This window comes from Streptococcus sp. 20925_1_77, assembly GCF_041432125.1.
Classification (GTDB): domain Bacteria; phylum Bacillota; class Bacilli; order Lactobacillales; family Streptococcaceae; genus Streptococcus.
In genome coordinates, this window is record NZ_JAPVZB010000006.1 from 1 (window position 1) to 57,088 (window position 57,088).

Below are 57,088 nucleotides of genomic sequence, written 5' to 3' on the forward strand. Positions count from 1 at the left end.
AAGAATAATAATGAGCCGGCTTAGCTCAGTTGGTAGAGCATCTGATTTGTAATCAGAGGGTCGCGTGTTCAAGTCATGTAGCCGGCATTTTTTTATATAAAGAAAGCAATGCGAACGTAGTTCAGTGGTAGAACACCACCTTGCCAAGGTGGGGGTCGCGGGTTCGAATCCCGTCGTTCGCTTGAGGAGGCCGGGGTGGCGGAACTGGCAGACGCACAGGACTTAAAATCCTGCGATTGGTAACGATCGTACCGGTTCGATTCCGGTCCTCGGCATAGATAAAGGTTGAAAGAAGCACCCTTAGCTCAACTGGATAGAGTACCTGACTACGAATCAGGCGGTTAGAGGTTCGACTCCTCTAGGGTGCATGGTCGCAAGGCTATGTAAGAATTAAATAGGAAAGAGCACCCTTAGCTCAACTGGATAGAGTACCTGACTACGAATCAGGCGGTTAGAGGTTCGACTCCTCTAGGGTGCATAAAGCGTAAGCTTTAGATCGGGAAGTAGCTCAGCTTGGTAGAGTACTTGGTTTGGGACCAAGGTGTCGCAGGTTCGAATCCTGTCTTCCCGATATTATGGCGGTGTAGCTCAGCTGGCTAGAGCGTCCGGTTCATACCCGGGAGGTCGGGGGTTCGATCCCCTTCGCCGCTATATTGTTGATCTTGTTGGACCTTTAGCTCAGCTGGTTAGAGCTCTCGGCTCATAACCGAGTGGTCGTAGGTTCAAGTCCTACAAGGTCCATTGTTATATTGGAGGATTACCCAAGTCCGGCTGAAGGGAACGGTCTTGAAAACCGTCAGGCGTGTAAAAGCGTGCGTGGGTTCGAATCCCACATCCTCCTTTTTTAAAATTAACGCGGGATGGAGCAGCTCGGTAGCTCGTCGGGCTCATAACCCGAAGGTCGTAGGTTCAAATCCTGCTCCCGCAATTTGGCTCGGTAGCTCAGTTGGTAGAGCAATGGATTGAAGCTCCATGTGTCGGCGGTTCGATTCCGTCTCGCGCCATTTCTTTTATTAATAAGCGGGTGTAGTTTAGTGGTAAAACTACAGCCTTCCAAGCTGTTGTCGCGAGTTCGATTCTCGTCACCCGCTTTGAACTTTTGTTCAATTTTTACCAAGTTGTTTGACTTGGGCGCGTAGCTCAGGTGGTTAGAGCGCACGCCTGATAAGCGTGAGGTCGGTGGTTCGAGTCCACTCGTGCCCATTTGGAGAATTACTCAAGAGGCTGAAGAGGACGGTTTGCTAAATCGTTAGGTCGGGTAACTGGCGCGGGGGTTCGAATCCCCCATTCTCCGTATAATTTCGAAGTTTGAGATATTATCTCAAACTATTTTTTATATTTTTGAAGGTCTTTTCTATGTTCTTGAATCGTTTCTTAAAAATTTTTAGTTTGGTGTTTGTTTTGACTGTTTCAGGAATTTTATTTCTTTTTCCATCTGTTAGAACTTCAATTGTTTTAAAATCCTCCGATCTGTTAGCTATTGTTGATAAGGCTGTATCGGTACCATTTGTTCTTGTTGAATCTAAGGCAAATGATTTAAAAAATTTATCTGAATTAAATGATGAAAACTGCTCTTTAAAGTCACGTCTTTATCAAAAGGATTTTGACCAGTCAAAACTTAGTCGTTTGGAATCAGAAAATAAGGAATTGAAAGACTTGATCTCAATCAAAAATTCTGCATCTGGTTCTAAACATGTTGTTAGTGAGATTATTGACCGTAATTATAGTTCTTGGTATCAGGAATTTGTAATTGATAAAGGCAGTTTAGATGGAATTACTGATTCTATGTTTGTTCTCTCATCTGGCGGGGTCATTGGTGTAGTAGATAGTACTGAGAAAAATTCTAGTAAAGTGAAATTATTGGTTGAAGATACTATTTCTTCACAACACCTGACATTTAGAATTGAGAGTCAAGGTCAATCTATTTTTGCTTTATTAAATGGTTATGACGAGAAGACGGGTGAGTTTCGGTTATTGCAAATTGGAGATCCAATTGAAATTAAAAAAGGAACACTCGTTTCAACAAGTGGATTAGGGAAATACAAGAGTAGTGACTTACCTCTTGGGACTGTGACTTCCACTCAAAAGGTATCTGATCAGTTAGGGCAAGAAATTCGTGTGAAACCAAAGGCTAATTTAGATGTCAATCGTTATGTACTATTGATTGGAGAGTAGTGTGAAAGTAATACGTAAGTACCATTTTTTCCCTTTATTCTTGTTTATATCTTTATTTGTTGATGGGCAAATCTCTTTTATTATGTCTCGTTTCAGTCCAAGCTCCTTTGAACCTACTTCATTTTTATTTCTATATGGTTTTATGTTACTGAGCCTCTATTTCTCGGAGATGGCTAGTATTTGGTTGGGAATCCTCTTTGGTTTTTGTTTTGATGTGTATTTTTTACGCACTATAGGAATTGCTTTCCTAGTCTTCCCTTTATTACAGGTGATTTTTTATCGGTGTAATCAGATTATTTTGGTCAATCGATTGACTCGTTTTTTTACATTTTTATTAATGATTCTAATATTTCAGATTTCAACCAATCTTCTTCTGATTATTTTTATTGGTATAAAATTCAACTGGATTACTCTCATTATCCATCAAATTGCGCCTAGTTTAATTTTGAATGTGGTTCTAATGATCGTATTACAGCCTTTACTTGAAAAGATTTATTTATAAACTCGAAATAAAAATGTAACAATAGCGTAATATAAATTTTCAAAAAATTTGTTATACTAGTTAGTGTCTTATTAGAAAGGGAAAATTTATCTGATGAAGAAAAAATTATTTGCCACAATCTTATTGAGTACAGTTGCTTTATCACAAGGTGCTGTTGTAGCAGGTGTATCAGCTGACTCAACAGATGATAAGATTGCTGCTCAAGATAACAAAATCAATAGTATTAATCAACAACAACAAAGTGCACAAGCTCAGGTAGATCAAATCCAAGGTCAAGTATCTGAAATTAAACAACAACAAGAAAATCTTCAAGCTGAAAATGACCGTTTGAATGAAGAATCTGAACGATTGTCAGCTGAGATCGATGAGTTGTCAAAAAATATTGTTGCTCGTCAAGAATCACTTGCAAATCAAGCACGTAGTGCTCAAACAACTGGGACTGCAACAAGCTATATTAATGCGATTGTTAGCTCTGGATCTTTGACAGAAGCTATCTCACGTATTTCTGCTATGAATGAAATTGCAGATGCTAACAACAAAATGTTGCAAGAGCAAAAACGTGATAAAGAAGACATTGCACAAAAACAAAAAGAAAACAATGACGCTATCAATACTGTTATTGCAAACAAACAGCAATTAGAAGATGATGCGCAAGCTTTGTCAACAAAAGAAGCTGAGTTGAAAGTGGCACAATTGAATTTGGCAGCTGAAAAATCATCTGCTGAAAACGAAAAGAACGCTTTGTTGCAACAAAAAGCTGAAGCTGAAAAAGCGGCAGCGGCAGCGGCAGCAGCCGAAGCAGCTTACCGTGCAAAACAAAAGGAACAACAAGCAGCTGTGAAAGCTTCTGCAAATACTACCCTTCAAGCTCAAGTTCAGGCAGCAGCTCAAACACCTGCTGCAACATCAGCGGCAGCGGCTCAAACACCTGCTGCAACATCAGCGGCAGCGGCTCAAACACCTGCAGCAGCAGCTCAACCTGCTGTTCAAACTCAAGCAGCAGCACCAGTAGCAACTGTTTCTCGTCCAACTTATAGTACATCTGCATCATCTTATCCAGTTGGTGAATGTACATGGGGTGCGAAGACATTGGCTCCATGGGCTGGCGATTACTGGGGCAACGGCGGTCAATGGGCTGCAAGTGCAGCGGCTGCTGGATTCCGTACAGGATCTCAACCACAAGTTGGGGCTATTGCATGTTGGAATGATGGTGGATATGGACACGTAGCAGTCGTTACAGCTGTTCAATCTACAACAAGTATCCAAGTTTCTGAATCTAACTATAACGGTATCCGTAGTATTGGAAATTACCGTGGTTGGTTCAACCCAACAACAGCTCAAGGTACTGTAACTTATATCTATCCAAACTAAGAATCACCATGAAGCAGGACAATTGTTCTGCTTCTTTTTTTGAAATAGTGTCGGTAGAGCCGGATTTTATATTTTCCATAAATTAATATTTGAATATTTGCTTAAAAAGCGATAAAATGATTACAGGAGAAATTTGTGCTGACTGTACAATATGGTTTTAGATTTTACTGGAGGAAATCATGTCATTTTCTGATTTAATGCTCTTTGCTTTGTCGTCAAATCAAGAATTGGCTCAACGTGTGTCTCGCGAAATGGGACTACCGCTTGGAAAGTCAACGGTTCGTCAATTTTCTGATGGAGAAATTCAGGTTAATATTGAAGAATCAATCCGTGGGAAAGATGTTTATATTTTGCAATCCACTAGCTCACCGGTTAATGATAATCTTATGGAAATTTTGATTATGGTAGATGCCTTGAAACGGGCTAGTGCGCAATCTATTAATGTGGTGATGCCGTATTACGGCTATGCTCGTCAAGACCGGAAAGCTCGGGCTCGTGAACCAATCACTTCTAAGTTGGTAGCTAATATGCTTGAGGTTGCTGGAGTTGATCGTCTGTTGACAATTGATTTGCACGCTGCTCAAATTCAAGGTTTCTTTGATATTCCGGTTGACCACTTGATGGGTGCGCCTTTGATCGCAGACTATTTCGAACGTCGCGGGATGATTGGAAAAGACTATGTTGTTGTCAGTCCAGACCATGGTGGTGTGACTCGTGCTCGGAAATTGGCTGAATTTTTGAAGACTCCGATTGCGATTATTGATAAACGCCGGAGTGTCGATAAGATGAATACGAGTGAAGTGATGAATATCATTGGGAGTGTTGAAGGTAAGACTTGTATTTTGATTGATGATATGATTGATACAGCTGGTACAATCTGTCATGCGGCGGATGCCCTTGCTGAAGCAGGAGCTGTAGAGGTTTATGCAAGCTGTACGCACCCAGTTTTATCAGGCCCAGCGATGGACAATATTCAAAAATCAGCCATTAAGAAGCTGGTTGTATTGGATACGATTTATCTACCAGAAGATCGATTGATTGATAAGATTGAGCAAATTTCGATTGCGAAACTCCTTGCTGAGGCTATTGTTCGCATTCATGAAAATCGTCCTCTTTCACCTCTGTTTGAAATCGGAAATGCCAAAAAATGTTAACAATAAGGAGGCTGAAAAACAGCCTCTTTTGTTTAGGAGGAAATACAAATGGAAATCAGAAAATGGTGGCAAGATCTAAAAAAAGAAAAGGAACGGAAAAAACTGGTTCAAGCAGCTAAAGAACTAGAAGCAAAGGCTGATCCCAGTTTGCCCAAGAAGAAATTGCCAGAGAATAGGGCTGTGAAATAAGTAAGACGAAGTATTTGTGCTATTACTAACTAGACTATATAAGGTGTGTAGAAAAGAGATAGTCGTTCCAAATTGTGAGCTTTTTTCTAATCAAAACTCCGTTTATTAAAAATAAAAGAGTATAATATATCTCTAAATCGTAATTTTGGGTATCAAATATGAAGAAATCTTAAATTTTTTTAAAAAAATCTAGAAAAAGTCTTGACATAGGCAGAATATCCTAGTATACTAATCATAGTTACGAAGTAACGAATATTTTTAAACTATAAAAGGAGATAAAACAATGAAAAAAGTTTTATTATCATCAGTAGCAGCTCTTGCAGTATTTGCAGCAGTAGCTCCAGCATTCGCAGAAGGTAAAGATAAAGTCTTCGTTGATAAGTCTGAAACACCAGCATTGAATTTCAATGATCTTCCTAAAACTGGTCAAGAAGCTCCAAAAGCAGCTACATCTGCGGCTACAGAAAAACACCCAGGTGCTACTCAAGTTGACCCATCTATCGGCAAAGGTACTCCAGTTGATAAAAAAGGTGATGTTTCTACTGCAAACTACGATGGAAACAAATTTGCTGATACATCTAAAGAATTAACTGCTGTTCCAGCACCTGAATATTTCACTCAAGGTCTTGACCTATGGAATGGTAGCCAACATGGTACTTTCCGTACTGAAGAAGGTGTTCAAACAATCGAAGTTACAAACCCACATGATGGAACTAAATGGTTGGTAGATGTTCAGGTTAAAGCTGGAGCTAACACTCCTAGCGGATTCTACGCTACTGCAATTAGTGGTTCATTGCGTCCAGCATCTTCAGATGCTAAAGCAGCAGCTAAAGCAGCTGAAGAAAAAGCAGAAGCAGCTAAAGCTGGTAAAGACGGTAAAGCTTCATCTGCTAAAGCTGGTGAAAAATCACTTCCAAAAACTAGCGCAGTTAAATAATTTCTAATTAATTAGCTCATAAAAATATCACTGAGTCCTTGGGCTCAGTGTTATTTTTTAGAAAAAATCATTTTGAGGAGATCAATTGAATGAAAAGAGCTGGAGAAAAAAAATCAAATAAATTTGCTCTTCTATTTGCTGCTATAGTAGCAATAGTTGTTATTGTAGCTGGATTTTTATTCTTTAATCCATTTGGTGGAAAAACATCTAACGCAACTAAGAAAGCAGCTTCTTCTGGTAGCAGTTCTTCTACCCAAGCTGTGAAATATGAACCTAGTCAAGAAGAAAAAGATTATCTAAAGAATCGCTTTGACCAACTAAAGGCTGTTAACCCTGAAGCGATTGCTTATGTTTATGCTCCAGGTACAGAGTTGGATGAACCTGTCGTTCAAACAGGAGATAATGCAACATACTTGGATAAGACTTTTGATGGTGGAAACGAACCCTATATGGGTACTGTCTTTATGGATACGGATAATAAGAAAAATTTTAGTGATCGTTTGACTTGGTTATTTGGTCATGCTCGTGGTAGTAAGGTTGGTGATCATCGTATGTTTAACGATGTCAACTACTATGACAAGCAAGAATACTTTGATCAACATCCGTATGTTGTCATTGAGACGCCTGAGCGCAAGTATTATTATGAAGCTATGTGCTTGGTGATTGTCCCTGAAACGACAGCATTTTATCGTACTAGCTTTAAGGATGATGAAGACTTTACAACTCAGTTGAAGAAGGTTTATGAAGATGGGCAAACTAAGAATCCAAATATCAAGATCAAGGCAACTGATAAATATTTAGTATTGTCAACTTGTCGTGAAGAGGATGAAACGATTCGTTCTAACCTCTACCTACGTCAAATTCCTGATTCAGAAATGAAGGATTTTGTGGCAAAACATGCAGATCAATTGACATATGTGGCAACACGTGGTCAACAATAATGTCTTGAAAGACTTAGCATTGCTAAGTCTTTTTTGTATGGAAGAATTATTGAAATGTCCTTTGATGGGGAACAAAAGATGGGGATCTGGCTTGTTCTTTTGCGATGGGGTCCTATTTATAGTATAATGAATATAAGTGTTTTTGGAGGTGTTCTATGGATTTAACGAAACGGTTTAATAAAAATCTGAATCGGATTGAAGTTTCTTTGATTCGTCAGTTCGATCAATCAATTTCTTCCATTCCTGGTGTCTTGCGTTTGACTTTGGGGGAACCGGATTTTACAACTCCTGAACATGTAAAAGAAGCAGGAAAGGCTGCCATTGATGCAAACTTTAGCCATTACACTGGGATGAGTGGTTTGCTGGCTTTGCGTGAGTCTGCGAGTCAGTTTGTGGCGGATAAATATGGTATTCACTATCGTCCTGAAGATGAGATATTGGTGACGATCGGTGCAACTGAAGCCCTATCTGCCACTTTGACAGCAATCTTGGAACCTGGAGATGTAGTGCTACTCCCAGCGCCAGCCTATCCTGGTTATGAACCGATTGTGAATTTGGTTGGGGCGGAAATTGTCGAAATTGATACGACAGCAGATCGTTTTGTCTTGACTCCTGAAAAGTTGGAAAAGGCTATTCTAGAGCAGGGTGAAAAATTGAAGGCTGTTATTCTCAATTATCCAGCTAATCCAACGGGTGTCACTTATTCGCGCGAACAGATGGCAGAATTGGCTGCTGTCCTAAAAAAATATGAAGTCTTTGTGATTTGTGATGAAGTTTATTCAGAGCTAACTTATACTGGAGAAGCGCATGTCTCTATGGCATCCTTCATTCCTGAGCAGACCATTGTCATTAATGGTTTGTCTAAGTCTCATGCCATGACAGGCTGGCGACTTGGCTTTATCTTTGCTCCGGCTGTATTGACAGCTCAACTCATCAAGAGTCATCAGTATTTGGTAACAGCTGCTGGAACGATGAACCAGTATGCTGCGATTGAGGCCTTGACTGCTGGTCGGGATGATGCAGAGCCGATGAAGAAGGAATATGTGAAACGTCGGGATTATATCATCGAAAAGATGTCTGCGCTTGGATTTGAGATGATTAAGCCAGATGGAGCCTTTTATATTTTTGCTAAAATCCCAGCTGGTTATAATCAAGATTCCTTTGCTTTCTTACAAGATTTTGCGCGTGAAAAAGCGGTTGCCTTTATTCCTGGGGCTGCTTTTGGTCAATATGGCGAAGGCTATGTGCGCTTGTCGTATGCAGCCAGCATGGAGGTTATAAAGGAAGCTATGAAACGCTTGAAGGAGTATATGGAAGAACATGCTGGAGTCAATTGAGACCCGGGGCATTGTGCTGTATAATCGGGAGTTTCGTGAGGATGATAAATTGGTCAAGATCTTCACGGAGAAGTCAGGTAAGCGGATGTTTTTTGTGAAACATGCGGGAAAATCACGATTGAATCCCATGTTACAACCTTTGGTAACGGCGGATATGTTGCTGAAAATCAATGATGATGGGTTGAGTTATATTGATGATTTTCAAGATGTGCAGGTTTATAAGAAAATCAATGCAGATCTTTTTGCTCTTTCTTATGCAACCTATGTTTTGGCGCTTGCGGATGCCAGTATTCAGGATAATCAGGTGGATCCGGCCTTGTTTGCTTTTTTGGAAAAGACCCTGTCTTTGATGGAAGAAGGCTTGGATTATGAGGTTTTGACCAATATTTTTGAGATTCAGATCCTTTCGCGGTTTGGGGTTGTCTTGAACCTGCATGAATGTTGTTTCTGCCATCGGGTTGGTCTTCCTTTTGACTATTCCTTCCGGTATAGCGGAGTGCTTTGCCCAGACCATTATGATCAGGATGAGAGACGCGCTCACTGGCATCCAAATGTTCTCTATTTATTGGATCAGTTTCAAGCAGTGCGATTCAGTGAGCTAGAGACGGTTTCTCTACAAGCGGAGATGAAAGCAGCTCTACGTCAGGCAATTGATCAGTTGTATGAGGAGTATGTAGGGATCCATTTAAAAGCTAAAAAGTTTATCGATTCCTTAAGTGATTGGGGAGCGATTATGAAAGATTCATCTGGAGGTGAAACATGAAAAAAATTGCAGTAGATGCAATGGGGGGCGATAATGCACCTCAAGCCTTGGTAGAAGGCGTGAATCAAGCCATTCGTGATTTTGATGATATTGAGATTGTCTTGTATGGTGATGAGGCAAAAATCAAAAACTATTTAACAGCAACAGAGCGTGTATCGATTGTTCATACGGAGGAAAAAATCGATTCAGATGATGAGCCGGCACGTGCTATTCGTCGGAAGAAACAGGCCTCTATGGTCTTGGCTGCCAAGGATGTGAAGGCTGGAGATGTAGATGCTATGTTGTCTGCGGGTAACACGGGTGCCTTGTTGGCGGCAGGTTTCTTTATCGTTGGTCGTATCAAAGGGGTGGAACGCCCTGGATTGATGTCCACACTTCCGACGGTTGATGGTCGCGGGTATGACATGTTGGACTTAGGTGCCAATGCGGAAAATACACCAGAGCACTTGCATCAGTATGCTGTGATGGGGTCTTACTATGCGGAAAACGTTCGTGGGATTCAAAAACCACGTGTGGGTCTATTGAACAATGGGACAGAAGCTAGTAAGGGAGATCCTTTGCGCAAGGAAACTTACCAATTGTTATCTGAGGATGAGTCGATTCATTTTGTTGGAAATGTGGAAGCGCGTGATTTGATGGATGGTGTTGCAGATGTTGTTGTGGCGGATGGTTTCACGGGAAACGCTGTCTTGAAAACGATGGAAGGAACAGCTTTTGGAATCTTGAAGCAACTGAAACAAGCAATTGCTACTGGAAACTGGAAGGCAAAACTAGGAGCTTTTCTCCTCAAGGACCGGTTGAAATCATTGAAACAAACCTTGGATTTCTCAGATGTTGGAGGAGCGGTTTTATTTGGCCTTCAAGCACCTGTTGTTAAAACGCATGGTTCGAGTGATGCAAAAGCAGTCTATAGTACCATTCGTCAGATTCGGACTATGTTAGAGACAGATGTTGTTGGAAAATCAGTGAAGGAATTATCAAAGGAAGGATAATGTATGAGTAAACAAAACGAAATTTTAGCTACAATTGAGGAATTTCTCAAAGACCGCAAGGGACCAGATTTCCAAGTTTCTTTGAAATCAGATTTGCGCAAGGATTTACAAGCCGACTCTGTTGAATTGATGGAATTTATTATCAATCTTGAGGATGAATACCAATTGGAGATTCCAGACAAGGCTATTGATGACTTTAACACGGTAGGAGATGTCGTTGACTATATCGAAAAACGAACTGCTAGTAACTAGTTGAAAAGGGATCGTTCAGAGATTGTTCTGAATGATCTTTTTTTCTGTCCTTTTCATTCGGTTTCTGCCTATATTGTACGGAAATTTATTGAAAATCCACTTTGTATGTGATAGAATGAAGGTGATAAAATACGAAAGGCGAACAAAGTCATGACCAATCAACTGATTTATACTGGAAAAGCTAAGGATATCTATACTACTGAGGATGAAAATGTGATTAAGTCGGTCTATAAGGACCAGGCAACCATGCTAAATGGGGCTCGTAAGGAGACTATTAAGGGAAAAGGTGTGCTAAATAATCAGATTTCGTCTCTTATTTTTGAAAAATTGAATGCTGCGGGAGTAGCTACTCACTTTATCGAACGTATTTCTGATACTGAACAACTAAACAAGAAAGTGAAAATTATTCCTTTGGAGGTTGTTCTTCGTAACGTGACTGCGGGTTCTTTCTCAAAACGTTTTGGCGTTGAAGAAGGTTTGGACTTAAAAACTCCAATCGTTGAATTTTACTATAAGAACGATGATTTGGATGATCCATTCATCAATGACGAGCATGTAAAGTTTTTGGATATAGCTAATGACGAACAAATTGCCTATATCAAGGAAGAAACGCGTCGTATCAATGAATTGCTGAAAGATTGGTTTGCACAAATTGGTCTTCGTTTGATTGATTTCAAATTGGAATTTGGTTTTGATAAGGATGGCAAGATCATCTTAGCAGATGAATTCTCACCAGACAACTGCCGCCTTTGGGATGCGGAAGGGCACCATATGGACAAGGATGTTTTCCGTAGAGATTTGGGCAGTCTAACGGATGTATATCAGGTTGTGTTGGAGAAATTACAGGGCTTGAAGTAATCTTTTTGAAACGGAAAACCTTCGTCTTTCAAGTAAAAGGACTCAGGCTGAAAAGGTCTACTAGACCTTTTCACTCCGTCGTGATCTTGGTAGCTTGACAGATGTTTATGAAGTTGTATTAGAAAAATTGCAAGGATTGAAGTAGCCTTTTACAAATAGAATACTTGGTCTTCACTACAATCTTTAAGTAGAAATAGATAAAGGAAATAAAATGGATAAACGTATTTTCGTTGAGAAAAAAGCTGATTTTCGTGTGAAATCGGACTCTTTAGTAAAAGAATTACAGCATAATCTTCAGTTGAAAACTTTGAATGATCTTCGTATTGTTCAGGTTTACGATGTCTTTAATTTGGCAGAGGACTTGTTTGCGCGTGCGGAAAAACATATCTTCTCTGAGCAAGTGACCGATACTGTTTTAGATGAAGCTGCGGTTCAGGCTGATCTTGAGAAGCATGCTTTCTTTGCTATCGAAAGTTTGCCTGGTCAATTTGACCAACGTGCGGCATCTTCGCAAGAAGCTTTGCTGTTGCTTGGTAGTTCAAATGATGTAACAGTGAACACAGCGCAATTGTACTTGGTTAACAAGGATATTGATGCGAATGAGTTGGAAGCTGTCAAAAACTACCTCTTGAACCCAGTGGATTCTCGTTTCAAAGATATCACTGTTGGCATTGCGAAACAGGATTTCTCTGAGTCTGACAAGACCATTCCAAGCTTGGATTTCTTTGAAACTTATACGGCAGAAGATTTTGCTAAGTATAAGGCAGAGCAAGGATTGGCCATGGAAGTAGATGACCTTCTCTTCATTCAAGATTACTTCAAGTCTATTGGACGTGTGCCAACTGAGACTGAGTTGAAGGTGTTGGATACCTACTGGTCTGACCACTGCCGTCACACAACTTTCGAAACTGAGTTGAAAAACATTGACTTTTCAGCCTCTAAATTTGAAAAACAATTGCAAGCGACTTACGACAAGTATATTGCCATGCGTGATAAGTTGGGACGTACAGAAAAACCTCAAACCTTGATGGATATGGCGACTATTTTTGGTCGCTATGAGCGTGCTAATGGTCGTTTGGATGACATGGAAGTGTCTGATGAAATCAATGCTTGCTCTGTTGAAATTGAAGTGGATGTTAATGGCGTGAAAGAACCATGGCTTCTCATGTTCAAGAACGAAACTCACAACCACCCAACTGAAATCGAACCATTTGGTGGAGCAGCTACTTGTATCGGTGGTGCCATTCGTGACCCGTTGTCAGGTCGTTCATACGTTTACCAAGCCATGCGTATTTCAGGTGCTGGTGATATTACAGCTCCGATTGCTGAAACTCGTCCTGGTAAATTGCCACAACAAGTGATTTCTAAAACAGCGGCTCACGGTTATTCTTCATACGGTAACCAAATTGGTCTTGCAACAACTTATGTTCGTGAATACTTCCACCCAGGTTTCGTTGCAAAGCGTATGGAGCTAGGTGCAGTTGTCGGTGCGGCTCCTAAGGAAAATGTGGTCCGTGAAAAACCTGAAGCAGATGACGTGATTATCTTGCTCGGTGGTAAGACTGGACGTGACGGTGTTGGTGGTGCGACAGGTTCTTCTAAAGTTCAAACGGTTAAATCTGTTGAAACAGCTGGTGCTGAGGTTCAAAAAGGGAATGCCATCGAAGAACGTAAGATTCAACGTCTTTTCCGTAATGGGGAAGTGACACGTCTGATCAAGAAATCAAATGACTTTGGTGCCGGTGGTGTCTGTGTGGCTATCGGTGAATTGGCAGATGGTCTTGAAATTGATCTAGACAAAGTGCCATTGAAATACCAAGGTTTGAACGGTACAGAAATTGCTATCTCAGAATCTCAAGAACGGATGGCTGTAGTGGTTCGTCCAGAAGATGTAGATGCCTTCGTTGCAGCATGTAATAAAGAAAATATTGATGCTGTGGTTGTTGCAACAGTAACGGAGAAACCAAATCTTGTCATGCACTGGAATGGTGAAACCATCGTTGATTTGGAACGTCGTTTCCTTGATACAAACGGTGTACGTGTGGTTGTAGATGCTAAGGTGGTTGACAAGGATGTCAAGCTTCCAGAAGAACGTCAAACATCTGCTGAAACCCTTGAAGCGGATACTCTTGAAGTCTTAGCTGACCTGAACCATGCCAGTCAAAAAGGTTTACAAACCATCTTTGATAGCTCGGTTGGTCGTTCAACAGTCAATCACCCACTTGGTGGTCGCTACCAAATCACACCAACGGAAGCTTCTGTACAGAAATTGCCAGTCCAACATGGCGTGACAACAACTGCTTCTGTTATGGCGCAAGGATTCAACCCTTATGTAGCAGAATGGTCTCCATATCATGGCGCTGCTTATGCGGTTATCGAAGCCACAGCTCGTTTGGTTGCTGCTGGTGCAAACTGGTCTAAGGCTCGTTTCTCTTACCAAGAATACTTCGAGCGTATGGATAAACAAGCAGAGCGTTTTGGTCAACCAGTATCAGCTCTCCTTGGATCAATTGAAGCTCAGATTCAACTTGGTTTGCCATCTATCGGTGGGAAAGACTCGATGTCTGGTACCTTTGAAGAATTAACCGTACCACCAACCTTGGTTGCTTTTGGTGTCACAACTGCGGATAGCCGTAAGGTTCTTTCTCCAGAATTCAAAGCTACTGGTGAAAATATTTACTATATTCCTGGTCAAGCTTTGGCGCAAGAAATTGACTTTGATCTCATCAAGTCGAACTTTGCTCAATTTGAAGTTATCCAAGCTGACCACAAAGTGACAGCTGCATCAGCTGTTAAATATGGTGGTGTGGTTGAAGCTCTTGCCCTTGCAACATTTGGAAACCATATCGGAGCAAACGTCGAATTAGCTGACCTTGACACTAGCTTGACAGCCCAATTGGGTGGATTCGTCTTCACATCGCCTGAAGAAATTGCAGGTGTTGCTAAGATCGGACAAACAGTAGCTGACTTTACACTTACTGTCAATGGTGTAACGCTTGATGGACACAAACTTGACAGTGCTTTCCAAGGTAAATTGGAAGAAGTTTACCCAACGGAATTTGCACAGGCAACTGAGTTGGAAGAAGTACCAGCTGTGGCATCAGATGCTGTGATCAAAGCTAAAGAAAGAGTTGAGACACCAGTGGTTTACATTCCAGTATTCCCAGGTACCAACTCGGAGTACGACTCCGCTAAGGCCTTTGAAAAAGAAGGTGCAAAAGTCAACCTGGTACCATTTGTAACACTTAATGAAGAGGCGATTGTCAAGTCTGTTGACACTATGGTTGACAATATCGAAAAAGCTAACATTATCTTCTTTGCAGGTGGCTTCTCAGCAGCGGATGAACCAGATGGATCAGCTAAATTTATCGTTAACATCTTGCTCAATGAAAAAGTACGTGCAGCCATTGATAGCTTCATCGAACGTGGTGGTTTGATCATCGGTATCTGTAACGGATTCCAAGCCCTTGTTAAATCAGGTCTTCTTCCATACGGTAACTTTGAAGATGCAAGTAGCACCAGTCCAACCCTCTTCTACAATGATGCCAACCAACACGTGGCTAAGATGGTTGAAACACGTATTGCCAACACCAACTCACCATGGCTTGCCGGAGTAGAAGTTGGTGACATCCATGCCATCCCAGTATCACACGGTGAAGGGAAATTTGTCGTGACAGCTGAGGAATTCGCAGAGCTTCGTGACAATGGTCAAATCTTTACCCAATATGTTGATTTCGAAGGGAAACCAAGCATGGATTCTAAATATAATCCTAACGGATCTGTAAATGCTATCGAAGGTATCACAAGTAAGAACGGTCAAATTATTGGGAAGATGGGTCACTCCGAACGTTTTGAAGACGGTCTCTTCCAAAATATTCCAGGAAATAAAGATCAACATCTCTTTGCATCAGCGGTTAAATACTTTACTGGAAAATAAAAGGTATACAAAATGACATACGAAGTTAAATCTCTTAATGAAGAATGTGGTATTTTTGGGATCTGGGGACACCCGGATGCTGCAAAACTGACTTATTTCGGATTACACAGTCTTCAACACCGTGGTCAAGAAGGGGCAGGTATCCTTTCGAATGATGCGGGTCAATTAAAACGGTATCGTGACACGGGTCTTCTCTCAGAAGTGTTTCGGAATCCTGCTAACTTGGATAAGTTGACAGGGACGGGAGCGATTGGACATGTTCGCTATGCGACAGCTGGGGAAGCTTCGGTGGATAACATCCAGCCTTTCCTCTTTCGCTTTCATGATACCCAGTTTGGACTTGCTCACAACGGGAATTTGACCAATGCCAAGTCTCTCAAACGGGAGTTAGAAAATAACGGAGCGATCTTTAGCTCAACTTCTGATTCAGAAATCTTGGCGCACTTGATTCGTCGGAGCCACAACCCATCCTTCATGGGTAAGGTGAAAGAAGCCTTGAATACGGTGAAAGGTGGATTTGCTTACCTTCTCATGCTGGAAGATAAGCTGATTGCGGCCTTGGATCCAAATGGTTTCCGTCCTCTTTCGATTGGGAAAATGGCCAATGGCGCAATCGTAGTTTCCTCTGAAACCTGTGCTTTTGAAGTGGTTGGTGCTGAGTGGATTCGCGATGTGAATCCAGGTGAAGTCGTGATCATTGATGATAATGGCATTACTTACGATAACTATACAACGGACACCCAATTGGCTGTTTGTTCGATGGAGTATATCTACTTTGCCCGTCCGGACTCCAATATTCAAGGGGTGAATGTCCATACTGCTCGTAAACGTATGGGGGCTCAATTGGCACGTGAATTCAAACATGAAGCAGATATTGTGGTCGGTGTACCTAACTCTTCACTTAGTGCAGCCATGGGATTTGCGGAAGAATCAGGCCTACCAAATGAAATGGGCTTGATTAAAAACCAATACACTCAACGGACTTTTATCCAACCAACACAAGAACTACGGGAGCAAGGGGTTCGGATGAAGCTTTCTGCTGTATCCGGTGTCGTGAAAGGCAAACGGGTTGTCATGATTGATGATTCTATCGTACGTGGGACGACCTCACGTCGTATCGTTAATTTGCTAAAAGAAGCAGGAGCAACAGAGGTTCACGTAGCAATCGGTAGTCCAGCTCTGGCTTATCCATGTTTCTACGGTATTGATATTCAAACACGTAAGGAATTGATTGCGGCCAATCATACAGTAGAGGAAACACGCGAAATCATTGGTGCGGATAGCTTGACGTATTTGTCAATCGATGGCTTGATTGATTCTATTGGAATTGACACAGATGCCCCGAATGGCGGTCTTTGTGTGGCTTACTTTGATGGAAAATATCCAACACCTTTGTATGACTACGAAGAACGCTATGTGGAAAGTTTGAAAGAACATACTTCTTTCTATTAAGAGCAGTGCAGAAGAAAAGGAATGAAACAAATGACAAATAAAAATGCGTATGCGCAGTCTGGTGTGGATGTTGAAGCGGGTTATGAAGTTGTTGAACGGATTAAAAAACACGTTGCCCGTACAGAACGTGCGGGTGTCATGGGAGCTCTCGGTGGTTTCGGTGGCATGTTTGATCTTTCAAAAACAGGTGTCAAAGAGCCTGTTTTGATCTCAGGTACAGATGGTGTTGGTACCAAGTTGATGCTGGCTATTAAGTATGACAAACACGATACCATCGGTCAAGACTGTGTGGCCATGTGTGTTAACGATATCATCGCTGCAGGTGCTGAGCCCCTTTACTTCCTAGACTATATCGCAACTGGTAAAAATGAACCAGCCAAACTAGAACAAGTTGTTGCAGGTGTGGCCGAAGGTTGTGTACAAGCTGGTGCAGCCCTCATTGGTGGTGAAACGGCTGAAATGCCTGGTATGTATGGTGAAGACGACTATGATTTGGCTGGGTTTGCTGTCGGTGTTGCAGAAAAATCTCAAATCATCGACGGTTCAAAAGTGGCAGCAGGGGATGTGATTCTTGGACTTGCTTCAAGCGGTATCCACTCAAATGGTTACTCACTTGTTCGTCGTGTCTTTGCAGATTACACAGGTGAAGAAGTTCTCCCAGAATTGGAAGGCAAAAAACTGAAAGACGTTCTTTTGGAACCAACTCGTATCTACGTCAAAGCAGCTTTGCCACTCATCAAAGAAGAATTGGTTAACGGGATTGCCCACATCACAGGTGGTGGTTTCATCGAAAATGTACCACGTATGTTCTTAGATGACTTGGCTGCTGAAATCGACGAAAGCAAAGTGCCAGTCCTTCCAATTTTTAAAGCTCTTGAAAAATATGGCCAAATCAAACATGAAGAAATGTTTGAAATCTTCAACATGGGGATTGGTCTCATGCTTGCGGTGAAACCAGAACATGTGGAACGTGTCAAAGAACTTCTTGATGAACCTGTTTATGAAATCGGTCGAATTGTGAAGAAAGATGGCGCAAGTGTGGTGATAAAGTAATGGTGATATCACCATTTTATACGGAGAAATTGTAGAAAGGAGTGTTTAGTTAGCAAGCCTAACTGAACACGGGACTCATTTTCTAGGAAAAAAGAGAAATCATTTTGTGTGCAAGCACCCAGCAATGATTTCCTATTTTTCTACGAAACTGTTCGGCTAGCCGAAACGTCCCTTTGTATCGAATATGAAAATCGCTGTATTTGCCTCTGGCAACGGCTCAAACTTCCAGGTGATTGCGGACCAATTTCCAGTAGAGTTTGTCTTTGCAGATCACCGGGATGCCTATGTACTTGAGCGTGCAGAAAATCTTGGAGTTCCTTCCTATGCCTTCGAACTCAAGGAGTTTGAGAGCAAGGCAGACTACGAAGCAGCCATTGTCGAGCTCTTGGATGAGCACGAGATTGACCTAGTCTGTTTGGCGGGTTATATGAAAATCGTCGGTCCAACCTTGCTAGCGGCTTATGAAGGCCGTATCATCAATATTCACCCAGCTTATCTTCCAGAATTTCCAGGCGCTCATGGTATTGAGGATGCTTGGAATGCAGGTGTTGACCAGTCTGGTGTGACCATTCACTGGGTGGATTCGGGTGTGGATACCGGTAAGGTCATCAAACAAGTCCGTGTGCCACGGCTAGCAGATGATACCCTTGACATTTTTGAAACCCGCATCCACGAAACGGAGTACAAGTTGTATCCAGAAGTCTTGGAACGTTTAGGCGTGGAGAGGAAAGAATGAATATTGACCAATACTATATGGATTTAAAAAATAAGTTATCTAACAGACCAATCCTACTGGATAATACTAATGATTTTCTTTTTGTTTTAGTAAATACAGTGAAAGCTATGATAGAAAATACTGATAAAAGTCAGCTTTCAGAGTTAGATAAAATTTTAGATGGTGTCACAAGTCAAGAATTAAAACTTGCCTATGATTTCTGTCAAGGGAGATTCGGTCAAGCAGGTTTTTCTTATCGTAGGCACCCGAATTATTTTTATTTATCCAGTTTAATTGCGACTTTTCCAGAATTTGAGTTGTCTAAATCAGACAGAGATTACCTCAAAGGAATCATAAACTTTGATAACTACCTTTTATATGAGTTAGGTTAATCTTTAATCACCTCAAACCCTATTCATTCAAAAGGAGAAAAAATGATTGAGCTGAAATTAGTAGATGAAAGCAGTTTTCAGGCAGTGCTGGATTTGAAAATATCTGAAGCTGATGAACGAGCACGTTTCGTAGCTCCAAATGTGCGTTCTTTAGCTGATGCATGGCTCTACCGAGAGAATGGTGATGTGTTTCCCATGGCAATCTATTGGGATGAGCAAGTGGTTGGCTTTCTCCTGCTGGAAATAGACAAGGATGAAGCGGAATACTTTATCTGGCGGATAATGATTGGCCAGCAGTACCAAGGAAAAGGTTATGGACGAAAAGCTTTGGAAGTTCTGGTCAAAGAGGCTCAGATGGATAAAGCTTGCAATCATATTATCGCAGATTATGTAGTTGGAAATGAAAAAATGAAGTACCTGCTGACTAGTTTGGGTTTTCAGGAAACAGGATTTATAGAAGAAAATAACGAAGTCGCTATGCGCTTGGATCTAAAGAAAGAGGAATAGAATGACTAAACGCGCACTAATTAGTGTCTCAGATAAAGCGGGCATCGTTGAATTTGCCCAAGAACTCAAAAAACTTGGTTGGGATATCATCTCAACAGGTGGGACCAAAATTGCCCTTGACAATGCCGGTGTTGATACTATTGCCATTGACGATGTGACTGGTTTCCCAGAAATGATGGACGGTCGTGTGAAGACTCTCCATCCAAATATCCACGGTGGTCTTCTCGCTCGTCGTGATTTGGATAGTCACTTGGAAGCAGCAAAGGATAATCAGATCGAACTGATCGACCTTGTTGTGGTCAATCTTTACCCATTCAAGGAAACCATCCTCAAACCAGACGTGACTTACGCTGACGCGGTGGAAAACATCGATATCGGTGGGCCATCTATGCTTCGTTCAGCAGCAAAAAACCACGCTAGCGTGACCGTTGTTGTAGACCCTGCTGACTATGCTGTTGTGCTTGACGAATTGGCAGCTAATGGCGAAACAAGCTATGAAACTCGCCAACGTTTAGCGGCTAAGGTTTTCCGTCACACAGCGGCTTATGATGCCTTGATTGCAGAGTATTTCACAGCTCAAGTGGGTGAAAGCAAACCTGAAAAACTCACTCTGACTTATGACCTTAAGCAACCAATGCGTTACGGTGAAAACCCTCAACAAGACGCAGACTTCTACCAAAAGGCCTTGCCAACGGATTACTCCATTGCATCCGCTAAACAGCTCAACGGGAAAGAATTGTCCTTCAACAATATCCGTGATGCGGATGCTGCGATTCGGATTATCCGTGACTTTAAAGATCGTCCAACAGTTGTGGCTTTGAAACACATGAACCCATGTGGAATTGGTCAGGCTGATGACATCGAAACAGCTTGGGACTACGCTTATGAATCTGACCCAGTGTCTATCTTTGGTGGGATCGTCGTTCTCAACCGTGAGGTGGACGCTGCGACAGCTCAAAAAATGCATGGTGTTTTCCTTGAAATCATCATTGCACCAAGCTATACAGACGAAGCGCTTGAAATCTTGACTACCAAGAAAAAGAACTTGCGGATTCTTGAGCTACCGTTTGACGCTCAAGATGCCAGTGAAGCAGAAGCAGAATACACTGGTGTTGTTGGAGGTCTCCTCGTTCAAAATCAAGACGTGGTGAAAGAAAGTCCGGCTGACTGGCAAGTGGTGACGAAACGCCAACCAACTGAGACAGAAGCGATAGCTCTTGAGTTTGCTTGGAAAGCCATCAAGTACGTCAAATCAAACGGAATCATCGTGACTAATGATCATATGACACTTGGTGTTGGCCCTGGTCAAACCAACCGTGTGGCTTCTGTCCGTATCGCCATTGACCAAGCTAAAGACCGTCTTGACGGCGCCGTCCTTGCTTCCGATGCCTTCTTCCCATTTGCGGATAACGTGGAAGAAATCGCCAAAGCAGGTATCAAGGCAATCATCCAACCGGGTGGATCAGTCCGTGACCAAGAGTCAATCGAAGCGGCTGATAAACATGGTTTAGCCATGATCTTCACAGGAGTCAGACATTTTAGACATTAATGGTTATTTAAAAATTAGCTCGTTATCAACTATCATGAATGACTGATCGCTAACAAAAAGAGAAGATGCAGGTGGTCTTCTCTTTTTGTATGTCTAAAATAATAAGCATTTTCGTTTTAGAAATTATGAAAATGATTTGTTGGAGTTGATCATGACTAATCTCGAAAAACTCATTTTTCACTTAACTATCCTTCACTCGTTTTATGGTATTCAAGGCTGTAGTGACTAGCTCGTTAACAGGCATTGTCTGGTAATCTGTTTTTAACCATTCATCAAAAATATTGTAGAGACCGCCGATAATGAATCTGCTATCATATACGATTTGTTTTTGATCACTGTTTGTGATGTGCCAAGGAGCCATAACAGTACTATAAGCATCAGGAAGCTTATCATAAGACTTTTGCAAGATAAGTACTAGCAGGTTTGCATCCTGTAAAATTTTTAATGACTCAGTGTACTGGCTCCAATACTGAAAGAAAAAGTTTACTAAATCCTCAAAATTAGTCAGTTTTTCTGTTTGAAGTTCGATAAAATAGTCTTGGATTAACCGGTCTAAATAGTTCGTAAGAACCTCCTCTTTTGAATGGTAATAACGATAAAACGTTCGTCTAGCAATCTGAGCATGCTCACTGAGTTCTGCAATGCTGATATTATGAAGGGATTTCTTAGTTGCTAATAAATCGAACAAGGCTTCTTCCAGCCATTGCCGTGTTTGATATTCCATGGTGGTTCTCCTTTCCTGTCACACTTTTGGTCAAACTGTGCCAATTTCACTGAATCTCTTGTTTTTGTAATCGTTTGTCTTTATACTAAAAGTGTTGCGCACGATGTAGAATTATTATTTGTTTTGAACATTGTACAATTGTTAGTTGTTATTAAGGAGGTGAAGAGATGAACATTCTTTTTAATGTTTGGATGCTACCTATTTTATTTATTTTACACGATTTTGAAGAAATGATCTTTATGCCCTTGTGGAAAAAACGGCATCGTCACAAGTTGGTGACTTTTAAGACCCCGTTCTTTGGTTCTGTTACACAGGGTTCTGCCTTTGCAGTAGGTGTTTTAGAGGAGTTTGTCATTTTGCTGTTTATTTCTGGTCTTTGTCAGATGACTCACAACACCGTACTCTATTTCTCATTTGTAATAGCTTATACATCTCATTTCATGATCCATTATATCATGTGTCTGCAATTTAGAGGCTACGTTCCCGGGGTCGTCACAGTAACTCTAGAATTGCCCATTGTTTTAATGATTATTTTCCACTATTGGCCTTCTGAGGGTTCTCTGCTGTCAGTCATTGCATATCTTTTCGTAGCGATGGCATTAGCCTATACGAATCTTAAAGTCATGCACCAAATCATGCCGAAAATTCAAATAAGTCTAGAAAAGTACATGAAATAAAAGTCAACAATATCCGTGACTTCAAAGACGGTCTAACTAAGTGGCTCAGTCCGTGACCAAGAGAAGAGTCAATCGAAGTGGCTGATAAACATGGTTTGACCATGGTATTCACAGGTGTGAGACATTTTAGACATTAATCAAAAACGGCACGCATCAATGGATGGGTGCCGTTTCTGCTGGTTAAGAAGACCTTAATCTGGGTAGATATAGGTGACCGTTCCCCAGACGGGATTGGTCGGGTCGAACCAGCCACGGAAGTTGTCGATATAGCGATGGCCATTATAATTGGCCTCTTGGATCTGAATTTTTTGGTCGTGTTCGACCTCTGTTACAAGAGCGACGTGCCCATAACCTCCGTTGTCCCAACAGGCGATGGCACCGACCTCTGGGGTGTTTCCTGTCCGGAATCCCGCAGCGCGTGCACTAGCCGCCCACATGCCACCGTTTCCCCACCAGTTATGGGCCCAAGGGGCTAATTCTTTGACTCCCCAGGTACACTCACCGATCGGATAGGTATTTCCCGGGTGTGTCGCGAGTGGCGTAAGCTTTGGCTTTGCCTTTTCCACTTGAAAGCTAGTGGGGAATAGCCCTTTTAGTTGTCTCTGGCTTTTCTGGTAGACGTGGAGATGAAATAGCCCGCTTCCCTTGTGTTTTTGAGCTTGAAAGCGCAGTTGGAAGTGTCCAGGTGCGACCTTCTTTGCTGGATACCAGATCAGATCATCCTGCCCATTTTCTTCAGACCAGATAGGGAAGACAATCTCCTCTACATCCTCAAATAACTTCAGGTCTATCTCCAATTCCTGTGAGGAGATGGGTGTGATCGTGATCTTGGGCTGGGAGGAAGCCAGGTCTTTTTGCTGGACGCTTGTTGTGAGAGGGTAGAGGCCGGTTAGTTGCTCATTTGCCTCCACCCCATAGACATGGACATGATAAAGTCCGGCTTGATCAGAATGGTTGGTCAATGGCACTTGTAGGTCAAATCCCTTGTCACTGCGTTCCACAGGATACCAAATCAGGTCATCCTGGTCATTTTGGTCAGACCAGACGGGAACTTGGATCTTTTGATACTTATCCGGGACGTTTCCAAGATGAATCACCAGCTGCCCTTTTTCGGCATAGATGGCATTGGTTGCTTGATCTGCATGGGTAATAGAGGCTTGCATCCCCCATGTCGCACAAGTCAGTAATACAAATTTTTTGATCGTTTGCATAATACTCCTTTTCGTCAATTAGTAGGTCTCACCTATACTATTCGGAAAAAAATGAGAAATAGGAGAAAATAGCAAAAAATGTTTGGATTCTACTGGAAATAGGAGACTTTTGCTGAAATCATTAGAATAAAACGAACGATTATGATATAATTTAATAAAATAATTCGCAAAAGAGGTTCGAGATGAAACTTTTGGTTGTTGGATCTGGCGGTCGTGAGCATGCGATTGCCAAGAAATTGTTGGAGTCTACAAACGTTGAGCAGGTTTTTGTGGCTCCTGGTAATGATGGGATGCGATTAGACGGTCTTGATTTGATCAATATCGGAATTTCCGAACATTCTAAGCTGATTGATTTCGCAAAAGTCAACGATATTGCTTGGACCTTTATTGGTCCAGATGATGCCCTTGCAGCTGGAATTGTGGATGACTTCAATGCAGCTGGTCTCAAAGCCTTTGGTCCGACCAAGGCTGCGGCTGAGCTGGAGTGGTCCAAGGATTTTGCTAAGGAAATCATGGTCAAATACGACGTTCCGACAGCAGCCTATGGCACATTTTCAGATTTCGAAGAAGCCAAGGCCTACATCGAAGAAAAAGGAGCTCCAATCGTCGTCAAGGCAGACGGCTTGGCCCTAGGGAAAGGTGTCGTCGTTGCGGAGACAGTTGAGCAAGCAGTTGAAGCCGCTCACGAGATGCTTTTAGACAATAAATTCGGTGATTCAGGTGCGCGCGTGGTCATCGAGGAATTCCTTGACGGGGAAGAGTTCTCTCTCTTTGCCTTTGTCAATGGTGATAAGTTCTACATTATGCCAACGGCACAGGACCACAAACGTGCCTACGATGGCGACAAAGGCCCTAACACTGGCGGGATGGGTGCCTATGCGCCAGTTCCTCACTTGCCACAGAGCGTGGTTGACACAGCGGTTGACACCATTGTTAAGCCAGTTCTTGAAGGCATGATCAAAGAAGGTCGTCCGTATCTTGGTGTCCTTTACGCGGGGCTAATCTTGACAGCTGATGGACCGAAAGTCATCGAGTTCAACTCTCGTTTTGGCGATCCTGAAACACAAATTATCTTGCCTCGTTTGACATCTGATTTTGCACAAAATATTACTGATATTTTGGATGGCAAAGAGCCGGCCATTACTTGGACGGACAAGGGTGTGACACTGGGCGTAGTTGTAGCATCAAACGGCTACCCACTCGCTTATGAGAAGGGTGTCAAGCTTCCAGCCAAGACAGAGGGCGACATAATTACTTACTATGCTGGTGCCAAATTCGCTGAAAATAGTCAAGACCTCCTTTCAAACGGAGGACGTGTCTACATGCTCGTCACAACAGCAGATACCGTCAAAGACGGCCAAAACATTATCTACAACGAACTCAACAAACAAAACACAGAAGGCCTCTTCTATCGAAATGATATCGGTAGCAAGGCGATAAAGTAGAAGTACAAGAATAGCGCGACGAAGTCGCTAAACCCGATAATGGTCGCCGTGGTGAAAAGACCGGAACAGCATCTGTTCTGGTCGGGGGAAACTTTGAGACCTTAGACTCAAAGTTTAGGAATGAAACCGAAGGTTTGCTTCCGTCCCCACCACCTAAGACCATTATCAAAAAAAGAAAAAGGATTAAAAATGAAACCAGTAATTTCCATCATCATGGGCTCAAAATCTGACTGGGCAACCATGCAAAAAGCTGCTGAAGTCCTCGATAACTTCGGTGTCGCTTATGAAAAGAAAGTTGTTTCCGCCCATCGGACGCCCAACCTCATGTTCAAACACGCCGAAGAAGCACGTAGCCGTGGCATCAAGGTCATCATCGCGGGTGCGGGTGGCGCAGCTCACTTGCCAGGGATGGTCGCAGCTAAAACGACCCTTCCGGTTATCGGCGTACCCGTCAAATCACGTGCCCTTAGCGGTGTAGATTCACTTTATTCCATCGTTCAGATGCCAGGTGGAGTGCCTGTCGCAACTATGGCGATCGGTGAAGCAGGTGCGACTAACGCGGCCCTCTTTGCCCTCCGCCTTCTTTCGGTAGAGGACCAGGCTATTGCGACAGCGTTAGCGGATTTTGCAGAAGAACAAGGAAAAATCGCAGAGGAGTCTACAAATGAGCTCAACTAAAACCATTGGGATCATCGGTGGTGGTCAACTCGGTCAGATGATGGCGATCTCAGCTATCTACATGGGACACAAGGTTATTGCCTTGGATCCAGCAGCTGATTGCCCAGCCTCTCGTGTGGCGGAAATCATCATAGCTCCTTACGACGACGTGGATGCCCTTCGTCAGTTGGCAGATCGCTGTGATGTTCTCACTTATGAATTTGAAAATGTGGATGCTGATGGTTTGGATGCTGTTATCAAAGAAGGACAACTCCCACAAGGGACAGACCTGCTTCGCATTTCCCAAAATCGCATTTTTGAGAAGGACTTTCTTTCCAACAAGGCCCAAGTCACTGTGGCTCCTTACAAGGTTGTGACCTCAAGCCAAGATTTGACAGATATCGATCTGTCGAAAAATTATGTCCTCAAGACAGCGACCGGTGGTTACGATGGCCATGGTCAGAAGGTCATTCGTTCAGAAGCAGACTTGGAAGAAGCCTATGCGCTAGCTGACTCAGCAGACTGTGTCTTGGAAGAATTCGTCAACTTTGATCTTGAAATTTCGGTCATCGTGTCTGGAAATGGCAAGGACGTGACGGTTTTCCCCGTTCAGGAAAATATCCACCGCAACAACATTCTTTCAAAAACCATTGTGCCTGCTCGCATTTCAGAAAGTCTAGCTGAAAAAGCCAAGGCCATGGCAGTGCGAATCGCAGAACAACTGAACCTCTCTGGTACGCTTTGTGTAGAAATGTTTGCGACAGCTGATGACATCATTGTCAATGAAATCGCCCCACGTCCACACAATTCAGGGCACTACTCAATTGAAGCCTGCGACTTCTCTCAGTTTGATACCCACATCTTGGGTGTTCTCGGAGCACCACTCCCAGCAATCCACCTTCATGCGCCTGCTGTCATGCTCAATGTTCTCGGCCAACACGTCGAAGCTGCTGAAACATATGTGACAGAAAATCCAAGCGCTCACCTCCACTTATATGGTAAACTAGAAGCAAAGCACAACCGCAAAATGGGACATGTGACTTTGTTTAGTGATGAACCAGATAAGGTTGAAGAGTTTGGAAAAGGGATTGATTTTTGAAATGGCAGAAGAATTTGATGAATTGCTAGATGATGAAATAACGACCGTAACACTGACCTATACGGATGATTTGATTGTTCCAGAGATTGCAGATAGAGAGGGGATTCATATTTTAGAGAGAGCTGGTAATCAGCTAGTCTTAGAATATTCTTGTTCCGAGAAGGAAGTTAAGGATTATCTGAGTAGTTACGGCCTGCCTAGACTTCCTGAGAGAATTTCATTTGAATTTTCTATACATGAAGACTTAGAAAATGATAATCTTTAAAGCTAAATGGAGACCAGTTTATGATTCAAATTATTGTCAACGCGTTTGTTAAACAAGAGAAGCCAGACAACTACTGATGGAAAGGGATTGATTTTTAAGTGAAAATAGCGATTCTAGGACTCGGAGTGATCGGGACCACTTATGCCTACGCCTTTCAAAAAGCAGGCCATCAAGTGGAACACGTACTGAGAGATAGTAAGAAAAACAATGCACCGAAGGAGTTGTCAGTTGATCTGCTAGATGGTCGCTATCATTCCAAAGGTGATAACAAGCATGATACCTATGAGGTTCATGTGGCAGAAGCTCATTCGGAATATGATTTTATTTTTCTCAGTGTGCGTCATGGACTTGTAAAAGAAGCTGTGGAGACCTTGCGAAAAAACAATATCAAAGGTACCCTTGTTTTCTTCTGCAATTTCTGGGATACTCGAAAAGAGATCCAAGAGTGGGCAGGAGATTATAACTATATTCTGGCCTTTCCAACAGCTGGAGGTCATATGCAGGAGGACCATTTAGATGGTGTCTTGTTCGACCATTTAATGCTAGAAGGTGAGCAAAAAGCACATATTTCTAACTATGCTGATCTGACGACTTTGCTGACTTCTGCAGATTTGAAGTGGGAAGTGCCTCATGATATGGTCGAGTGGATTTGGATTCACATGGCGATTAATGCGGGTGTTACTTCGACAGCTGCACGTTCAGGGAATTTGGAAAACCCAGAAGAATTGGCTTTGAACTTGATGAATAGTTCTTCGGAATTATCATTGGCCATCAAGGCCATTCGAGAAGCCTTGAAAGTTGTAGAAGCGCGTGGTGTGAATTTGAAACTTTACAAAGCCGAACTCTTGCCATACAAAATTCCCGCTTGGATAGCCGGCAAAGCCATGAAAGTCATGTTTGCGAAAAATGAGCTGACCCGAAAAATCATGACCTTGCACAATGACAAACAGGACATTTTCTACTGCTGTCAAAGTGTTTATCAGACTGGTCAGGAGTTAGGTGTGAAGATGCCTATTCTGGAAGCAAATATGAAGGGAATTTCTATTTAGGAGGTTTTATGATTCAACTCATCGTCAACGCATTTGTTGAAAAAGATAAGACTGGAGCAGTCGTCGAAGTCTTGTATGCTAGTAGCGATCACGAAAAAGTGAAAGCTAAGTATGAAGAGCTGACTGCTCAATATCCTGAAAACTATTTAGCCATCTATGATGTCCCACTGGATACGGATTTGAATACACTGGATCATTATCCATCTGTGTGGATTGGGAAAGAAGAATTTGAGTAAAGCGACAGTCGGTTGCTAACTGATGTAAAACATCAACAGAAAGGAAAATAAAAACAATGATCGAACGTTACTCTCGCCCGGAGATGGCGAACATTTGGACTGAAGAAAATAAATACCGTGCTTGGCTTGAGGTGGAAATCTTAGCTGACGAGGCATGGGCTGAGTTGGGAGAAATCCCTAAGGAAGATGTGACTTTGATTCGCGAAAAAGCGGACTTTGATATCGACCGTATTTTGGAAATTGAGCAACAAACTCGTCACGATGTGGTTGCCTTCACACGTGCGGTTTCTGAAACGCTTGGAGAAGAGCGCAAGTGGGTTCACTATGGTTTGACATCTACTGACGTGGTCGATACGGCCTATGGTTACCTCTACAAACAAGCTAACGACATCATCCGCAAGGACCTTGAAAACTTCCTCAACATCATCGCTGACAAAGCGAAAGAGCACAAGTTCACTATCATGATGGGTCGGACCCACGGTGTGCACGCTGAGCCGACGACTTTTGGTCTTAAATTAGCCACTTGGTACAGCGAAATGAAGCGCAACATCGAGCGTTTTGAGCATGCGGCTGCTGGTGTGGAAGCTGGTAAGATTTCTGGTGCGGTTGGTAACTTTGCCAACATCCCACCATTCGTTGAAAAATACGTCTGCGATAAATTGGGTATCCGTGCTCAAGAAATCTCTACACAGGTCCTTCCTCGTGACCTTCACGCTGAGTACTTTGCAGTTCTTGCTAGCATCGCAACTTCTATCGAGCGTATGGCTACTGAAATCCGTGGTCTGCAAAAATCTGAACAACGTGAAGTGGAAGAGTTCTTTGCTAAAGGTCAAAAAGGTTCTTCAGCAATGCCTCACAAACGTAACCCTATCGGTTCTGAAAACATGACAGGTCTTGCGCGTGTTATCCGCGGTCACATGGTGACAGCTTATGAGAATGTTGCTCTCTGGCACGAACGTGATATCTCTCACTCATCAGCTGAACGTATCATCACACCAGATACGACCATCTTGATTGACTACATGCTCAACCGTTTTGGCAATATCGTTAAGAACTTGACGGTCTTCCCAGAAAACATGATCCGCAACATGAACTCAACTTTTGGTCTAATCTTTAGTCAACGTGCGATGTTGACCTTGATTGAAAAAGGCATGACTCGTGAACAAGCCTATGACTTGGTGCAACCAAAAACAGCTTACTCTTGGGACAACCAAGTAGACTTTAAACCACTTCTCGAAGCAGATCCAGAAGTGACTTCACGCCTGACTCAAGAAGAAATCGATGAAATCTTCAACCCAGCTTACTATACCAAACGGGTGGATGAGATCTTCGAACGCATCGGTTTGGGAGACTAGGTGCAAGAAAAACGGGAATTTGAAAAATAGACGAAAGAGGCTGGGCAAAAACTGTCCAGCCTTTGATGTTTGATAAGACTAACTGCAAGACGCAGTGGTTGAGCGGGCTCTACTACGCTGATTTCATCAGCTTTTACAGCCCTACTCAACTATGCGGAGGTGGGACGACGAAATCGAATTCTAACGAATTACCGATTTCTGTCCCACTCTCTTTTTTAAACTTTTTATAGCTAAACTATCACTAATTATATATATTTTTAAAGAGGTCTTTAGAAATCGTTTTCAACATGCTATAATGTACATATAAAAAAGACCGAGCTGTCTCAGTCTTTTTGGTTCTTAGTGATCGCGGTCACAGGAGATGAACTTGATCTTGTAGTAGTCACCGCGTTTATAGGTTTCAGAGTATTCAAGGATTTGGCCAGTCGCTTCTAGCTTGGTCGTCTTCACTTGTTTGACTGTTGGGAAATTTTCGTCGATCTTCAATACTTTAGCAATCTTGCTTGGTGTAGGAAAGACGATTTCGTTGACTTCTTCGAAGTGCTCGTCATTCATATGAATGTGGTAGTCTTCTTTGAAGCGATCATAGATAGAGCTGTAGTATTCCAAATTTGGATAGTTTGGATTGATATATTGTTCAGGAATATAGGTTTGGTGGAAGATATAAGTATCATCCCCTGTCTGGCGAGTCCGTTCGATCTTATAGTAGAATTGCGTTGGGTTGAGGCCTAGTTTGTCTAGGATGCTTAAGGTATTTCCACGTTTAATAGAGAGAACTTTGACTTTGGCCTTTTGGATTGGGAAGGTCTCAACATCTGAAAATTCAACCAGTTTGTGTTTTCGAGCACGAGAAACAAAGGTTCCTTTTCCTTGCTGGCGGACAATGTAACCATCAGCAGCGAGGTCGTTCAAAGCACGGACAACGGTGATAGAGCTGACATCATAAATTTTAATGAGTTCAGCTTCAGTATAAAATTTATCTCCATTTTCAAATTTTCCGGAGATAATTTGCTGCTTCAATTCATCTTTGATGTGTTGGTACTTTGGAATTGCCATAGTGCTACCTCTCTTTAGATTTCTCTTATTTAACCCTATTTTAACATATTTTTTATAAAAGTGTTGACATTTTTTAAATAATTTATTATATTAATAAATGAAAAGGGTTACATATAAGAAAGGGGGGCGTTTATGGGAGTTTTTGAGATTCGCGATGCTTTCTATTTAAAAGATCAACCCTTCAAGATTTTATCCGGAGCGATCCATTATTTCCGAATTGACCCAGCAGACTGGTATCATTCCTTGTATAATCTAAAGGCATTGGGGTTCAACACGGTTGAGACCTATGTCCCTTGGAATGCGCATGAACCCCGCAAAGGGCAGTTTGATTTTAGTGGTCGATTGGATCTAGAGCATTTCATTCAAACAGCCCAGTCCCTAGGACTTTACATGATTGTAAGGCCGTCGCCCTTTATCTGTGCAGAGTGGGAATTTGGTGGATTACCAGCCTGGCTCTTAGAAGAAGACCTGCGAATCCGCTCATCAGACCCAGCCTTTATCGAAGCGGTGGATCGTTATTATGATCGCTTGCTTGGCTTGTTGACACCCTACCAAGTGGATCAGGGTGGTCCAATCCTCATGATGCAGGTGGAAAATGAGTACGGCTCTTATGGAGAGGATAAGGATTATCTTCGTGCCATTCGGGATTTGATGAAGGAAAAAGGCGTGACCTGTCCTCTCTTTACATCAGATGGACCATGGCGAGCAACGCTAAGAACAGGAACCTTGATCGAAGAAGACCTCTTTGTGACGGGAAACTTCGGTTCCAAAGCAGCCTATAACTTCGGTCAGATGAAAGAATTCTTTGACGAATACGGCAAGAAATGGCCCTTGATGTGTATGGAATTCTGGGATGGCTGGTTTACCCGCTGGAAGGAACCCGTGATTCAAAGGGACCCAGAGGAGTTGGCAGAAGCTGTCCATGAGGTCTTGGAGCTTGGTTCCATCAACCTCTATATGTTTCATGGCGGAACCAATTTCGGCTTCATGAATGGTTGCTCAGCTCGGGGAACGCTCGACTTGCCACAGGTGACGTCCTATGACTATGGGGCTTTGCTCAATGAGCAGGGCAATCCGACGGAGAAGTATGATGCCATTCAAAAAATGATGGCGACCTATTATCCGGAATACCCACAGCAAGAACCACTCATCAAAGAGTGTTTGCCAGAACAAACCTTGCAATTGGCAGCCAAGACTAGTCTTTTTGGAAATCTGGACAATTTAGCTCAGGTCGAGACCAGCCTTTATCCTGAAAAGATGGAAGAGCTGGGGCAAACCACAGGTTATCTCCTATATGAGACAGTCCTTGAGTTGGATGCGGAAGAAGAAAAATTGCGCATCATTGATGGTCGGGATCGGGTACAGATTTACCTGGATGATCAACATGTAGCAACACAATACCAAACAGAGATCGGTGAAGATCTTTTTATCAAAGGAAAAAAGAAAGCGGTTACGAATTTAAAAATCTTGCTTGAGAATATGGGACGTGTCAACTACGGGCACAAGCTCTTGGCTGATAGCCAGCACAAGGGTATTCGCACAGGTGTTTGTGTGGATTTGCATTTTCACCTCCATTGGAAGCAGTACCCACTGGATTTACAAGATCTCAGTCAGCTCGATTTTTCAAAGGAATGGCAGGCAGGTGCTCCAGCATTTTACCGCTATGATTTTCAGCTGGACCACACCCTTGATACTTATCTAGATATGACAGGATTTGGGAAAGGGGTCGTCTTTGTCAACGGCCACAACCTTGGCCGCTTCTGGGAGGTCGGTCCGACCACTTCACTTTATGTGCCTCATGGTTTCCTCAAAGAAGGAGCCAATAGCCTGATCGTCTTTGAGACAGAAGGGCGTTACCAAGAGACACTTCAACTTGTTCAACAACCTACATTCAAAGAAGTAAAGGGGGAAAACTTATGACTATTGTAGGATGCCGTATCGATGGACGTTTGATCCACGGGCAGGTAGCCAATCTTTGGACTACCAAACTAAATGTTTCACGTATCATGGTGATCGATGATGAAGTCGCTCAAAATGATATCGAAAAAAGTGGCTTGAAACTAGCGACACCACCTGGTGTTAAGCTTAGTATCTTGCCAGTCGCAAAGGCTGCGGAAAATATCTTGGCTGGAAAATATGATAGCCAACGACTCTTTATCGTAGCTCGCAAACCAGATCGTTTCCTTCGTTTGATCGAAGCAGGCGTTCAGCTTGAAACACTAAATGTCGGCAATATGTCTCAATCCGATGAGACGCGTGCGATTACCCGCTCGATCAATGTGGTGGACGCGGACGTGGAAGACTTTAACAAGATCCACGAAAAAGGTGTGAAGATTACGTCTCAGATGGTGCCAAACGACACTGCAGAAGACTTTATGAAGTTATTAAAGTAAAAGAAAATTTTTAGGAGGAAATTGTCATGATACAATGGTGGCAAATTTTACTACTTACTTTGTACTCAGCTTATCAAATCTGTGATGAGTTGACGATTGTTTCATCAGCAGGATCACCAGTCTTTGCTGGTTTCATTACAGGACTTGTCATGGGGGATTTAAAGACAGGTCTATTTATCGGAGCTTCTCTTCAATTGACAGTGCTCGGTGTAGGTACTTTCGGTGGAGCTTCTCGTATTGACGCAACATCTGGTGCCGTTCTTGCGACTGCCTTCTCAGTAGCAAAAGGGATTGATCCAGAGATTGCTATTGCTACAATCGCTGTGCCGGTAGCAACTTTGTTGACCTACTTTGATATTCTTGGTCGTATGACTACAACTTACTTCGCTCACCGTGTAGATGCTGCAATCGACCGCTTTGACTACAACGGTATCGAACGCAACTACCTTCTTGGTGCTGTTCCTTGGGCTCTTTCTCGTGCCCTTCCAGTCTTCTTGGCTCTTGCATTTGGTGGTTCTTTCGTAGAAACTGTTGTTACAGGTCTTGCTAATGTACAATGGTTGGCAAACGGTCTGAAACTCGCAGGTCAAATGCTTCCAGGTCTTGGATTTGCGATCTTGCTTCGTTACCTTCCTGTTCGTCGTAACCTTCACTATCTTGCACTTGGTTTTGGCTTAACAGCAATGTTGACAGTGCTTTATAGCAATGTTCAAAGCCTTGGTGCTGCAGTGTCTAGCATTGTTGGTTCTGATGTGTTCGCTAAACTTCCAAAAGAACAAGCTATTACTTTTGTTAACAACTTCAAGAGTGTATCTATGATTGGTATTGCCATTATCGGTATCTTCCTTGCAGTGCAACACTTCAAAAACAGCCAACGTACAGTCGTAGCTGCTCCAGCAAGCAATGTAGAAAGCGGGGAAATTGAAGATGACGAATTCTAATTACAAACTAACAAAAGAAGATTTTAAACAAATCAACAAACGTAGCCTCTTCACCTTCCAATTGGGTTGGAACTACGAACGGATGCAGGCTTCTGGTTACCTTTATATGCTTTTACCTCAGTTGCGTAAAATGTATGGTGATGGCACTCCAGAATTGAAAGAAATGATGAAATTGCATACGCAATTCTTCAATACTTCACCATTCTTCCACACCATTATCACTGGTTTTGACCTTGCTTTGGAAGAAAAAGATGGTGTCAAATCAAAAGATGCGGTGAACGGGATCAAGACAGGTCTCATGGGACCATTCGCTCCTCTTGGGGACTCCATCTTTGGATCATTGGTACCAGCTATTATGGGTTCAATCGCAGCAACTTTGGCTGTTGCAGGAAACCCAGCCGGTATCTTCTTATGGATCGCTGTGGCAGTTGCTTATGACATTTTCCGTTGGAAACAATTGGAATTTGCCTATAAAGAAGGGGTTAACCTCATCAACAACATGCAAAGTACCTTGACAGCTTTGATCGATGCAGCTGCCGTTCTGGGTATCTTCATGGTTGGTGCCTTGATTGCCAGCATGATTGGTGTTGAAGTTTCTTGGACTCCACACATTGGGGACAAAGCGATTGAAATTCAAGATATGCTCAACCTTATCTTCCCACGTTTGGTACCAGCTATCATCACAGGTGTAATCTACTGGTTGCTTGGACGTAAGGGTATGAACTCTACAAAAGCTATCTTGCTCATCATCCTTGCAGCAATCGCATTCTCAGCATTTGGCCACTTCTTCTTTGGAATGGCATAATGGAGTAAGGTATGGCAAAACAGTTAGTATTGGTCAGCCATGGTCACTTTTGTGAAGAGCTTAAAGCCAGTACAGAAATGATTATGGGACCACAAGAATCCATCCATACAGTTGCACTCTTACCAGAAGAAGGGCCAGAAGACTTTACTGCTAAATTTGAAGCAACAGTTCAAGGCCTAGAAGACTATATTGTATTTGCAGATCTATTAGGAGGGACTCCTTGCAACACTGTGAGCCGCTTGATCCTTGAAGGACGTGCGATTGACTTATACGCAGGGATGAATCTTCCGATGGTTATCGAATTTATCAATAGCAGTCTGACTGGTAGCGAAGGGGACTACCCTGAACGTGCAAAAGAAAGTATTGTCAAGGTCAATGACCTCTTGTCAAATCTTGATGATGATGAAGATGAGTAGGTTGGTAGGGAGTCTGGGAGAATCATCTCAGGCTCCTTTCCCATTTATCAATGTTAGATTGTAGAAAGGAACAACAGGTTCTATGTTAGACTATACAAAAGAAGACTTGCAGGAGCTAGGAGCAGAGATCACAACACGTGAGATCTACCAACAACCAAGTGTTTGGAAGGAAACGGCTCGCTTGTACCAAGAAAGACAAGCGGAAATAAAAGCTTTCTTAGAAAAAATTGGCCAAGAGCATGCCTACATCAAGGTCATCTTGACAGGGGCTGGGACCTCAGCCTATGTGGGGGACACCTTGGTTCCGTATTTGCAGGAAGTGCACGATGAACGGCATTGGAATTTCCAATCCATTGCGACGACCGATATCGTGGCGCATCCACAAACCTATTTCAAAAAAGAAGTGCCGACGGTCTTAGTTTCCTTTGCACGAAGTGGCAACTCGCCTGAAAGTGTTGCGACAGTTGAGTTGGCTCAAGACTTGGTCGATGAACTCTATCAGATCACCATTACTTGTGCGGAAGAAGGGAAGCTGGCCCAGCAGGCCCACGGAGATGAGCGCAACCTTTTGCTTCTCCAACCTAAAGAAACCAATGATGCTGGCTTTGCCATGACTTCGAGCTTTACCTCTATGCTCCTGACAGCCCTCTTGGTCTTTGATCCAAGTGAGGAAAAAACCAAAGAAAAACGGGTAGAAGAATTGATTCATCTGTCAGAGCAGATCTTGGAGAAAGATCGCGAGGTCAAGGAAGTTGTCGATCTAGACTTTGAGCGCGTCATCTATCTAGGAGCGGGGCCTTTCTTTGGGCTAGCTCATGAAGCCCAGCTCAAGATTTTGGAATTGACTGCAGGTAAAATCGCGACCATGTACGAGAGTCCTGTCGGCTTCCGTCATGGACCGAAATCCCTCATCAATGAGCAGACTCTGGTCTTGGTCTTTGTCTCCATTGATCCTTATACGCGCCAATACGATTTGGATTTGGTTGGAGAAGTGGCTGGGGATCAGATTGCCCGTCAGGTCGTTCTCTTGTCCGATCAAGCTGCAGGCATTGAGCATGTACGAGAAGTGTTGGTGGAAGCATCAGCAGACTCTCTAGATATCTACCGTGCCTTCCCATACATTATCTACGGTCAGTTGATTTCTCTCTTGACTTCGCTCAAGGTTCAAAATCGCCCAGACACACCTTCACCGACTGGTACCGTCAATCGAGTTGTTCAAGGGGTGATTATTCATCCATTTGATAAAGAATAGCCATTAATTTTCTATAAAAAGTGGAGTGTTTCATCTTATGAAACTGATATAATGGAGAAAAACAGTGAGAGGAGAAGATTTGTGAAACAGTATCAAGAAAGCGTGTTTGGGGAATGGCAGAATCAGGAAGTTCGTGCTTATCGCTTCGAAAATGACAAAGGCTACCAATTGTCTGTCATGACCTATGGGGCGACGATTTTAGAATATGTGACACCTGATAAAGAAGACCGGTTTGCTAATATTATCCTAGGCTTTGATCGCTTTGAGGACTATGTAGGCAACAGCCCTAAATACGGGGCTAGTATTGGCCCAGTAGCAGGCCGGATTGCAGGGGCCGGCTTTGAGCTTAATGGTCAAACCTATCGCTTGGAAGCCAATAACGGTGCCAACTGCAACCACAGTGGACCGACTGGTTGGGACAGCGCCTTGTTTAGCGTGGAGTCGGTAACGGATCAAGGAATCACTCTCTATACAGAACGGGCGGATGGGACAGGCGGTTTCCCTGGAAATCTCAAGATCTGGGTGACCTATGGTTTAACGGAAGATGGTGAACTCGAGATTGCTTATCGGGTAGAAACGGATCAAGACACCTTGGTCAACCCGACTAACCACAGCTATTTCAACCTATCAGGCAACTTCACTCAGTCGATTCATGACCATGTCTTTCAGATCAATCATCAAGGACTTTACCCTATCCACCCAGATGGCGTCCCTCTTCAGACCGTGGATAGAGAAAGTCCAATCGTTCAGCATCTCTACCAAGCTATGCTCTTAGAGGATCTCTTTAAGGATGCTGATCCGCAAATCTGTCTGGTAGAAGGCTTGGACCATCCATTTGCTCTTCCAGAAGGGCATGAAAATGCTGGCTTTCTTTACCATCAGCCGTCTGGACGCTTTTTGACCTTCAAGTCAGAAGCTCCCGCCTTGGTAGTTTATTCAGCCAATTTTGTAGATGAAACCGTTCGTCTGCAAGGCCAACCAATGGTTCAGCACAATGGCTTGGCGCTAGAATTTCAAACAGTACCAGATGCCATTCACAGCGACCAAGCTGAAAAAGTCATTTTGAGAGCAGGTCAAGTCTTTACCAGTAAGACTAGCTACCATGCCATCGCTAAGAAATAAGGAGGAAAGGGGAGTGGCCAAACAAGGATGTGAAATCCTTGCTTGAGACCTCCTCTTTTTCTCAAAAAAAAATTAGAAAAACTATAAGGAAAGTTTAAGCTTCCTATCGTATACTAATACCATCATCAAAGACCTCCTAACTTTGAATGATAAAACTCCTAAAACTTTTTCATAATAATCTCCCTATAAGAGCCACCAAAACCGGTGGCTTTTTCTACGTACCTTAGCAAACGTTAGTGAGCTTAGGTACGTAGACGCAGCTTGAGCGGAGCGAAAACTACGTTCCTTCCTAACCGAATCAAAGGTAACGAAGTATTTTAACAGAGCGTAAGCTCTTATTTTTTTACACAAAAAAGCTCCTTGAGAAATTCTCAAGGGGCAGTGGAATGACTAATTAGTTTTGGCGTCAGACACTTTTTTGAATTTTGCTGAAATAATCGTATTTAGATTATTCTGTCCATCGCGTTGCTCAATCGTCAACGTTAAAATATCTCCATCAATCGAGTATTTATACGTAGTTTCTTTAGCGACAGGTCCAATGGACATGGTTGCTAGTTGCACAATATTTATAGCTTCTGGGAAGATAATCGTTTGGTTTGCTGTATCTAATTTACCGTTCTTCAATACAGAATGAATTTTAGCATTACCTCTATCAAATTCATAAGTTGTATTGGGCAAGTCTTTAGCGCCATCCTGTAGGTTGACTGATAATTTGGTAAATTGATTTTTAATATATTCGTCTTTCGTTTGAGTCACTTTAGATGCATCTTTTTGTTTTAAGTAATCGTAGAATCTTCCAAAACCATCTGCTAGAGATACAGTATAGTCGAATTCAACAGATGTACCTGTAATGTTTAACGTTGGTTTTAAATCTTTCCATGCCTCAGGATAGATAAGCTTGATAGCCGAATCATCATTGTCAAAATCTTTAAAGGCTAAGCTACGTTCAAGAGCTGGTCGGAAGTCGATGGCTTGCCATTTTCCTTCAATTGGAACGGGGTCTTTTTGAGTAGTGCTTCCTTTACGTTTGAAGTGTAGTTCATAGTGAACTGGAAGATTATCTTTCTTCGCTTTTCCGTCAATCGTGACATAAAGCATGTCGTCTTTTAATTTGTAGTGATATGTGTTTGGCGAAACGCGATTTTCACCGAATGAGAAGAAGAATGAGTTTGCTACTGAAAGTCCTTCATCAAAGGTCATTGTTTTGGCACCTTGATCAATAGAACCCGTTGCTTCGTAGCTAAACACGCCAGTATCTTTATTCATGCTGACTTTGTATTTCTTAAAGTCGCCTGCGAATCCTTCATGAGAGTCATACATGACTTTTTTGAATTCTTCTTCAGTCTTGCCTCTAGCTTCTGTTGTGACAGTGGAGAAAGCTTTAATAAAGTTATCAATGTTATAGTCGTATTTAATCGTTGCCGTATTGTTTTCAATCTTCATATCCATTTTGAAGTCTTTAACAGATTCAAGCAAGTGTGCAAAGTGGATTCCATGGAGGGTATAGGCTCCGATGGATTCCGTTAAAGCATCGAGAGTATCGACTAATTCCCATTCGCCATCAATCGTTTCGACTTTTGGTGTTTCTGTTTTAGCGGTATTTTTAGAGCTGCTTTGTTCTTGAGAACAAGAAGCTAGTACGAAGACTGAGAGTAGAGCAACGAATGCTAAAAATAATTTTTTATAACGTCTAATCATCGCTAGACCTCCTTAAAATAGATTATCGTATTACGCTTATATTATACGTGCAACATAATCGTTTTGCAAGGGCTTTCAAACGAATCGCAATTTTGTTCTGTAACTTGACCGATTATTCAACATGAGAAACGGGGAAATTGTATGTAGCAGAGTACCCAATAGATGAGATTCTCAAGGCCTCTTAAATTAATTTATTTGCACACAAAAAAGCCCCTTGAGAAAATCTCAAGGGGCAGGGAGTTATTTAATTAGTTTTAGGATCTGAAACTTTCTTGAATTTCATTGGATAAACAAGATGAGCACCAGTTTCATCGTACGTTTTCTCGGCATAAATTGTAAGGATATCACCATTCAATTCGTAGTGATAAGTAATTGGTACGTCTGTAGAATTAATATAAAGAGGTAGAACTCCAAAGATGTTTGGAACTTCAGGGAATACGATCGTTTTTGCATTCTCGTTTAAAACCCCATCATTTAACGTTGCAGTTAACACTTTTGTATCGTTATCAAACGTTCCAGTTTGATGTTTAAAACTTCCAAATTTCTTTTCTCTTACACCTAGAAGGATGGCAGTAGCTTCTTCTTTTGTAGGGTATTTATCTTTATTCTGTTCAGCATAAAAATCAATATACTTGTTCATATCAGCACTATAAGAATAAGTTACATCTGTTTCTGTAATTCTTAGAGTCGGAACGATATCTTGGAAGGCTTCAGTAACCTTTAATCGACTATTAGCATCATCATAATAAATTAAGAAAGTACGTTCCACTGTATCTCTAAAATCTACAGCTTTCCAGTCTCCTTCAAGTGAGACTGGGGTCGGTGCTACTGTGGTAGTTTCTGCAACTGTTGTAGTCTCAGCGGTTGTTTGTTGTTGCTGTTGTTTCTGTTGTTTTTGCCCACATCCTGATACAAATAGAAGAGCAAGAAGGGAAAACATCCATAGGGAACTTTTTTTCATAATGTTCATGATTGATCACTCCTTCTAATGATTGTCTCCTACGTAGTTGAAACGAAGACGCATTACTCTAAAATGACTTTGTTCATCTTTACCTTCAGCATAAAGTGTTATTTGCTTACCTTCAACGATGTAAGTATAAGTAATGGGTACAAGCGAGTTATACGTGGTTCCCATAACAATTCTACTTAAAAATGTAGGTGTTTCAGGGAACGTAATAGTATGTTTCTGCGTATCGATTTCGCCAGTTAGAGAGTAATCATAGGCATAATTAGGTTCGTCAAGAGTAATCTTTGTATGTTTCAAATTTGGAATATAATTCTTAAATTCAGCAGTTTTATTTTTTAAATACGATTCATAATTTGCTTTGTTCTCTCCTGTTGCAAATGCTTGATCTTCATATAGTTCGCTGTAATCAAAATGGTACTTTAATTCAACGGTTTTATCTTTAATGGTCATCGTCATCTTAACCTTATCGAAGTCATCAAGCATTAGTACGGCGGCAAGTTTTTTTATATTAGAAGCTAGGAATACTTTCTGAATGGTCATTTGTTGGTCAGTCCATTTCCAAGTTCCTTGTTGATCCTTTGTAAGATCTTGTGGTGCTTTTGTTGTTTGAGGAGCTTTATTTGTTTGAGAAGACTTATTTGTTTTAGAAGACTGCGATGGAGAAGGCTGACATCCCGCAATAAGGAACACTGCAAAGAATGCCAAGAAACCGAAAAGGATCTTCTTTGTTTTAGTAAACATAAATTTACCTCCTAAACGTTGTTGCTTTAATTTTATCATTAAAGGAAATAATTATAAAGTGAAATTGTAAGCGATAGATGAAGAAGAAGGGACCGTATAAGAAAAAGAAAGTTTGGCGATGAGGGCAACCGTTCAACTTTTTCTAACGAACGACGGTGAGAACCAGGATCTTTAAAAAACACATTCTATTTGTGGTACCGAAGGTATCATTTTTTGCTATAATAGACTGTATGAGTAGAATTTTAGACAATGAAATCATGGGCGATGAAGAGGCTGTTGAACGGACGCTGCGCCCGCAATATTTACATGAATATATCGGCCAGGATAAGGTCAAGGACCAGCTAAAAATCTTTATTGAGGCAGCTAAGCTTCGGGATGAAGCGCTGGATCATGTTCTTCTTTTTGGCCCTCCGGGGCTTGGGAAAACCACCATGGCTTTTGTCATTGCCAATGAACTGGGCGTCAATCTCAAGCAGACTTCGGGTCCTGTCATTGAAAAGGCTGGTGACTTGGTAGCCATTCTTAATGACCTAGAGCCGGGGGATGTTCTCTTTATCGATGAGATCCACCGTCTTCCTATGTCGGTTGAAGAAGTGCTTTACAGCGCCATGGAAGATTTTTACATCGATATCATGATTGGTGCTGGCGAGACTAGCCGGAGTGTCCATCTGGACCTTCCTCCCTTCACTTTGATTGGGGCGACGACGCGAGCGGGTATGCTGTCCAATCCCTTGCGCGCTCGCTTTGGAATTACGGGGCATATGGAATACTACGAGCAAGATGATCTGACAGAGATTGTCGAGCGGACCGCCGAGATCTTTGAGATGGAAATTACCCACGAAGCTGCCGAAGAGCTTTCTCTTCGTAGTCGTGGGACCCCTCGGATTGCCAACCGGTTGCTGAAACGGGTGCGCGATTTTGCTCAGATTATGGGCGATGGCTTGATTGACGATACCATTACTGACAAGGCCCTCTCCATGCTGGATGTGGACCATGAAGGACTGGACTATGTCGATCAAAAGATCCTGCGCACTATGATTGAAATGTACGGTGGTGGCCCGGTCGGCCTTGGGACTCTATCAGTCAATATTGCCGAAGAGAGGGAGACCGTAGAAGATATGTATGAGCCTTACTTAATTCAGAAAGGCTTTATCATGCGGACCCGGACAGGGCGCGTGGCGACTCGCAAGGCCTATGAACACCTGGGTTATCCCTACAATGGAGACTAGAAGAAGATGCTGACGGAAGAAGCAATCGTAGAACAAATCCAAGCGGATCAAGAGATGATGGACGTCTTGACTATTATTCGAGATCTAGGCTTGGCAGATGCCTGGCTTGCAGCGGGCGCGGTGCGAAATTTCATCTGGAACCAGCTCTCTGGAAGACCAGGGTTTGATGCGACAACTGATCTGGATCTGGTCTTTTATGATCCTACGATCAGCTATGAGGAGACTCTCCAGATCGAGCAAGAATTAAAGAGGACCTATCCTCAGTACGCTTGGGAAGTCAAAAACCAAGTCTACATGCACCAACATAGCCCAGGGACAGCTCCCTACAAAAGTGCCTGTGATGCTGTTTCCAAATACCCCGAGCGGTGTACGGCTCTTGCGGTTCGCTTAAGGAAAGATGGTCAGTTGGAGCTCTTTCTCCCCTATGGGACAAGGGATGTAGAAGACTTTATCGTTGAGCCGACTCCACATTTTTTAGCCAGCCCAGAGCGCTTGGCGGTTTATACAGAGCGAATGAAAAAGAAGAATTGGCAGACCAAATGGCCTCAATTAGAGGTTCGTTTTCCAAAATAGAGAAAAAAATCAGATTTGAAAAAGGAATCTGATTTTTCTTTAAAATGATAGAGCCCCTTCGTCATCTTTCTGTCACATTTTTGTTATAATAGTAATAGTATGCTGGTTTTCCATAGTGGAAAGCGAAGTGCTCAGCTAGGTTGGGCAGTCCGAACAAGGAGTTAGGTGGAATCATGAAAAAAATCGTCTTTGTCTGCTTAGGAAATATTTGTCGGAGCCCCATGGCGGAGTTTGTCATGAAGGACTTGACCGATCAGTATGAGGTTGAAAGTCGGGCCACCTCTAGTTGGGAACATGGCAATCCCATCCATCGGGGAACCCAGAAAATCTTTCAACAACACCAGGTCCCATATGATCCAGCCAAGACTTCTTTACAGATCAAAGAAGAGGATTTTTACAACTTTGATGTGATCCTAGGGATGGACGAAAACAATGTAGCAGATCTGAAGCAAATGGCTCCTGCGGGAACAGAGCACAAGATTCATCTTTTTGCTGCTGAAAGTGTGCCAGATCCATGGTATACGGGTGATTTTGAGGAGACCTATTCTAGAGTTCTGACTGGCTGTAAGGCCTGGTTGGATCAGCTAGCAACTTCTTAAGAGTTTGAGATGTGAGAGAATACAGAATATGAAAGAATTTTATGAGACTTATAAGGTCTATCTGACGCGAAAAAATTTAGAAATAGCAGCATTAGTAGTGATTGTCTTATCTGCTTTGATGGTTTTCTTTTCGGCCATTCCAGGTCAGGGTGTCTTGACCTTGGACAAGGGGGCGATCCGTTACGACGGAAGTCTAGTCCGTGGCAAGATGAATGGCAAGGGAACCGTCACCTTTAAAAACGGCGATACCTATACAGGCAACCTCGTCAATGGCTCCTTTAGTGGTTATGGTAAGTTTAAGTCCAAGGCTGGTTGGACCTATGAAGGGCAGTTTGTCAATGGTCAGCCAGAGGGCAAAGGCACCTTAACCACAGAAGCCAACGTCGTATACAAAGGAACATTCAAGCAGGGGATTTATCAAAATGCGCATTAAATGGTTTTCACTCGTCCGTGTTACAGGACTCTTATTGGTATTGCTTTACCATTTCTTCCAAAAAGCCTTTCCTGGAGGCTTCATTGGGGTAGATATTTTCTTCACCTTCTCAGGATTTTTGATTACAGCGCTCTTGATCGATGAATTTGCGCGCAAGCAAGGAATCGACTACTTGTCTTTCTTGAAACGGCGCTTTTACCGGATCGTACCGCCTCTTGTCTTTATGGTCTTGGTCGTGATGCCCTTTACCTTTATGGTGCAACGGGACTACGTGGCTGGTATTGGGACACAGATTGCAGCGGTCTTTGGTTTTGTGACCAATTTCTTTGAGATGGCAACTGGTGGTAGTTACGAAAGCAACTTCATTCCGCATCTCTTTCTTCATACCTGGAGTTTGGCCCTAGAAGTGCATTACTATGTACTATGGGCGCTTCTGGCATGGTTTTTGGCTAAGCGGGCTAAGACGGTAGGAAAGTACCGAGGTATGCTCTTCTTAGCATCCAGCGGGCTCTTTCTCTTTACCTTCTTGTCCATGTTCATCCGCGCCTTTCTGACAGCTAACTTCTCCACTATCTATTTCTCTAGTTTCACTCACATCTTCCCCTTCTTTGCGGGATCGTGCCTAGCAACGGTAACAGGGATTGCTAATGTCAGCCCGAACTTTACAAAGCTGGTGCAGTCTTGGAGTATGAAAAAGACTTTGTCGGTCTTGGGTGGAAGCTTTGCCTTCTTGTTTGTGCTCAGTCTTTTCTTGCCATTTGATAGCTTGTGGACTTATCTGTTTGGCTTTTTAGCAGCGACAATCGCAGCTTGTGCCATGATTCTGTCGGCCCGTATTCTCCATGAAAAGACACCAGATAAAAAGGAACCAGCCATCCTCAATTTCTTGGCAGATACCAGTTATGGTGTCTATCTTTTCCACTGGCCTTTCTTTATCATCTTTTCTCAACACTTGGGAAATATGATGGCAGCCCTTGTGACGACGATCGTTTCCTTGATTCTAACGGCTCTTTCCTTCTATATTTTAGAGCCAACCATTGCAGGCAAGGAGCCTCGTGTCTTTGGTATGAAGATGGATCTGAGTTTTTTGACCAAGCCTATCTTTTACCTCATGATTCCACTGGCACTCTTGATGATCGGAATCTCTGCCTTTGCACCAACCGTCGGAGCTTTTGATGAGAGTTTGGTAGTGAGTGGGCTCAATCAAGCAGACAGCAAAATGCAGGTCACACGGACACAGGTGGACAATGCGACTGCAACAGACTATAACGTCTCAAATGGTGTGACCATGATCGGTGATTCGGTTAACTTGCGAGCGCAGGACTACCTGACTAAAGCCATCCCTGGCATCCAGATTGATGCAGTGGTGAGTCGTCAGTTGGAAAATGGAATGAAGGTCTTTGAGACTGACATCTCCAATAAAGTTCTCCTAAAAAATGTGGTCATTGCCCTAGGAACCAATACTGTAAGCAACTACAAAGAATTGCTGGATCAGTATGTTGAGAAACTTCCAAAAGGCCGTCGCCTGATCCTTGTGACACCATATGATGGTCGCTATGCCAACGATCAGTCCAGTGAATCGGTTCAAACCCGTCTTTATGAGTTGGAACTAGCAAAGAAATACGACTTTATCACCATTGCGGACTGGTACCAAGTAGCAATTGAAAATCCAAACATTTGGGTGGGAACAGACTCTGTTCACTTCAATATGGAAACCAATGGTGGGGAACTCTATGCTCAAACAGTCAAAGAAGCCCTTGATAAGGCCGAAAAGGGTCCGGTCAAGAAGTAAAAATGCTTCTCTGAAACTGAAACAAAACAAATCCTAACAAAATAAAACAAAAAGCAACTTTTTACTTGTAAAAAGCTGCTTTTTTTAGTAAGATTAAGAAAACGCTTACATAAATCAATTGAAAATATCACTTTGTGAAGAAAAAAATTTTTTAATTATTTTTTCACAATTTTGCTAGATGATTACTTTCACAGCAATAGGATTGATAAAATTTTCACAAACTTCAAAAAAATCTTTGTGAAAGTTGCTTGGAAGTGTTTACAAAAATCTCAAAATAGAGTACAATTATATTGTGAAATAATTAACAAATCGAAATTTCTTACACTATTCTTGAAAGTTTCTGAAAACAAGAAAAAGTTCCGGAAAAGGATAAGGGTTTCAAACATTGGAGGAAAGCATCAAATGGCTGATAAAAAAACTCTCTCACCTGAAGAAAAGAAACTCGCTGCTGAAAAACACGTAGACGAGTTGGTGCAAAAAGCGCTCGTAGCGCTTGAAGAAATGCGCAAATTGGATCAGGAGCAAGTAGATTACATTGTTGCAAAAGCATCTGTAGCGGCTCTTGACGCACACGGTGAGCTTGCTCTTCATGCCTATGAAGAAACTGGTCGTGGAGTCTTTGAAGACAAGGCGACTAAAAACTTGTTCGCTTGTGAGCACGTTGTAAACAACATGCGTCACACCAAGACAGTTGGTGTCATTTCAGAAGATGACGTCACTGGTTTGACTCTTATTGCTGAGCCAGTCGGAGTTGTCTGCGGGATCACTCCTACAACAAACCCAACTTCAACAGCAATCTTTAAAGCCTTGATTTCATTGAAGACACGGAACCCTATCGTCTTTGCCTTCCACCCATCTGCTCAAGAATCATCTGCTCATGCAGCACAAATCGTACGCGATGCAGCAATTGCAGCTGGAGCACCTGAGAACTGTGTGCAATGGATTACCCAACCTTCTATGGAAGCAACGAGTGCCCTGATGAACCACGAGGGAGTTGCTACGATCCTCGCGACCGGTGGGAACGCCATGGTGAAAGCCGCTTATTCTTGTGGAAAACCAGCTCTTGGGGTTGGTGCCGGAAACGTACCTGCTTACGTTGAAAAATCAGCCAACATCCGCCAAGCAGCCCACGATATCGTCATGTCTAAGTCATTTGACAACGGTATGGTCTGTGCGTCTGAACAAGCGGTTATCATCGATAAAGAAATCTACGATGAGTTTGTTGAAGAATTCAAATCTTACCATACTTACTTTGTCAACAAAAAAGAAAAAGCCCTTCTTGAAGAGTTCTGCTTCGGTGTGAAAGCTAACAGCAAAAACTGTGCGGGTGCGAAGTTGAATGCGGACATCGTTGGGAAACCAGCAGCATGGATCGCTGAACAAGCTGGCTTCTCAGTCCCAGAAGGAACCAATATCCTTGCTGCAGAATGTAAAGAAGTTGGTGAAAAAGAACCGTTGACTCGTGAAAAATTGTCACCAGTCATCGCTGTCTTGAAATCTGAAAGCCGTGAAGACGGAATTAACAAAGCACGCCAAATGGTTGAATTCAACGGTCTTGGACACTCAGCTGCGATCCATACAGCAGACGAAGAATTGACAAAAGAATTTGGTAAAGCAGTTAAAGCTATTCGTGTTATCTGCAACTCTCCTTCGACTTTCGGTGGTATCGGGGATGTTTACAATGCCTTCTTGCCATCACTAACACTTGGATGTGGTTCTTACGGACGCAACTCTGTTGGGGACAATGTTAGTGCCATCAACCTCTTGAATATCAAAAAAGTCGGACGCCGGAGAAATAACATGCAATGGATGAAACTACCTTCAAAAACATACTTTGAACGTGATTCAATTGAATACCTACAAAAATGTCGTGACGTTGAACGTGTCATGATCGTTACAGACCACGCTATGGTAGAGCTTGGTTTCCTTGATCGCATCATCGAACAGCTTGACCTTCGTCGCAACAAGGTGGTTTACCAAATCTTTGCAGACGTAGAACCAGATCCAGATATCACAACTGTTGAACGTGGTACAGAGATCATGCGTGCCTTCAAACCAGATACGATCATTGCTCTTGGTGGTGGATCACCAATGGATGCGGCCAAAGTTATGTGGCTCTTCTACGAACAACCAGAAGTGGACTTCCGTGACTTGGTTCAAAAATTCATGGATATCCGTAAACGTGCCTTCAAGTTCCCATTGCTTGGTAAGAAGACGAAATTCATCGCCATCCCAACAACATCTGGTACAGGATCTGAAGTAACTCCATTTGCCGTTATCTCTGATAAAGCAAACAACCGTAAATACCCAATCGCAGACTACTCATTGACTCCAACAGTAGCCATCGTAGACCCTGCCTTGGTATTGACAGTTCCTGGATCTGTTGCAGCAGACACTGGTATGGACGTCTTGACGCACGCGACAGAAGCTTACGTATCACAAATGGCTAGCGACTTCACAGATGGTCTTGCACTTCAAGCTATTAAACTTGTCTTTGAAAACTTGGAAAGCTCAGTGAAGAATGCGGACTTCCATTCACGCGAAAAGATGCACAATGCGTCAACTATCGCAGGTATGGCCTTCGCCAATGCCTTCCTCGGTATTTCTCACTCAATGGCCCACAAGATCGGTGCACAGTTCCATACCATCCACGGACGGACCAATGCGATCTTGCTTCCGTACGTTATCCGCTACAACGGTACACGCCCAGCCAAGACAGCTACATGGCCTAAGTACAACTACTACCGTGCAGATGAAAAATACCAAGATATCGCTCGTATGCTAGGACTTCCATGCTCTACACCAGAAGAAGCCGTTGAAGCTTACGCAAAAGCTGTGTACGAACTTGGTGAACGCTGTGGTATCGAAATGAACTTCAAAGCACAAGGCATCGATGAAAAAGAATGGAAGAAACATTCTCGTGAATTGGCCTTCCTTGCTTACGAAGATCAATGTTCACCAGCTAACCCACGTCTTCCAATGGTAGACCATATGCAAGAAATCATCGAAGATGCTTACTATGGTTACAAGGAACGCCCAGGACGTCGTAAATAAGACGCCAAGGAACAACTGATGTTTATCAGCTATCCCTCGCTCAAAAGAGCGGGGGATTTTTGATGGCCTTTTCAGGTTTCAATCGAAAAAAGGGAGCTGAGGAATTGCCTGTCTTTTTTTGCTTTTCAGACCTCCGAACCATTTTTTCATAAAAATTAGACTTTTTTTCAGAAATTGTGTTATTTTTATAGCATTCCGGGCTAATTTATGTTACCCTATAGTGTGTGAATCTGCCTGTAGCTGAAGGGCTAGGATAGTTTTTCAGTTATAGGAAACGAAAAAACAAATCCAAGAAAGGAGGCCATCTCAAATGGAGTTAGAAGGTGAAGTGCAAGATCAGGCGCAGAAAATTATTGAAATGCCCCAACGAGATCGGGCAACGTCCGCTTCAGAAAATCAGCCATCATCTGCCTCGGTGGTCTCCATGTATGGACAGGAAAGGCCAAGTATTCCGAGCCTCCATCAGCAATTGGCAGGGGCATCTGGTACCCAGACCATTCAATTACGAGAGGAATTGGTACTGGCAGTAGCACAAAATGCTTCAGCGCAAGCGACGGTTTTTGAGGCCGAGCTCAAAGATCAGCTAGAAGTGGCCAAGGAGACGGTTTCCCATAAGGTTGCGGAGGTGTCACAAATGGCCCACAGCATGGCTCAGTTTTTAACAGATGCAGAAGTGGAGCAACTATTAGGAGAGTTCTCCATGGATACTTGCTGGGACCAAGCGGTCGAGGCGGAAAACCTGGCTCAAGCAAAGGCCTACTCGACACGTCTGTCAGATTTGGCAGGGCAACTGGAGGCTGCATCAGCCCAATTGGTGGACTTGGACAAGGGACAAGCAGTGGCCTTTGATTTTCATAAGTAGGAGAAAAAGATGTTAGAGATCCTGGGAGAGGATAGAGAACGCATTGAGGAGCTCCATCGAGAGATTAAAAAGGAGCAAGAGCGGATTGCAATTCGGAGTTTGATTGCAACGCAAAAAGCCTTGATGATGTTGGAAGGGATGAGTTTGCAGGTGACTTTGAGCGGTCAATCCGAAAAAATGCGCTCTTTTGCCACAACGACCTTAGTTAGTGATTTGAAAGACGGATTTACAGGAGGAGCAGCGGACGCGGTAGAAACAGCACTGAAATCAGTGAAGAAGCCGATTTTATTGAGTCCGATTAAAGGAGGTATGTGATGTACCATTCAGGAAATAGTGAATTAGAACAACTAGAAGATCGACATTACCGCTTCAATCAAAAGCTTAGCGAGTTGGAGTGGGATTATGCGGATATGCGTATGGATGTCCGTCAACATACAGAAAATTTAGTGGACTGGCTGAGTGCCCTTCATTTTCAAGCGCCAAGTGCGGAGGCCCAAAGTGGCTTGGAGCGTTTATTTGCCTTGCAAGAAGAGTTTGAGGCAGAACTCAAGCGCTATGAAGAGCGTTTAGAAGAAGAGCGCGAGCGCGAGCAGCAAGAGTACTATAAGCAGCGTCAACAATTAGAACAAGGTGATTGAAACATTCCTCTGGTAGAGATAAGAGGAATGTTTTTGTTTGCTCAAAAAACTTTTAAAAATGTGCTCATAAATTCTTGCAAGCGCTTACTTAGTATGTTATAATATTCACAAAGAAACGAAAATAAAATGGTTTTATCAAACCAACAAAAGAGGAGTCGCTTATGAAAGCTGCAACTTATGTATCTGCAGGCAATCTGCAACTGCTGGATCAACCAAAGCCAGTGATCAAAAATCCAACGGATGCCATTGTGCGAGTCTTGAAGACAACCATCTGTGGGACAGACCTTCACATCCTAGGAGGAGATGTGCCAGCTTGTAAGGAAGGCACAATTTTAGGCCACGAAGGAATCGGGATCGTAGAAGAAGTCGGCGATGCAGTGAATAACTTCAAGGTGGGCGACAAGGTTATCATCTCTTGTGTCACAGCTTGTAATACCTGCTACTACTGTAAACGTAGTTTGCCTTCTCACTGTGAAGATGGTGGTTGGATTTTAGGTCACTTGATCAACGGAACCCAAGCAGAGTATGTCCACATTCCACATGCGGATGGAAGTCTTTATCATGCGCCTGAAACTGTGGATGACGAAGCCTTGGTCATGCTCTCAGATATTCTCCCAACCTCTTATGAAATTGGGGTCCTCCCATCTCATGTAAAACCAGGTGATAATGTCTGTATCGTTGGAGCTGGTCCGATCGGTCTTGCAGCACTTTTGACCGTTCAATTCTTCTCACCAGCTACGATTATCATGGTGGACTTGTCTGAATCTCGTCTTGAAGCAACTAAGAAATTTGGGGCAACTCACACCATCTGCTCCAGCGATATCGCTGAAATCAAGGCCTTTATCAATGAAGTGACCGAAGGTCGTGGTGTCGATATCTCCATGGAATGTGTGGGCTATCCTGCTACCTTTGATGTCTGCCAAAACGTCATCTCTGTCGGTGGACACATCGCTAATGTCGGTGTCCACGGAAAACCGGTTAGCTTCAATTTGGATGATTTGTGGATCAAGAACATTACCCTCAACACCGGTCTTGTCAATGCCAATACTACTGAAATGTTACTCAATGTCTTGAAATCAGGCAAGATCGATGCGACTAAGCTCATCACCCACCACTTCAAACTCTCAGAAGTTGAAAAAGCCTATGATGTCTTTAAACATGCGGGTGAAAACCATGCTCTCAAGGTGATTATCGAAAATGATATCAGTGAATGAAGTGGCAACTAATATTTGTTCATAGTTTTTTTAGACGGACCAGAGATATTCTGGTCCTATTTTCAACCCCCAAAAGCCAATGATTCCTTGCAAAATAAATTTGTTGTCTTATAATAGAAGTACAGAAAACGATTACATAAAGAGAAAGGTGTGATCTTATGAAACGGTTTTGTTATCATCGTGAATTCTGGATGGACTTCCATTTCTGGATCTTGGTCTTGCTTTTAGCGGCTGTGGCGTTGACGATGCGGGCTCCGCTTTCGGTAGTTAGCCTAGCTTATCTTGCTTTTGTTGGGATTTTGATCTTGCTGCAGGTCTTTCAACCGCCTGTATCGACGCGTCAGTATCCAGAAGGTAGCTACCATTTCAATTGGACCTTTTATCGGGATACCCGACTGTATATCGATCTCTTTTTATTAGCAGGTCTCTTGGCAGGCCCAATGGCTTCATCGGATATGGTCTATTGGATCTTGCTTGGAGCCGTTGTCGGCTCTATCGGATTTGTATTTGTCGTAAAGGAAAAAGCGACTCAAAAGATGGCCTAAGGAATCACCATGTCCTAGATCTCTGAAACTAGTTTCAGAGATCTTTTTATTTTCCCCTAAAATGTGAAACTATAATCCAATTGCACGATTAATATTGTAAGCGCTTTAAAAATAGATTATAATCAATTTACAAGTACTCGAGTTGCCTTATTATCAAAGGAGAAGGAGTTATGTCAAAGATTACAAAAGATGAACTGATTGAACAAATCAAAGACGGCATCATTGTTTCTTGTCAAGCCCTCCCTCATGAACCGCTCTATACAGAAGCAGGAGGAGTCATTCCTCTCTTGGTCAAAGCGGCTGAGCAGGGTGGAGCTGTCGGGATCCGAGCCAATAGTGTCCGGGATATCAAGGAAATAAAGGAAGTGACCAAGTTACCGATCATTGGGATTATCAAACGCGATTACCCACCTGAAGAACCCTTTATCACGGCTACCATGAAAGAAGTCGATGAGTTGGCAGCTTTGGATATCGCGGTCATTGCGCTTGATTGTACCAAACGTCCGCGTCATGATGGGCTTTCGATGAGTGACTTTATCCATCAAGTCAAAGAGAAATATCCAGACCAACTCTTGATGGCTGATATTTCGACTCTGGAAGAAGGATTGACAGCTGTCGAAGCGGGAGTGGACTTTGTCGGAACAACCCTTTCGGGCTATACAGACTACAGTCCAAAGGTTGATGGTCCAGATTTTGAACTGATCCATAGTCTCTGCCAAGCAGGAGTAGATGTCATCGCAGAAGGCAAGATCCACTATCCGGATCAGGCCAAGAAAATCCATGATCTCGGGGTTCGCGGTATCGTTGTAGGTGGTGCCATTACCCGACCAAAAGAGATTACAGAGCGCTTCGTCGCAGCCTTAAAATGAGAAAACAAAACAGTAGATTGAAGGAGGAGGAGACCGAATAGAGAGTAGTCGAATTCATTTAATGAGAATGTTTCAGTGAAGGATAACGATGAAGATTTCAAGAAGGAAGTCATATTTGCTTAACTTTCTGCAACATAAATCTAGTGTAAAAGGAGAAATAGATGATATTTGATGATTTAATAAACATAAAATTGTACAAAGGGATTCATCCTAATCTGGATCAAGCGATTGATTTTCTCTATGAACACCGGAAAGATTCTTTTGAGCTAGGGAGATATGATATCGACGGTGACAAGGTCTTTCTCGTTGTCCAAGAAAACACCCTTAACAAAGATGAAAATGATCGCTTTGAACATCATCGCCGTTATGCCGACCTTCATTTATTAGTTGAAGGACATGAATTTTCTAGCTACGGTTCCCGTATCCTAGATGAAGCTATTCCATTTGATGAAGCAAGTGATATTGGCTTTGTTCATTGTGAGAAATTCTATCCACTTCATTTGGGCTATCATAATTTTGCAGTCTTCTTCCCTGGTGAACCTCACCAACCAAATGGCTATTCAGGTCAGGAAGAAATAGTCAGAAAGTATCTATTCAAAATTGCGATTGATTAGATATGTCAAATAGAAAATGGAGGAGATAAGCGATATAGTTAGTTTTTTCGGAGAAGTTAAGGCTTCAAAGCACTGATTACATATTTTGTATTAAAAATAGAAAGAGGAAAACAATGAAAAATAGTAAGAAAATTCTTTTCGCTTTGGTTCTCGCGTTATTCGCATTGTTTGTCACTGCATGTTCATCTTCAAAAAATGATGCAGAAGGAAGTAATAAATCTGGAGAATTATCTGGTGAAATTGTAATGTGGCACTCATTTACTCAGGGACCTCGGTTAGAAAGTATTCAAAAATCAGCTGATGAGTTCATGAAGAAGCATCCAAAAGTTAAAATTAAAATTGAAACCTTCTCGTGGAATGACTTTTATACAAAATGGACAACAGGTTTAGCGAATGGCAATGTTCCAGATATTAGTACAGCATTACCAAACCAAGTTATGGAAATGGTCAATTCAGATGCTTTAGTTCCATTGAATGATTCTGTTAAGAAAATCGGAGAAGATAAATTTAATAAAACAGCATTAGATGAAGCGAAGGTTGATGGCAATTTTTATTCCGTTCCTTTGTATTCACATGCTCAGGTCATGTGGGTTCGCACTGATTTATTGAAACAATATAATATTGAAGTTCCAAAAACATGGGACCAGTTGTATGAAGCTTCTAAAAAATTAAAAGAAAATGGAGTTTATGGATTGTCTGTTCCTTTTGGGACAAATGATTTGATGGGGACACGCTTCTTGAATTTCTACGTACGAAGCGGTGGTGGAAGTCTGTTGACAAAAGATTTGAAAGCTAACTTGACAAGCAAATTGGCTCAAGATGGAATTAAATATTGGGTGAAAATGTACAAGGAATTTTCTCCTAAAGATTCATTGAACTTTAATGTCTTGCAACAAGCTACTTTGTTCTATCAAGGAAAGACAGCCTTTGACTTTAACTCAGGATTCCATATTGGTGGTATCCAAGCAAATAGTCCTCAACTAATTGATGCGATTGATGCTTATCCGATTCCAAAAGTAAAAGAATCAGATAAAGATTATGGTATTGAAACTTCTAATATTCCATTGGTAGTTTGGAAGAATTCAAAACATCCAGAAGTAGCGAAGGCATTCTTAGAATCTTTGTATGAAAAGAAAGACTACATTCGTTTCTTGGATTCAACTCCTGTTGGAATGTTGCCTGCCATCAAAGGAATTAGCGATGATCCAGCCTATAAAGATAATGACATCCGTAAGAAATTCCAACATGCAGAAGAAGTTATTACAAAAGCAGCAGAAAAAGGTACAGCTATTGGATATGAAAATGGTCCAAGTGTTCAAGCTGGAATGTTAACAAACCAACATATCATTGAACAAATGTTCCAAGATATTATTACAAATGGTAAAGATCCAATGGAGGCTGCTAAGGATGCAGAAAAACAATTGAATGATTTATTTGAAACTGTAGCAGTTGATGTTAAATAATGATAGCAGAGGCTACAATTATGTGGCCTCTGTTTTTAGAGAGGAATAAGCATATGGTCAAAAATAGAAATTTGACTCGATGGGTGTTTGTATTACCTGCTATTATCATTGTTGGACTATTATTTGTTTATCCATTTTTCTCCAGCATCTATTTTAGCTTTACAAACAAACATTTGATCATGCCAAGGTATAAATTTGTAGGATTGGCAAACTATAAAGCAGTTTTATCGGACCCTAATTTCTACAATGCCTTCTTTAATTCCCTTAAGTGGACAGTCTTTTCTCTTTTGGGACAAGTGCTTGTTGGTTTTGTGTTAGCACTGGCCTTGCATAGAGTAAGACGCTTTAAGAAGTTATATAGAACATTGTTGATTGTTCCTTGGGCATTTCCAACTATTGTCATCGCCTTTTCTTGGCAATGGATCTTAAATGGAGTATATGGTTATCTACCTAACTTGATTGTGAAATTAGGACTGATGAATCACGTCCCTGGATTTTTGACAGAAAGTACGTGGGCTTTCATCTGTTTAGTGTTTATTAATATTTGGTTTGGTGCCCCTATGATCATGGTCAATGTTCTATCTGCCTTACAAACGGTTCCGGAGGAACAGTTTGAAGCTGCTAGGATTGATGGAGCTTCCAGTTGGCAAGTTTTTAGATTTGTAATTTTACCTCATATTAAAGTGGTAGTAGGATTACTTGTTGTACTTAGAACAGTATGGATTTTTAATAACTTTGATATTATTTATCTTATTACAGGTGGTGGCCCTTCAAACGCGACAACAACATTGCCAATATTTGCATATAATCTCGGTTGGGGAACAAAACTCCTTGGGCGTGCCTCAGCAGTAACAGTTTTGTTATTTATTTTCTTATTGGCAATATGTTTCATTTACTTTGGAGTAATTAGTAAATGGGAGAAGGAGGGTAGAAAATGATGAAGAGAAGAACAAATGTACTCCTTGATATTGGATCCCATGTTGTTTTAGTTATTTCGACTATTATTGCAATTTTTCCTTTAGTTTGGATTCTTCTTTCTTCTGTAAAAGGAAAAGGTGAATTAACCCAATTTCCAACAAGATTTTGGCCCAAACAGTTTACTCTAGATTATTTTACGCATGTTATTAATGATCTACATTTTATAAATAATATAAAAAATAGCCTGTTAATCGCATTAACGACAACTGTCATCGCTATTATCATTTCTGCAATGGCTGCTTATGGTATCGTTCGATTCTTTCCAAAATTAGGGGCTATCATGTCCCGGTTGCTTGTGATTACCTATATCTTCCCTCCGATTTTATTGGCAATTCCTTATTCAATTGCAATTGCAAAAGTTGGATTGACCAATAGTTTAATTGGTTTAATGATTGTTTATCTTTCATTTAGTGTTCCTTATGCGGTGTGGTTATTAGTAGGGTTCTTCCAAACAGTTCCAATTGGAATTGAGGAAGCAGCAAAAATAGATGGTGCGAATAAATTTGTTACCTTCTATAAAGTGGTATTACCAATTGTAGCGCCAGGGATTGTTGCTACAGCGATCTATACCTTTATCAATGCCTGGAATGAATTTCTTTATGCATTGATTTTGATCAACGATACAAGTAAGATGACTGTTGCGGTGGCTTTGCGTTCATTAAATGGCTCGGAAATACTGGATTGGGGAGATATGATGGCGGCATCCGTAATTGTGGTATTGCCTTCAATTATCTTCTTCTCAATTATCCAAAATAAAATCGCAAGTGGTCTTTCTGAAGGATCCGTAAAATAGTAAAAATAGAAATAGGAGAAAAACAATGGTTGTAAATTATGGTGTTGTCGGCACAGGATACTTTGGTGCTGAATTAGCAAGATATATGAAAAAAAATGATGGTGCAGTAATTACAGTGGTGTATGATCCGGAAAATGCAGAAGCTGTAGCAGAAGAATTAGGAGCAAGAGTGGCTTCGTCACTAGATGAATTGGTTCAAAGTGATGATGTAGACTGTGTGATCGTTGCCTCTCCTAATAATCTGCAT

At 42.2% G+C, this 57,088-nt stretch carries 57 protein-coding genes, 14 tRNA genes and 1 pseudogene (1 of these 72 cut by a window edge); 66 read left to right on the forward strand and 6 right to left on the reverse strand.

Translation table 11 applies throughout. The features are described from left to right. Nucleotides 1-14: 14 nt before the first annotated feature. The 33 genes from O3626_RS04630 (at nt 15) to purH (ending at nt 21,076) form a co-directional block, all read left to right on the forward strand. Nucleotides 15-87: transfer RNA gene (locus O3626_RS04630), tRNA-Thr, on the forward strand. Between the two features lie 23 nt (nt 88-110). After that, nucleotides 111-182, forward strand: a tRNA-Gly gene (locus O3626_RS04635). Nucleotides 183-189: 7 nt separating this feature from the next. Continuing rightward, nucleotides 190-275 (forward strand) — tRNA-Leu (locus O3626_RS04640). A gap of 19 nt (nt 276-294) precedes the next feature. Beyond that, nucleotides 295-368: transfer RNA gene (locus tag O3626_RS04645), tRNA-Arg, on the forward strand. 36 nt (nt 369-404) lie between these two features. Then, nucleotides 405-478: transfer RNA gene (locus O3626_RS04650), tRNA-Arg, on the forward strand. A 19-nt stretch (nt 479-497) separates the two neighbouring features. After that, nucleotides 498-571: transfer RNA gene (locus tag O3626_RS04655), tRNA-Pro, on the forward strand. A gap of 6 nt (nt 572-577) precedes the next feature. Next, a tRNA-Met gene (locus O3626_RS04660) sits at nt 578-651 on the forward strand. A 16-nt stretch (nt 652-667) separates the two neighbouring features. Continuing rightward, a tRNA-Ile gene (locus O3626_RS04665) sits at nt 668-741 on the forward strand. Between the two features lie 10 nt (nt 742-751). Continuing rightward, nucleotides 752-841, forward strand: a tRNA-Ser gene (locus O3626_RS04670). 13 nt (nt 842-854) lie between these two features. Then, a tRNA-Met gene (locus O3626_RS04675) sits at nt 855-928 on the forward strand. Between the two features lie 3 nt (nt 929-931). Further along, nucleotides 932-1,004, forward strand: a tRNA-Phe gene (locus O3626_RS04680). A 16-nt stretch (nt 1,005-1,020) separates the two neighbouring features. Then, nucleotides 1,021-1,091 (forward strand) — tRNA-Gly (locus tag O3626_RS04685). Nucleotides 1,092-1,129: 38 nt separating this feature from the next. Beyond that, nucleotides 1,130-1,203: transfer RNA gene (locus O3626_RS04690), tRNA-Ile, on the forward strand. A gap of 3 nt (nt 1,204-1,206) precedes the next feature. Then, nucleotides 1,207-1,294 (forward strand) — tRNA-Ser (locus O3626_RS04695). 62 nt (nt 1,295-1,356) lie between these two features. After that, entirely contained in the window at nt 1,357-2,175 is an 819-nt protein-coding gene (gene mreC / locus O3626_RS04700; RefSeq protein WP_269796549.1) for a rod shape-determining protein MreC, read from the forward strand. A 1-nt stretch (nt 2,176) separates the two neighbouring features. Continuing rightward, nucleotides 2,177-2,677 (forward strand): rod shape-determining protein MreD, encoded by a 501-nt coding sequence (gene mreD / locus O3626_RS04705; RefSeq protein ID WP_371495580.1) that lies wholly within the window; start codon nt 2,177-2,179, stop codon nt 2,675-2,677. A 93-nt stretch (nt 2,678-2,770) separates the two neighbouring features. Beyond that, a complete protein-coding gene (gene pcsB, locus O3626_RS04710; protein ID WP_371495582.1) occupies nt 2,771-4,048 on the forward strand; it encodes a peptidoglycan hydrolase PcsB in 1,278 nt (425 codons plus the stop codon). Nucleotides 4,049-4,227: 179 nt separating this feature from the next. Next, nucleotides 4,228-5,202 (forward strand): ribose-phosphate diphosphokinase, encoded by a 975-nt coding sequence (locus O3626_RS04715; protein WP_021154183.1) that lies wholly within the window; start codon nt 4,228-4,230, stop codon nt 5,200-5,202. 48 nt (nt 5,203-5,250) lie between these two features. Further along, on the forward strand, nt 5,251-5,391 hold the full coding sequence (locus O3626_RS04720) for a hypothetical protein (RefSeq protein WP_193390725.1): 141 nt from the start codon (nt 5,251-5,253) through the stop codon (nt 5,389-5,391). A gap of 283 nt (nt 5,392-5,674) precedes the next feature. Further along, nucleotides 5,675-6,328 (forward strand): LPKTxAVK-anchored surface protein, encoded by a 654-nt coding sequence (locus O3626_RS04725; RefSeq protein ID WP_371495585.1) that lies wholly within the window; start codon nt 5,675-5,677, stop codon nt 6,326-6,328. An 89-nt stretch (nt 6,329-6,417) separates the two neighbouring features. Beyond that, nucleotides 6,418-7,269 carry a class B sortase, LPKTxAVK-specific gene (gene srtB / locus O3626_RS04730; RefSeq protein WP_371495587.1) on the forward strand — a complete coding sequence of 284 codons (852 nt, stop codon included), beginning with the start codon at nt 6,418-6,420 and terminating at the stop codon, nt 7,267-7,269. Between the two features lie 155 nt (nt 7,270-7,424). Beyond that, nucleotides 7,425-8,606 carry a pyridoxal phosphate-dependent aminotransferase gene (locus O3626_RS04735; protein WP_269796225.1) on the forward strand — a complete coding sequence of 394 codons (1,182 nt, stop codon included), beginning with the start codon at nt 7,425-7,427 and terminating at the stop codon, nt 8,604-8,606. Beyond that, nucleotides 8,590-9,369, forward strand: a complete 780-nt coding sequence (gene recO, locus O3626_RS04740) for a DNA repair protein RecO (protein ID WP_195529592.1) — start codon at nt 8,590-8,592, stop codon at nt 9,367-9,369. Before O3626_RS04735 ends, recO begins: the two co-directional genes overlap by 17 nt. Then, nucleotides 9,366-10,361: a phosphate acyltransferase PlsX gene (gene plsX / locus O3626_RS04745; RefSeq protein ID WP_195529591.1), complete on the forward strand. Its 996-nt coding sequence runs from the start codon at nt 9,366-9,368 to the stop codon at nt 10,359-10,361. The genes recO and plsX overlap by 4 nt, the downstream gene beginning before the upstream one ends. A 3-nt stretch (nt 10,362-10,364) precedes the next feature. Further along, the gene (locus O3626_RS04750; RefSeq protein ID WP_023920024.1) at nt 10,365-10,613 is read left to right on the forward strand and encodes a phosphopantetheine-binding protein; all 249 of its coding nucleotides are present in this window, start codon (nt 10,365-10,367) and stop codon (nt 10,611-10,613) included. A 150-nt stretch (nt 10,614-10,763) separates the two neighbouring features. Then, nucleotides 10,764-11,471 (forward strand): phosphoribosylaminoimidazolesuccinocarboxamide synthase, encoded by a 708-nt coding sequence (purC, locus tag O3626_RS04755; protein ID WP_049515036.1) that lies wholly within the window; start codon nt 10,764-10,766, stop codon nt 11,469-11,471. 211 nt (nt 11,472-11,682) lie between these two features. Next, a complete protein-coding gene (locus O3626_RS04760; protein ID WP_371495591.1) occupies nt 11,683-15,408 on the forward strand; it encodes a phosphoribosylformylglycinamidine synthase in 3,726 nt (1,241 codons plus the stop codon). Between the two features lie 12 nt (nt 15,409-15,420). Beyond that, nucleotides 15,421-16,860 (forward strand): amidophosphoribosyltransferase, encoded by a 1,440-nt coding sequence (gene purF, locus O3626_RS04765; protein WP_049475214.1) that lies wholly within the window; start codon nt 15,421-15,423, stop codon nt 16,858-16,860. Between the two features lie 30 nt (nt 16,861-16,890). Continuing rightward, nucleotides 16,891-17,913, forward strand: coding sequence for a phosphoribosylformylglycinamidine cyclo-ligase (purM, locus tag O3626_RS04770; RefSeq protein ID WP_371495679.1), 1,023 nt, complete (start codon nt 16,891-16,893; stop codon nt 17,911-17,913). A 184-nt stretch (nt 17,914-18,097) separates the two neighbouring features. Further along, on the forward strand, nt 18,098-18,649 hold the full coding sequence (gene purN / locus O3626_RS04775) for a phosphoribosylglycinamide formyltransferase (protein ID WP_006595300.1): 552 nt from the start codon (nt 18,098-18,100) through the stop codon (nt 18,647-18,649). Beyond that, nucleotides 18,646-19,020, forward strand: coding sequence for a hypothetical protein (locus tag O3626_RS04780; protein ID WP_201037279.1), 375 nt, complete (start codon nt 18,646-18,648; stop codon nt 19,018-19,020). The genes purN and O3626_RS04780 overlap by 4 nt, the downstream gene beginning before the upstream one ends. A 42-nt stretch (nt 19,021-19,062) precedes the next feature. After that, nucleotides 19,063-19,527: a GNAT family N-acetyltransferase gene (locus tag O3626_RS04785; protein ID WP_371495593.1), complete on the forward strand. Its 465-nt coding sequence runs from the start codon at nt 19,063-19,065 to the stop codon at nt 19,525-19,527. A gap of 1 nt (nt 19,528) precedes the next feature. Further along, nucleotides 19,529-21,076 carry a bifunctional phosphoribosylaminoimidazolecarboxamide formyltransferase/IMP cyclohydrolase gene (purH, locus tag O3626_RS04790; RefSeq protein ID WP_371495595.1) on the forward strand — a complete coding sequence of 516 codons (1,548 nt, stop codon included), beginning with the start codon at nt 19,529-19,531 and terminating at the stop codon, nt 21,074-21,076. 181 nt (nt 21,077-21,257) lie between these two features. On the opposite strand, the gene O3626_RS04795 is transcribed toward purH, so the two are convergent. Then, on the reverse strand, nt 21,258-21,800 hold the full coding sequence (locus tag O3626_RS04795) for a TetR/AcrR family transcriptional regulator (protein ID WP_371495597.1): 543 nt from the start codon (nt 21,798-21,800) through the stop codon (nt 21,258-21,260). 167 nt (nt 21,801-21,967) lie between these two features. On the opposite strand from O3626_RS04795, the gene O3626_RS04800 reads away from it, so the two are divergent. Together O3626_RS04800 and O3626_RS04805 are read left to right on the forward strand one after the other, a co-directional pair. Continuing rightward, entirely contained in the window at nt 21,968-22,477 is a 510-nt protein-coding gene (locus O3626_RS04800) for an HXXEE domain-containing protein (protein WP_371495600.1), read from the forward strand. 62 nt (nt 22,478-22,539) lie between these two features. Beyond that, a pseudogene (locus tag O3626_RS04805) lies at nt 22,540-22,614 on the forward strand (IMP cyclohydrolase); the annotation flags it as partial. Nucleotides 22,615-22,668: 54 nt separating this feature from the next. On the opposite strand, the gene O3626_RS04810 reads toward O3626_RS04805, so the two are convergent. Next, nucleotides 22,669-23,688, reverse strand: a complete 1,020-nt coding sequence (locus O3626_RS04810) for a GBS Bsp-like repeat-containing protein (protein WP_371495602.1) — start codon at nt 23,686-23,688, stop codon at nt 22,669-22,671. A 182-nt stretch (nt 23,689-23,870) separates the two neighbouring features. On the opposite strand from O3626_RS04810, the gene purD reads away from it, so the two are divergent. The 7 genes from purD to purB all read left to right on the forward strand — a co-directional run bounded on the left by purD (nt 23,871) and on the right by purB (nt 29,794). Further along, nucleotides 23,871-25,133: a phosphoribosylamine--glycine ligase gene (purD, locus tag O3626_RS04815; protein ID WP_371495604.1), complete on the forward strand. Its 1,263-nt coding sequence runs from the start codon at nt 23,871-23,873 to the stop codon at nt 25,131-25,133. 189 nt (nt 25,134-25,322) lie between these two features. Further along, nucleotides 25,323-25,811, forward strand: a complete 489-nt coding sequence (gene purE / locus O3626_RS04820) for a 5-(carboxyamino)imidazole ribonucleotide mutase (RefSeq protein ID WP_070675976.1) — start codon at nt 25,323-25,325, stop codon at nt 25,809-25,811. Next, entirely contained in the window at nt 25,798-26,889 is a 1,092-nt protein-coding gene (gene purK, locus O3626_RS04825; RefSeq protein ID WP_371495606.1) for a 5-(carboxyamino)imidazole ribonucleotide synthase, read from the forward strand. The genes purE and purK overlap by 14 nt, the downstream gene beginning before the upstream one ends. 1 nt (nt 26,890) lies before the next feature. Continuing rightward, nucleotides 26,891-27,154, forward strand: coding sequence for a hypothetical protein (locus O3626_RS04830; protein ID WP_371495608.1), 264 nt, complete (start codon nt 26,891-26,893; stop codon nt 27,152-27,154). Between the two features lie 98 nt (nt 27,155-27,252). Continuing rightward, entirely contained in the window at nt 27,253-28,203 is a 951-nt protein-coding gene (locus tag O3626_RS04835; RefSeq protein ID WP_154859207.1) for a 2-dehydropantoate 2-reductase N-terminal domain-containing protein, read from the forward strand. 8 nt (nt 28,204-28,211) lie between these two features. Further along, nucleotides 28,212-28,439 carry a hypothetical protein gene (locus O3626_RS04840; RefSeq protein WP_045613324.1) on the forward strand — a complete coding sequence of 76 codons (228 nt, stop codon included), beginning with the start codon at nt 28,212-28,214 and terminating at the stop codon, nt 28,437-28,439. Nucleotides 28,440-28,495: 56 nt separating this feature from the next. Beyond that, entirely contained in the window at nt 28,496-29,794 is a 1,299-nt protein-coding gene (gene purB / locus O3626_RS04845; protein ID WP_371495610.1) for an adenylosuccinate lyase, read from the forward strand. Between the two features lie 339 nt (nt 29,795-30,133). Here purB and O3626_RS04850 read toward each other — a convergent pair whose 3' ends face one another. Beyond that, a complete protein-coding gene (locus O3626_RS04850) occupies nt 30,134-30,850 on the reverse strand; it encodes a GntR family transcriptional regulator (RefSeq protein WP_371495612.1) in 717 nt (238 codons plus the stop codon). Between the two features lie 132 nt (nt 30,851-30,982). Between O3626_RS04850 and O3626_RS04855 the strand changes: the two genes are divergently transcribed. The 7 genes from O3626_RS04855 (at nt 30,983) to O3626_RS04885 (ending at nt 37,779) form a co-directional block, all read left to right on the forward strand. Beyond that, nucleotides 30,983-32,770: a beta-galactosidase family protein gene (locus O3626_RS04855; RefSeq protein WP_371495614.1), complete on the forward strand. Its 1,788-nt coding sequence runs from the start codon at nt 30,983-30,985 to the stop codon at nt 32,768-32,770. Further along, nucleotides 32,767-33,243, forward strand: coding sequence for a PTS system mannose/fructose/N-acetylgalactosamine-transporter subunit IIB (locus tag O3626_RS04860; RefSeq protein ID WP_003009322.1), 477 nt, complete (start codon nt 32,767-32,769; stop codon nt 33,241-33,243). Before O3626_RS04855 ends, O3626_RS04860 begins: the two co-directional genes overlap by 4 nt. 26 nt (nt 33,244-33,269) lie before the next feature. Further along, nucleotides 33,270-34,184 carry a PTS mannose/fructose/sorbose/N-acetylgalactosamine transporter subunit IIC gene (locus O3626_RS04865; protein ID WP_371495616.1) on the forward strand — a complete coding sequence of 305 codons (915 nt, stop codon included), beginning with the start codon at nt 33,270-33,272 and terminating at the stop codon, nt 34,182-34,184. Next, nucleotides 34,171-34,989: a PTS system mannose/fructose/sorbose family transporter subunit IID gene (locus O3626_RS04870; protein WP_045760097.1), complete on the forward strand. Its 819-nt coding sequence runs from the start codon at nt 34,171-34,173 to the stop codon at nt 34,987-34,989. Before O3626_RS04865 ends, O3626_RS04870 begins: the two co-directional genes overlap by 14 nt. 11 nt (nt 34,990-35,000) lie before the next feature. Continuing rightward, entirely contained in the window at nt 35,001-35,405 is a 405-nt protein-coding gene (locus O3626_RS04875; protein ID WP_049515293.1) for a PTS sugar transporter subunit IIA, read from the forward strand. An 82-nt stretch (nt 35,406-35,487) separates the two neighbouring features. Next, nucleotides 35,488-36,657, forward strand: coding sequence for an SIS domain-containing protein (locus O3626_RS04880; protein ID WP_371495618.1), 1,170 nt, complete (start codon nt 35,488-35,490; stop codon nt 36,655-36,657). A gap of 81 nt (nt 36,658-36,738) precedes the next feature. Next, on the forward strand, nt 36,739-37,779 hold the full coding sequence (locus O3626_RS04885) for an aldose epimerase family protein (protein WP_371495620.1): 1,041 nt from the start codon (nt 36,739-36,741) through the stop codon (nt 37,777-37,779). Nucleotides 37,780-38,169: 390 nt separating this feature from the next. Here O3626_RS04885 and O3626_RS04890 read toward each other — a convergent pair whose 3' ends face one another. From O3626_RS04890 to O3626_RS04900, 3 genes are all read right to left on the reverse strand, one after another. Then, nucleotides 38,170-39,477: a hypothetical protein gene (locus O3626_RS04890; RefSeq protein ID WP_371495622.1), complete on the reverse strand. Its 1,308-nt coding sequence runs from the start codon at nt 39,475-39,477 to the stop codon at nt 38,170-38,172. A 244-nt stretch (nt 39,478-39,721) separates the two neighbouring features. Then, complete coding sequence (locus O3626_RS04895) at nt 39,722-40,447, reverse strand: hypothetical protein (RefSeq protein ID WP_371495624.1); 726 nt, start codon at nt 40,445-40,447, stop codon at nt 39,722-39,724. A gap of 15 nt (nt 40,448-40,462) precedes the next feature. Further along, nucleotides 40,463-41,185 (reverse strand): hypothetical protein, encoded by a 723-nt coding sequence (locus O3626_RS04900; protein WP_371495626.1) that lies wholly within the window; start codon nt 41,183-41,185, stop codon nt 40,463-40,465. A 230-nt stretch (nt 41,186-41,415) separates the two neighbouring features. Between O3626_RS04900 and ruvB the strand changes: the two genes are divergently transcribed. The 17 genes from ruvB to O3626_RS04985 all read left to right on the forward strand — a co-directional run. Beyond that, entirely contained in the window at nt 41,416-42,414 is a 999-nt protein-coding gene (gene ruvB, locus O3626_RS04905; RefSeq protein WP_045760104.1) for a Holliday junction branch migration DNA helicase RuvB, read from the forward strand. 6 nt (nt 42,415-42,420) lie between these two features. Further along, nucleotides 42,421-42,987, forward strand: coding sequence for a nucleotidyltransferase family protein (locus O3626_RS04910; RefSeq protein ID WP_049492312.1), 567 nt, complete (start codon nt 42,421-42,423; stop codon nt 42,985-42,987). A gap of 173 nt (nt 42,988-43,160) precedes the next feature. Continuing rightward, nucleotides 43,161-43,586, forward strand: a complete 426-nt coding sequence (locus tag O3626_RS04915; protein WP_049492307.1) for a low molecular weight protein-tyrosine-phosphatase — start codon at nt 43,161-43,163, stop codon at nt 43,584-43,586. Between the two features lie 28 nt (nt 43,587-43,614). After that, nucleotides 43,615-44,019, forward strand: coding sequence for a membrane protein (locus O3626_RS04920; protein ID WP_049492303.1), 405 nt, complete (start codon nt 43,615-43,617; stop codon nt 44,017-44,019). Then, complete coding sequence (locus tag O3626_RS04925) at nt 44,009-45,811, forward strand: acyltransferase family protein (RefSeq protein ID WP_368397758.1); 1,803 nt, start codon at nt 44,009-44,011, stop codon at nt 45,809-45,811. Before O3626_RS04920 ends, O3626_RS04925 begins: the two co-directional genes overlap by 11 nt. A gap of 402 nt (nt 45,812-46,213) precedes the next feature. After that, nucleotides 46,214-48,865, forward strand: coding sequence for a bifunctional acetaldehyde-CoA/alcohol dehydrogenase (gene adhE, locus O3626_RS04930; RefSeq protein ID WP_070845585.1), 2,652 nt, complete (start codon nt 46,214-46,216; stop codon nt 48,863-48,865). Between the two features lie 310 nt (nt 48,866-49,175). Next, the gene (locus tag O3626_RS04935; RefSeq protein WP_049475235.1) at nt 49,176-49,727 is read left to right on the forward strand and encodes a hypothetical protein; all 552 of its coding nucleotides are present in this window, start codon (nt 49,176-49,178) and stop codon (nt 49,725-49,727) included. Between the two features lie 9 nt (nt 49,728-49,736). Beyond that, the gene (locus O3626_RS04940) at nt 49,737-50,042 is read left to right on the forward strand and encodes a hypothetical protein (RefSeq protein ID WP_195529474.1); all 306 of its coding nucleotides are present in this window, start codon (nt 49,737-49,739) and stop codon (nt 50,040-50,042) included. Then, the gene (locus O3626_RS04945; RefSeq protein WP_003009394.1) at nt 50,042-50,365 is read left to right on the forward strand and encodes a hypothetical protein; all 324 of its coding nucleotides are present in this window, start codon (nt 50,042-50,044) and stop codon (nt 50,363-50,365) included. Before O3626_RS04940 ends, O3626_RS04945 begins: the two co-directional genes overlap by 1 nt. A 161-nt stretch (nt 50,366-50,526) precedes the next feature. Then, entirely contained in the window at nt 50,527-51,579 is a 1,053-nt protein-coding gene (locus O3626_RS04950) for a zinc-dependent alcohol dehydrogenase family protein (protein WP_371495631.1), read from the forward strand. Between the two features lie 158 nt (nt 51,580-51,737). Further along, nucleotides 51,738-52,124 (forward strand): hypothetical protein, encoded by a 387-nt coding sequence (locus tag O3626_RS04955; RefSeq protein ID WP_031572794.1) that lies wholly within the window; start codon nt 51,738-51,740, stop codon nt 52,122-52,124. Nucleotides 52,125-52,294: 170 nt separating this feature from the next. Continuing rightward, nucleotides 52,295-52,993: an N-acetylmannosamine-6-phosphate 2-epimerase gene (locus O3626_RS04960; RefSeq protein ID WP_195529475.1), complete on the forward strand. Its 699-nt coding sequence runs from the start codon at nt 52,295-52,297 to the stop codon at nt 52,991-52,993. 161 nt (nt 52,994-53,154) lie between these two features. Continuing rightward, nucleotides 53,155-53,607, forward strand: a complete 453-nt coding sequence (locus tag O3626_RS04965) for a YhcH/YjgK/YiaL family protein (RefSeq protein ID WP_045760113.1) — start codon at nt 53,155-53,157, stop codon at nt 53,605-53,607. Between the two features lie 113 nt (nt 53,608-53,720). Then, nucleotides 53,721-55,070 (forward strand): ABC transporter substrate-binding protein, encoded by a 1,350-nt coding sequence (locus O3626_RS04970; protein WP_045760114.1) that lies wholly within the window; start codon nt 53,721-53,723, stop codon nt 55,068-55,070. Nucleotides 55,071-55,123: 53 nt separating this feature from the next. After that, nucleotides 55,124-56,008 carry a carbohydrate ABC transporter permease gene (locus O3626_RS04975; RefSeq protein WP_049507276.1) on the forward strand — a complete coding sequence of 295 codons (885 nt, stop codon included), beginning with the start codon at nt 55,124-55,126 and terminating at the stop codon, nt 56,006-56,008. Then, nucleotides 56,008-56,841 carry a carbohydrate ABC transporter permease gene (locus tag O3626_RS04980; RefSeq protein ID WP_045760232.1) on the forward strand — a complete coding sequence of 278 codons (834 nt, stop codon included), beginning with the start codon at nt 56,008-56,010 and terminating at the stop codon, nt 56,839-56,841. Before O3626_RS04975 ends, O3626_RS04980 begins: the two co-directional genes overlap by 1 nt. A 25-nt stretch (nt 56,842-56,866) precedes the next feature. Further along, a protein-coding gene (locus O3626_RS04985) for a Gfo/Idh/MocA family protein (RefSeq protein ID WP_371495633.1) crosses the window boundary here: on the forward strand, nt 56,867-57,088 show its start. The gene runs 885 nt beyond the window's last position; 222 of the gene's 1,107 nt are visible here — the first part of the coding sequence; its start codon is at nt 56,867-56,869; the stop codon falls past the right edge of the window.

Coding starts and splice junctions, on each gene's coding strand:
- purE (WP_070675976.1), top strand. CDS start 25,323: ATGAAACCAGTAATTTCCATCATCATGGGCTCAAAATCTGACTGGGCA.
- O3626_RS04780 (WP_201037279.1), top strand. CDS start 18,646: ATGAATATTGACCAATACTATATGGATTTAAAAAATAAGTTATCTAAC.
- purC (WP_049515036.1), top strand. CDS start 10,764: ATGACCAATCAACTGATTTATACTGGAAAAGCTAAGGATATCTATACT.
- O3626_RS04810 (WP_371495602.1), bottom strand. CDS start 23,688: ATGCAAACGATCAAAAAATTTGTATTACTGACTTGTGCGACATGGGGG.
- O3626_RS04970 (WP_045760114.1), top strand. CDS start 53,721: ATGAAAAATAGTAAGAAAATTCTTTTCGCTTTGGTTCTCGCGTTATTC.
- O3626_RS04895 (WP_371495624.1), bottom strand. CDS start 40,447: ATGAACATTATGAAAAAAAGTTCCCTATGGATGTTTTCCCTTCTTGCT.
- O3626_RS04850 (WP_371495612.1), bottom strand. CDS start 30,850: ATGGCAATTCCAAAGTACCAACACATCAAAGATGAATTGAAGCAGCAA.
- O3626_RS04785 (WP_371495593.1), top strand. CDS start 19,063: ATGATTGAGCTGAAATTAGTAGATGAAAGCAGTTTTCAGGCAGTGCTG.
- plsX (WP_195529591.1), top strand. CDS start 9,366: ATGAAAAAAATTGCAGTAGATGCAATGGGGGGCGATAATGCACCTCAA.
- O3626_RS04855 (WP_371495614.1), top strand. CDS start 30,983: ATGGGAGTTTTTGAGATTCGCGATGCTTTCTATTTAAAAGATCAACCC.
- O3626_RS04940 (WP_195529474.1), top strand. CDS start 49,737: ATGTTAGAGATCCTGGGAGAGGATAGAGAACGCATTGAGGAGCTCCAT.
- O3626_RS04880 (WP_371495618.1), top strand. CDS start 35,488: ATGTTAGACTATACAAAAGAAGACTTGCAGGAGCTAGGAGCAGAGATC.
- O3626_RS04910 (WP_049492312.1), top strand. CDS start 42,421: ATGCTGACGGAAGAAGCAATCGTAGAACAAATCCAAGCGGATCAAGAG.
- adhE (WP_070845585.1), top strand. CDS start 46,214: ATGGCTGATAAAAAAACTCTCTCACCTGAAGAAAAGAAACTCGCTGCT.
- purF (WP_049475214.1), top strand. CDS start 15,421: ATGACATACGAAGTTAAATCTCTTAATGAAGAATGTGGTATTTTTGGG.
- O3626_RS04800 (WP_371495600.1), top strand. CDS start 21,968: ATGAACATTCTTTTTAATGTTTGGATGCTACCTATTTTATTTATTTTA.
- O3626_RS04875 (WP_049515293.1), top strand. CDS start 35,001: ATGGCAAAACAGTTAGTATTGGTCAGCCATGGTCACTTTTGTGAAGAG.
- O3626_RS04795 (WP_371495597.1), bottom strand. CDS start 21,800: ATGGAATATCAAACACGGCAATGGCTGGAAGAAGCCTTGTTCGATTTA.
- mreC (WP_269796549.1), top strand. CDS start 1,357: ATGTTCTTGAATCGTTTCTTAAAAATTTTTAGTTTGGTGTTTGTTTTG.
- O3626_RS04870 (WP_045760097.1), top strand. CDS start 34,171: ATGACGAATTCTAATTACAAACTAACAAAAGAAGATTTTAAACAAATC.
- O3626_RS04975 (WP_049507276.1), top strand. CDS start 55,124: ATGGTCAAAAATAGAAATTTGACTCGATGGGTGTTTGTATTACCTGCT.
- purB (WP_371495610.1), top strand. CDS start 28,496: ATGATCGAACGTTACTCTCGCCCGGAGATGGCGAACATTTGGACTGAA.
- purM (WP_371495679.1), top strand. CDS start 16,891: ATGACAAATAAAAATGCGTATGCGCAGTCTGGTGTGGATGTTGAAGCG.
- O3626_RS04860 (WP_003009322.1), top strand. CDS start 32,767: ATGACTATTGTAGGATGCCGTATCGATGGACGTTTGATCCACGGGCAG.
- O3626_RS04750 (WP_023920024.1), top strand. CDS start 10,365: ATGAGTAAACAAAACGAAATTTTAGCTACAATTGAGGAATTTCTCAAA.
- O3626_RS04955 (WP_031572794.1), top strand. CDS start 51,738: ATGAAACGGTTTTGTTATCATCGTGAATTCTGGATGGACTTCCATTTC.
- O3626_RS04960 (WP_195529475.1), top strand. CDS start 52,295: ATGTCAAAGATTACAAAAGATGAACTGATTGAACAAATCAAAGACGGC.
- O3626_RS04965 (WP_045760113.1), top strand. CDS start 53,155: ATGATATTTGATGATTTAATAAACATAAAATTGTACAAAGGGATTCAT.
- O3626_RS04840 (WP_045613324.1), top strand. CDS start 28,212: ATGATTCAACTCATCGTCAACGCATTTGTTGAAAAAGATAAGACTGGA.
- O3626_RS04900 (WP_371495626.1), bottom strand. CDS start 41,185: ATGTTTACTAAAACAAAGAAGATCCTTTTCGGTTTCTTGGCATTCTTT.
- O3626_RS04945 (WP_003009394.1), top strand. CDS start 50,042: ATGTACCATTCAGGAAATAGTGAATTAGAACAACTAGAAGATCGACAT.
- O3626_RS04735 (WP_269796225.1), top strand. CDS start 7,425: ATGGATTTAACGAAACGGTTTAATAAAAATCTGAATCGGATTGAAGTT.
- O3626_RS04935 (WP_049475235.1), top strand. CDS start 49,176: ATGGAGTTAGAAGGTGAAGTGCAAGATCAGGCGCAGAAAATTATTGAA.
- ruvB (WP_045760104.1), top strand. CDS start 41,416: ATGAGTAGAATTTTAGACAATGAAATCATGGGCGATGAAGAGGCTGTT.
- O3626_RS04715 (WP_021154183.1), top strand. CDS start 4,228: ATGTCATTTTCTGATTTAATGCTCTTTGCTTTGTCGTCAAATCAAGAA.
- O3626_RS04890 (WP_371495622.1), bottom strand. CDS start 39,477: ATGATTAGACGTTATAAAAAATTATTTTTAGCATTCGTTGCTCTACTC.
- purD (WP_371495604.1), top strand. CDS start 23,871: ATGAAACTTTTGGTTGTTGGATCTGGCGGTCGTGAGCATGCGATTGCC.
- O3626_RS04950 (WP_371495631.1), top strand. CDS start 50,527: ATGAAAGCTGCAACTTATGTATCTGCAGGCAATCTGCAACTGCTGGAT.
- recO (WP_195529592.1), top strand. CDS start 8,590: ATGCTGGAGTCAATTGAGACCCGGGGCATTGTGCTGTATAATCGGGAG.
- O3626_RS04865 (WP_371495616.1), top strand. CDS start 33,270: ATGATACAATGGTGGCAAATTTTACTACTTACTTTGTACTCAGCTTAT.
- O3626_RS04980 (WP_045760232.1), top strand. CDS start 56,008: ATGAAGAGAAGAACAAATGTACTCCTTGATATTGGATCCCATGTTGTT.
- O3626_RS04920 (WP_049492303.1), top strand. CDS start 43,615: ATGAAAGAATTTTATGAGACTTATAAGGTCTATCTGACGCGAAAAAAT.
- purH (WP_371495595.1), top strand. CDS start 19,529: ATGACTAAACGCGCACTAATTAGTGTCTCAGATAAAGCGGGCATCGTT.
- purN (WP_006595300.1), top strand. CDS start 18,098: ATGAAAATCGCTGTATTTGCCTCTGGCAACGGCTCAAACTTCCAGGTG.
- O3626_RS04925 (WP_368397758.1), top strand. CDS start 44,009: ATGCGCATTAAATGGTTTTCACTCGTCCGTGTTACAGGACTCTTATTG.
- O3626_RS04915 (WP_049492307.1), top strand. CDS start 43,161: ATGAAAAAAATCGTCTTTGTCTGCTTAGGAAATATTTGTCGGAGCCCC.
- O3626_RS04720 (WP_193390725.1), top strand. CDS start 5,251: ATGGAAATCAGAAAATGGTGGCAAGATCTAAAAAAAGAAAAGGAACGG.
- O3626_RS04830 (WP_371495608.1), top strand. CDS start 26,891: ATGGCAGAAGAATTTGATGAATTGCTAGATGATGAAATAACGACCGTA.
- O3626_RS04725 (WP_371495585.1), top strand. CDS start 5,675: ATGAAAAAAGTTTTATTATCATCAGTAGCAGCTCTTGCAGTATTTGCA.
- purK (WP_371495606.1), top strand. CDS start 25,798: ATGAGCTCAACTAAAACCATTGGGATCATCGGTGGTGGTCAACTCGGT.
- pcsB (WP_371495582.1), top strand. CDS start 2,771: ATGAAGAAAAAATTATTTGCCACAATCTTATTGAGTACAGTTGCTTTA.
- srtB (WP_371495587.1), top strand. CDS start 6,418: ATGAAAAGAGCTGGAGAAAAAAAATCAAATAAATTTGCTCTTCTATTT.
- O3626_RS04760 (WP_371495591.1), top strand. CDS start 11,683: ATGGATAAACGTATTTTCGTTGAGAAAAAAGCTGATTTTCGTGTGAAA.